The sequence below is a fragment of the Paenibacillus sp. VTT E-133280 genome (genome assembly GCF_002264385.1).
Classification (GTDB): domain Bacteria; phylum Bacillota; class Bacilli; order Paenibacillales; family Paenibacillaceae; genus Paenibacillus_AQ; species Paenibacillus_AQ nitricinens.
Map to the genome: position 1 here is coordinate 1 of NZ_NFUX01000013.1, position 57671 is coordinate 57671.

Genomic DNA, 57671 nt, shown 5'->3' on the forward strand with positions numbered 1-57671 from the left:
AGTTTCACTTTATACATTATCCTTATATTTTCTTACACATCAAGGTATCTGACACTCTTCGCATGCTCATGGATAAAGTCACGTCTTGGTTCAACATTATCGCCCATCAGCGTATCAAAGATACTATCAGCAAGCATCGCATCTTCAATCGTTACTTGTAGCATCATACGAGCCTCAGGATCCATCGTCGTGTCCCACAGCTGGGTAGCATTCATTTCACCCAAACCTTTGTAGCGCTGGACATTGACCTTAACATTCTCACCAAAAGAGGCGATAATCTCATCGCGTTCCTTCTCGCTGCCTGCATAACGGATCACTTTGTTGCGTTCTATCTTGAACAAAGGCGGTTGTGCGATATAGATATAACCTGCATCTACCAGCTTCCGCATGTAACGGTAGAAGAATGTTAACAACAGAGTTCTAATATGAGCTCCATCGACGTCGGCATCCGTCATAATAACGACTTTATGGTAACGAGCCTTCGATAGGTCAAAATCTTCACTGATTCCTGTACCAAGAGCAGTAATAATAGCCCGGATCTCGGCGTTGGATAAAATACGGTCTAAGCGTGCCTTTTCTACGTTTAGAATCTTACCACGCAGCGGTAGAATCGCTTGGAAATGACGATCCCGGCCCTGCTTGGCCGATCCACCCGCAGAGTCACCTTCGACGATATACAGTTCGCTGATAGACGCATCCTTGGATGAACAGTCCGCAAGTTTACCAGGTAGTGCACTGACTTCAAGCGCACTCTTACGGCGGGTTAACTCACGAGCCTTACGAGCGGCTTCTCGTGCACGTGAAGCTGAAAGCGACTTCTCAAGGACACGGCGTGATACTGCCGGATTCTCTTCCAGGAATTCCTGTAATTTCTCTCCGAACAGTGATTCTACTATTCCACGGACTTCACTATTTCCGAGCTTAGTCTTCGTTTGACCTTCGAACTGCGGCTCTGGAATTTTGACAGAAATAATGGCTGTCAATCCTTCACGCACGTCGTCGCCAGTCAGGTTTGAATTACCATCCTTCAGCACACCCGCTTTACGGGCGTAATCGTTGATGATACGTGTTAGAGCACTTTTGAAGCCGGATTCATGCGTTCCGCCCTCATGGGTATTAATATTATTCGCAAAAGAGTAGATGTTCTCTGTATACGAATCATTATATTGGAGAGCTACTTCAACCTGAATCATATCCCGTGAGCCTTCCACGTAGATTGGATCCTCGTGCAGCGCTTCTTTTTTCTCATTCAGATATTTCACATATTCAACGATACCGCCCTCGTATTTGAACACGTTGGTGACATCGGTCCGCTCATCATGGAGTGAAAGCTCAATTCCTTTGTTAAGAAAAGCTAGCTCCCGAATACGAGTAAGCAGTGTCGCATATTCAAAGACCGTGGTTTCAGTAAAGATCTCAGGATCCGGATGGAAAGTTGTAGTCGTACCTGTCTCGTCCGTATCTCCAACAACTTTAATCTCATACTGTGGTGCACCACGTCTGTATTCCTGCTGATAAATATGCCCATCACGCTTAACATTAACAACAACCTTCTCAGACAAGGCATTTACTACGGAGATACCCACACCGTGTAAGCCGCCTGATACTTTATATCCGCCGCCGCCGAATTTACCGCCTGCATGCAGTACTGTCATTACAACTTCAAGCGTCGACTTTTTAAGTTTTTCATTTTCACCTACAGGTATGCCACGTCCATTATCGATAACAGTAATCCCGTTATCCTCATGAATAATCACTTGAATCCGGTCACAATAACCTGCTAGGGCCTCATCGATACTATTATCTACGACCTCCCACACCAAGTGATGGAGACCTTTAGAACTAGTGGAACCAATATACATGCCCGGACGTTTCCGGACAGCTTCTAGCCCTTCCAGTACCTGAATCTGGCTCTCATCATATGTCGGTTGATTCATTGACATGCCTTCACCTACTTCTTTCAGATTATCTCTTTGTTACTAAACGTAAGTTATATTTCGAGCAAAATTTTGGCTCTTTTTTTGAGAGTGGAGGAGGAAATGGGGGAGTAATACACGATATTTTTAGTTACGACAATAGATTTTGCTTCCTCTTCACCAATCCGCTCAAGCTTCTTGTCCTGCTCAGAGTGAATGACGAATTGCTTAGACACCTTGGAAGATTTCTCAATCGAAATATCAAATATTGCAATTAACTCCGAAGAGCGAATAATCTTCTCCCCGCCCAAATGAATATACATGATCTTCCTCCGCTCTTTATAACTCCACTTTTCCATCATGAACATGATATAGGCTGGCGCCCTTTAATTTATCGGCATTCAGACCCTCAATCCCAGTAGCGGTAATGAATGTCTGTACCTTGCTTTGAAAGGTTTCAATAAGCTGGGTCTGTCGGTAAGGATCAAGCTCGGATAAAACATCATCAAGAAGCAGCACAGGATATTCTCCGATTTCTTCATGGATCAGCTCGATTTCCGCCAGCTTGAGCGATAAAGCCGTTGTACGCTGCTGTCCCTGAGAACCGTAGACCTGAGCTTCCCTTCCGTTGATAAAAAAGGACAGGTCATCCCGATGGGGACCCGTCAGCGTCATGCCGCGCCTGATTTCTTGTTCTCTCGTTTGTGATAACTTTAACATAAAATTGTCTAATAAGACAGCTTCATCTTCCTCATCCCGATCGCCGAAAGAGGGGACATAAAGCAATTTCAGTTCTTCTCCGCCGTTCGTAATCCCCCGGTGTATGCTTTCAGCCCATATTTGCAGCTTCTTTATGAATTGTTTCCTTTTTTTTACGATTTTAACACCGTGCTCCACAAGTTGAGCATCCCAGATTTCCAAAAGGTCTTTTCCCGCTGCCTCTTTTCCCCACAACTGCTTTAGCAAATTGCCCCTTTGTAAGAGGATTTTTTGATACTGCTGGAGGTGAAAGAGATAACTAGGCTGGACTTGGCCAATCTCCATATCGAGAAAACGCCGTCTGATCCCAGGTGTGCCTTTTACGATCTCTAAATCTTCCGGTGCGAACATGACCACATTGAGTGATCCCACAAACTCACTAAGACGTCGTTGTTCTAAACCGTTAATCTTAGCTTTTTTACCTTTGGCAGATAGGGTGAGCTCTAGCTTGAGATCGCCGTACTTACGTTCTACCTCAGCAATGATCTGAGCAGCGTCTCCAGGGGCATCGAATGAGATAAGTTCGCGATCCTTCGAGGTGCGGTGGCTTTTGGTCATCGCCAGGACGAACAATGCCTCCATGAGGTTTGTTTTGCCTTGGGCGTTCTGACCCAGAATCAGATTCACATCGCCCAGGCTCTCCAGACGCAGCAGCCCGTAATTTCGATAATGCTGCAGACCGATATTTTTAACAAACACGAAATGGTTCCTCCCCTAGCCTACTCCTCTTTAACTCCTCCGCCTTCAACCTGAAATGTGCCGTTATCCTGCACTTCAATTTGATCACCCGGATAAAGCTTTCTTCCACGCCGTTCCTCTACTTCTCCGTTAACCAGCACATGTCCTTCTTGCAATAAAGCTTTAGCCATTCCACCTGTGGATACACAATCGGAAAGTTTCAGGAATTGATCTAGCTTGATATATCCACTGTGGATAAGTATTTTTTTCATGATTTTTATCCTTTCAGCCACTTATCCACATGTTCATGAATGTTGGCATTAATTTGTTGTACGGTAAGGCAAAATGATATACAAGCTATTGGTTTGATCGAGTGGCTTCAAAATGATCGGACTCATCATCCCTGTGAAGGCTATAACAAGCTGCTCACTCTCAATAACTTTTAGGACATCGAGCATATATTTGGAGTTGAAAGATATTTTGAGTGGTTCACCTTTGAAATCAATGACTTCAAGTTCCTCACGAACTTTACCAAGCTCGGAAGAGCTAGAAGAAATTTCAATGCCGCCTTGATCAAGTGTCTGCATGCGCACAATATTCGTTTTTTCTTCACGGGACAGCAAATAAGCACGATCAATTGATTCACTTAATTTTTTTGTGTCCAAAGTTAGTTCTGTTTTGTAGGTTGTTGGAATAATTCTAGAAGTATCCGGATAAATTCCATCGAGGATCCGTGAATAGAACAGAACTTTGTCGAGTTTAAAAAGAACTTGATTGTCCGCAACGACAATATCAACGAGCATATTTTGATCAGGGATAATTTTGCTTAGCTCATTAAGGGTTTTACCAGCGATTACGATATTGGCAAATTGGACATTCTCCGTACCTTCTAGTCTTGCTGCTCTTGTAGCTAAGCGGTGACGGTCAGTCGCTGTAAACTTAAATTCATTATCGGCCAGATTCCACAGTATACCTGTTAAAATCGGAGTTGTCTCTTGGGTAGAAATAGAAAAAGCAGTTTGTTTAATCATATTTTTCAGCAAATCACCTGGTATAGAGATAGTTTCGTTCTCCTCAATACTCGGTAGCACCGGGAATTCTTCAGGGTCTAAACCTACAATCTGAATCTCAGTGGATCCAGAAGAAATATATGTTTGGAATCCTTCTTTAACTTCCATGTGAATCTCTTTGGAGGGCAGCTTCTTAATAATCTCTACGAAAAATTTAGCGGGAAGAACAACACTTCCGGGCTGATCTATTTTCACGATCGTATGGCTGTCATTCTCTGCTGGAATAAACGATTGGATGGAAATATCGGTGTCGCTTGCAGTTAATGTGACGCCTTGATGGCTAACTTCCAGCTTAATACCGGTCAGAATAGGGATGGTTGTTCTACTGGAGATTGCTTTGGATACGTGTTGAATGGATTCGTTGAGTTCATTTTTAAGAATGCTTATTTTCATGATTTCACTCCTAGCTGAAAAATTGGGAATTTCGTTGTATTTTGTTGCTCGTTATTACGCGTCTTTACATGATGAATTATTATAGTTATTTAATAGTATTAGTAGTAGGGGCGTCTAATATGTGGATAACCCTATCAAATAGCATAAAATTAAGCCTACCCACATGTGTATAGATTGTGTATAGGCTCTTTGTTCCTCTTAGGAAGGATTTTTAATTTTCTCCGCAAGATTATTTACCACTTTGTACAACTCCTGATCGACCTTTAATGACTGTGTAATTTTATCATGCGCGTGAATTACGGTCGTATGGTCACGTCCTCCGAACGCCTCACCAATCTTAGGCAGCGAATAATCCGTTAGTTCACGGGAGAGATACATTGCGATTTGACGTGGAAACGCTACGGCTTTTGTACGTTTTCGTGCTTTGAAGTCTTCAAGGCGCAAATTGTAGTATTCACCGACTTTTTGCTGAATATCAGCGATGGTAATCATTTTTGGGCGGCTGGAAGGAATGATATCCTTGAGTGCTTCAGCTGCCAAATGTGTGGTTACATCCTGGTTGGTTAGCGAAGAGTAAGCAACAACCCGGATTAATGCACCCTCAAGCTCACGAATATTGGTATCAATCTGATTAGCAATATACATCATGGCCTCATTAGGGATATCAAGGTTCTCTGCCTTCGCCTTTTTGCGCAAAATCGCAATTCGGGTTTCTAGATCGGGTGGTTGAATATCCGTAATCAAGCCCCACTCGAACCGTGAACGCAGCCGTTCTTCCAGTGTGGGAATTTCCTTTGGCGGTCGGTCGCTGGAGATGATAATTTGCTTGCGTTCTTCGTGGAGCGCATTGAACGTATGAAAAAATTCCTCCTGCGTGGACTCTTTTCCGGCGAGGAATTGAATATCGTCAATAAGCAAAATGTCAACGTTACGATACTTATTGCGGAAGCTTTCACCGCGGTTATCACGGATCGAATTGATAAATTCATTCGTGAATTTCTCTGATGAGATGTAAATAACCTTGTTATTCGGGTTATGTTCTAGAACATAGTGCCCAATGGCATGCATTAAATGGGTTTTGCCCAGACCTACACCACCATATAAAAACAAGGGATTGTATGCTTTGGCCGGCGCTTCGGCTACTGCCAGTGAGGCTGCATGCGCAAAACGGTTGCCGGAGCCGATTACAAAAGTGTCAAAAGTGTACTTGGGATTGAGGAGATGCGTTTGCGCTTCTTCTCGTGATACTACGGGAGTGGGGGCGGATTGTTGAACCACAAGCTCAGGCGGCTTGCTTTCTTCAATCACGAATTTTACATCCACTTGTTTCCCAGTGACTTCGTAGACCGTTGCTCCTACTAGTTTGGTGTAGCGACTTTCCAGCCATTCTACTGCGAACGTTGTAGGTGCCGAGATAATGAGAACCTGGGAGTTGAAGGTTATCGCTTTAGTAGCCTTAAACCAGGTATCAAAGCTCGGCTTGCTTAATTTGGTTTGAATAATCGATAAAATTTGCTGCCATAATTCGGAAGTATGGCTGTCCACAGACTGTCACTCCTTTAAATCTTCCAAATGTGGCATCAGCCATGAAGTGGAAATGTCGAAGAAAATAGGTTGGTGCTGATATTTATCCCCAGTAGGCAATATGAAGAGACAAAAAAATATGGATAAATTTGATTTGTTCACAACTTTATCCACAGCTTGTTGATAATTAAGAGAACAAACAAATCTATTCACATTCAAAAGTAATACCATCATAGCAAAACGCCCCTTATTTTTCAATGAGCAGGGCTATTTTATCCACAAATTCAAGCACTTGTGTACAATTATTAAGAACACCACTACATATTGTTGATAATTTGTTTACGGTTCGACAACTTACGCCAAAGCTTCGATAATTTTATACACAGGTTGTGCTCATCTGTGAGTAGTCGACTTTATTTTTTGATCACAGGTGGATAACTGTCATATCTTGTGGATTACTTTTTTTTCTAATGGGAGTTGTGGACAAGCAGCTTAAATTAGAGGGAGGCTCTGGAGCCAGCAGTAGGTTGACTTTTGCGCATAAAATATGTTTAAATATATAAAGGTGTTTTCTGTAAGGATATGTCTCGATAATTAATTGATGATTCATGTAGATACTGTCCCTACTATAAGGACGGCTTAGACCGTTTCTGCTTATATGACAGTAATTAAGTTCCTGTAAGGGAGGTGCAATTATGAGACCGACATTTAGACCAAATGTGAGCAAACGTAAGAAGGTTCACGGTTTCCGTAAAAGAATGAGCACGAAAAACGGCCGTAAAGTGCTGGCAGCTCGCCGCTTGAAAGGCAGAAAAGTTTTGAGTGCGTAAGTTAGGCCACTAAGGGACCACTCCGGTGGTCTTTTTTTACTGCTTTTTATTATTTTTTGCTCTGCAAACGACTAGGATCTCGCTTAATGCGCTAGCTACACTTTGCGGGGCTATTTAACGTATATACAGAATTATTTTGTGAGAAGTTGAGAATATTTTTCTTTCTATAATATAGAAGGGAAATTTCAGCGTTGTAGTCGCGGTCGTTTATAGCGACATCCAAATGACTATACTATTAGAAGAAAAAAATTCGGAAGGATACTTTTAACCGGATTTATGAAGGAGATTCCCGTGCACAAAAAGTTACGATTACGAAACCGTGCCGACTTCAGTCGTGTATACCGCCATGGGAAGTCTTTTGCGAATCATCAATTTGTAGTGTATTGGTTTAGCAAAAAAGAGGTAGAGCGTTTTAGAGTTGGGGTATCGGTCAGTAAGAAGGTTGGAAACGCGGTTGTCCGTAACCGAATGAGAAGATTGGTGAAGGAAATCGTTCGTCATCATGAACCTGAAATCGCAGGTGGACTCGATATGGTGTTTATCGTAAGAAAAGGAGCACTTTCCATGGAATACGCAGAGCTCGAAAAAAGCGTGCTGCATGTACTGCGCAAAGCCAAGCTACTCAAGGCTTCCCGCAAATAAAGGACGCATAAGAGGCTTGTTTATTTGTATTCATAATTATGGTATGATTTACGGTGGAATGGAATGTTCAAGAGAGGGGTTTTGAAGTGTCTCTAATGAAGACTAGACGGGGAAAATGGTTTCTCCTCATCACAGTGATGGTGTTGTCGTTAGCTGTTCTGTCGGGATGCGCTCCGTCAGCTGCTGTTACGCACACTACGGAGGATTTAAAGAATGGAGGCTTCTGGCAAAGTAATGTAGTGTATTATTTCGCCATTGCCTTGGACAAGTTTGCTGATTGGTTTAACGGAGAATATGGTTTAGCCGTACTTGTGATGGTTATTATTGTCCGCACGTTGATTCTTCCGCTTACGATTAAACAGGTGAAGAGCTCGCGGGCAATGCAAGCCATTCAACCGGAACTCCAAAAGATCCAGAAAAAATATAAAGACACACCTGAAAAGGTGCAGCAAGAAACGATGCGTTTGTTCCAAGAGAATAAGGTTAATCCAATGGCGGGTTGTTTACCGCTGATCGTACAAATGCCTATCTTTATCGCTCTCTACAACTCGATCTACTATAATCCACATCTACGGGAGCACTCCTTCTTATGGCTGGAGCTAGGTAAGCCGGATCATCTGTTTATCTTACCGGTGCTAGCAGCATTAACAACATTTATACAAACCAGAATGATGACTAAAATGAACCCGATGCAACAACAAGGGCCAATGCAGTTCATGATGATGATTTATCCAGTTCTGATTTTCGTTATGTCCTACAACTTCCCAGCAGCATTGCCGCTGTACTGGGTATACAGTAACATTTACACTATTGTTCAGAACTATTTCTTATATCGCAACAATGATAAACACAAATTGGCAATCGCAAGTGCTGTGAAAAGTACAGATGACTCAAGCCCTGCTCCGAAGAGCAAAAGCGGCAACAAGTCATCGAAGGGAGCCAAAAAGTCAAAATGAGCAAAGTCGTCGCAACAGGGAAAACCATTGAAGAAGCTGTAGAACGGGGACTAACCCAGCTTGGAGTTCAAAAGGACCGGGTAACGGTCAACGTACTTGAGCAGCCATCAAGAGGATTCCTGGGATTGATCGGTGCGAAAGGTGCCAAGGTTGAGTTAACCTTGATAGCCGAAGCCGCACCGGCATCAGCGGCGAGTGCTCCGTCACTGCCTCAGCAGTCAACCAGAGAGAGCAAACAGGAGGCTAACGGCGGTGTGCCACGCCAAGATTCCGGACAACCGGTGGAGGAAGCTTACCAAGAAGCCGTTCATTTCATTGTGGATGTCGCTAAGAGCATGGGGCTCGAAGTGGAAGTAGAAATCGTCCACACCAAGGAATCCACGATTCTGCAGATATCAGGTCCAGATTTGGGACTGTTGATTGGTAGAAGAGGACAAACTCTCGATGCTCTGCAGTATTTGGCTAATATCGTAGCTAATCGTTACTCCGACAGTTTTATACGGCTTGTGCTAGATGCGGAGAACTTCCGTGAGCGGCGTAAAAAAACTCTCGAAGAGCTGGCTGATCGTTTAGCCAGTCGTGTCATTCGGACTCGTAAAGAGGTAGTACTGGAACCGATGTCACCTCAGGAGCGGAAAATTATTCACTCCAGATTACAGGATCATCGGCAAGTGAATACCCTTAGTAAGGGCGAAGAGCCAAATCGCCGCGTCGTTATAACTTTGAAGTAAAGACTATATGATGCAATGACTCCTTGACCAATGTAAGGGGTCATTGCTTTTTTAAAAATATAAGACCGTTTATAATCAAAAAATACAGGTTTTGGGGTGAAAAACAGCATGCTTAGTGACACCATTGCTGCCGTATCAACGGCATTAGGCGAGGGAGGAATTGCTATTATTCGGGTAAGTGGCCCACAGGCTATTTCCCAAGTGGCTCCTTTGTTTCGTAGCCGAGTTCCGTTAACTGAAGCGGAATCGCATACCGTTCATTATGGGCATATCGTTAGTCCGGATAACGGGGAGAAGCTGGAAGAAGTACTTGTAACCGTAATGAAGGGCCCACGTTCTTTTACTACTGAGGATGTAGTAGAGATCAGTGCTCATGGTGGTGTAATTTCTGTAAGAAGGGTGATGGATTTACTTCTTCAGCAGGAGATAAGGTTAGCCGAGCCGGGTGAGTTCACCAAGCGTGCTTTCTTGGGTGGACGTATAGATTTATCACAGGCTGAGGCGGTTATTGATCTCATTCGCTCGAAGTCGGATCGCGCGTTTTCGGTGGCTTTAAAGCAGGTCAGTGGATCCTTGTCGGATCGAATTCATGCTTTGCGTCATACACTTATTGAGATGCTGGCTCATATCGAAGTGAATATAGATTATCCAGAGCACGATGTAGAATCCATGACAGCTGAATTTATTAAAGATAAAAGCAGTGAAGTGATGGAAGGAATCACAAAGCTTCTTAAGACTTCTAATGAAGGAAAAATTCTTCGTGAGGGGATAACGACAGCTATAGTTGGTCGTCCCAATGTTGGTAAATCTTCATTATTAAACGCGTTAGCACGTGATAACAAAGCGATTGTAACAGATATTCCTGGAACAACACGTGATGTCATCGAAGAATATATAACGATAAACAACATTCCGCTTAAGTTGCTTGATACGGCGGGAATTCGTGAAACGATGGATGTAGTCGAGAAGATTGGCGTAGAACGTTCCAAGGCGGCAGTTAGTGATGCGGATCTGATTCTACTTGTGTTAAATGCTAACGAAGAGCTGCATGAGGACGAATTGGCATTGATGGAACAAATCCACGGTAGACAATGCCTAGTGATCATGAATAAAATGGACTTACCACCCAAACTGGATAAGGATAAGTTGCTCTCGAACTTTGAGGAGTCCAACATCGTACCGATGTCCGTTCTGGAAGAGGAAGGTCTAGACAAACTTGAAGATGCCATTTCGACACTCTTTTTTGGTGGAAAGCTGGAATCGGGTGACTTGACATATGTAAGTAATGTGAGACATATTGCCTTGCTCAAAAAAGCTTATAAATCGCTACAAGATGCATACGATGCGGCGGAACAGTATATACCGATTGATATGATTCAAATCGATGTACGGCTAGCATGGGAACAGCTGGGTGAAATTATTGGTGATACAGCAGCGGACTCGTTGTTAGACCAAATATTCTCGCAATTTTGTTTAGGAAAATAAGCTTTACATTTTAATATAACAATTAGGGGGAAACAGGACATGAGTTATGATGGAGGCAACTATGACGTAATCGTCATTGGCGCCGGTCATGCCGGTTGTGAAGCGGCTTTAGCATCAGCACGGATGGGCTGCAGCACATTGATGATCACAATTAACCTGGATATGGTTGCATTCATGCCCTGCAATCCGTCCATAGGCGGACCAGCCAAAGGACATGTAGTGCGTGAGATTGATGCGCTAGGCGGAGAAATGGGCCGTAATATAGATAAGACATTTATTCAGCTTCGTATGCTTAACACAGGGAAGGGACCTGCGGTGCATGCATTGCGTGCACAAGCGGATAAGTTTCTGTACCAACATGCAATGAAAGAAACCATGGAAAAAACGCCTAACCTAACGCTTCGTCAAGGCATGGTTGAGCGTCTAATCGTTGAGGATGGACGTTGTGTGGGTGTAGTTACGAAGACAGGAACGGAATACCATAGTAAGACCGTTATTTTGACCACAGGTACTTACCTGCGGGGTAAAGTGATTATGGGTGAATTGACGTATGAGAGCGGACCTAACAATCAGCAGCCATCAGTGAAGCTATCTGAGAATTTGCGGGAGCTTGGTTTTGAATTGGTGCGTTTTAAGACAGGTACACCACCACGTGTACATCGTGATACGATCGATTTCTCGAAGACAGAAATTCAACCGGGCGACGATGAGCCTAAATTCTTTTCGTTTGAGACGAAATCATCCAACAATGAACAGCTACCTTGTTGGTTGACCTATACCTCTGAGGTTACTCATCAGATTATTAATGACAACCTTCATCGTGCGCCGATGTTTACGGGTATTATTGAAGGAACAGGTCCACGTTATTGCCCATCAATTGAAGATAAAGTAGTAAGATTTAGTGATAAATCTAAGCATCAGATCTTTTTAGAGCCAGAAGGAAAAAATACATCGGAATACTATGTACAAGGTCTGTCGACTAGTCTTCCTGAGGATGTACAGCTAGCGATTCTGCGTTCCATCCCTGGTATGGAAAAGGTAGAGATGATGCGTAACGGCTATGCTATTGAATATGATGCAATGGTTCCTACACAGCTATGGCCATCTCTTGAAACTAAACGTCTACCAGGTTTGTTCACTGCTGGACAAATCAATGGTACTTCCGGTTATGAGGAAGCGGCTGGCCAAGGTGTAATGGCTGGAATTAATGCAGCGCGCAAAGTGCAAGACAAAGAACCCGTAATCTTAGATCGTTCACAGGGATACATTGGTGTACTCATTGATGATCTGGTGACTAAGGGGACTAATGAACCGTATCGTCTGCTAACCTCACGTGCGGAATATCGTTTGCTGCTCCGTCATGACAATGCAGATCTAAGACTTACGCCTATCGGTTATGATATTGGTTTGATCACTCAAGAGCGTTTCGATAACTTTGTAGACAAGAAGGAACGGGTGGAACGTGAAATTGTCCGCCTACAAGAGAAAAAGGTTAAACCTGTTGAGGTAAATGATATTCTAGCACAATATGAATCAGCGCCTATAGTAGATGGCAGCAATTTGCTTGTTCTAATGCGTCGTCCGGAGCTTGATTATAGCTTTGTAGATCAAGTTTCACCATCACCCGAAATGCTAGACGCAGAGATGAAGGAACAAGTGGAAATTCAAATTAAATATGCCGGATATATCGAAAAACAGCTTCAACATGTGGAGCGCCTGCAAAAGATGGAAAAGAAGAAAATTCCGGATGACATTAACTATAATGAGATTCATGGATTAGCGATGGAAGCGCGGCAAAAGATGACTAAGATTCGCCCGATCTCTATCGGTCAGGCTTCTCGGATAGCAGGGGTTACACCTGCAGATATTTCTATTCTTCTCGTATATCTTGAGCATTACAACCGGGTAACCGCGGCGAAAGGATAATCTATGGATAATACGGAACTACAATTCACACAGCTTTTACAGGAACGAGGGATTACACTTACAGCGGAACAATTGAAGCAATTTGATCTCTACTATAAAGAACTCGTATCCTGGAATGAAAAAATGAATCTTACCGGAATAACAGAGCGTGAGCAGGTTTACACGAAACATTTTTATGATTCGATTTCGCTAGCTTTTTTCATTAATATCAATGAGATAAACAATTTGGCAGACATTGGATCGGGAGCTGGATTTCCAGGGATTCCGCTTAAAATTTGTTTTCCACATTTGAAGCTTACGATTGTTGATTCATTGAGTAAACGAATCTCTTTTCTGCAGCATGTCTGTACGACGTTAAAATTAACGGATGTGCAATTGATTCATGGTCGTGCGGAGGATATTGCCCGGCAATTTAAGCATCGTGATGCTTATGATTTGGTGACCGCACGTGCAGTGGCAAGATTATCCTTGTTGAATGAATTCTGCCTTCCTTTTACACGTAAGGATGGATTTTTCGCTGCCATGAAGGGGAGCGATCCATCAGAAGAATTAAGTGAGGCGAAGTACAGTTTAAAAGAGCTTCGTGCTCAACTTAGTAAAGTGGAGTCTTTCAGCTTGCCTGTGGAAGAGTCGGCGCGACATATTGTCATTATTCGTAAGACAGGTGCTACTCCTGCTAAGTACCCACGAAAAGCGGGAATTCCTGCCAAAACACCACTTATCAAATAATGTTTCACGTGAAACATTGGCATAGGTAAATATATTTAAGGTCATCCTCTATCTTAAAAGGGGATGACCTTTTTTTGTGGGGAATTGCGATAGCGATCTCTAATGAACATTAATTAAAAGATAAACTAAATTGATATGTTTATAAGGCTGTTATCATTATGAAAATGCAGGAAAAATAGGTCTTTACGGAGAATATGATTATGTAGAGAAAAGTGATAGAATAGCATAGTAGACTTTTAATTTTGTATATAACTCCTTCTCTGTACTCTTGTTCGAAAGAAGGAGAGATTATGATGCCTGATAGTAGCAGGTGATTTCATAATATCAGAATGTTTTTTATTGCTGTACGATACGCTTTCCGAAAAGAAGGTCAAGAAGATCGTACTATAACGAAATTAGGTGGTTATGAACGGAATGAAAGAACAATTTACCAAGCTATTTGGATTTAACGAGCGGAGCAGCGGAGAAGAAATCAAACAAATACCAGTTCATGAGGTCATTAGCAGTCCTTACCAACCACGGACTATATTCGATGACGAAAAAATCGATGAGTTATGCCAGACGATTAAAACTCATGGTGTCATTCAACCCATAGTTGTACGCATGCGCGATTCCGTGTACGAAATCATCGCAGGTGAACGACGCTGGCGAGCGGTTAAAAAACTTGGTTTAGAGACGATTCCAGCCATTGTTCGTGAATTTAATGATTCACAGGCCGCATCCATTGCGCTTATAGAAAACTTACAGCGTGAAGGTTTGACTTCCATTGAAGAAGCTGTAGCTTATCAAAAGTTAATTGATCTTCATCAATTGACGCAAGAAAGCTTGGCGCAACGATTAGGTAAAAGTCAGTCTACCATAGCTAATAAAATTCGCTTACTCAATTTGCCTGAAGAGGTTAAGATGGCATTGATGGAGCGCAAGATTTCCGAAAGACATGCACGTTCATTATTATCGCTAGATAGTGTGGAGATGCAGCTGAAAGTGTTAGCAGAGATCATTGCAAAAGGATTAAATGTTAAACAAACAGAAGCTCGTATTGCTTTCTACAAACAAGTCTCACAAACTAAAAAGTCAAAACGGGTTTCCTATACCAAGGATGTTCGTCTAGCTCTTAATACAATTCGTCAATCTATTGATATGGTGACAGGCTCAGGAATGGAAATCAAAACGTCAGAAAATGACCGCGGTGACCATTACGAGATTGTAATCCAAATCCCCAAAAGATAAATTGTTTCAAAAGCTGAAGGCGGCCCTGAGGTGATTGGCCGCCTTTTGTGTGGCTATAACCGGGATGTTGGCAAAACTTATAATTTAGAGTTTCAGTATTCAAAAGTTGTCTATATTCTTCATAAAGTGTGACGCTACATCAGCGTCAGGAACATTTGTACTTGCGATCTACGAGAAGATTCTTCCTAACTATTCGAGGTGAAATAAGTGTCCAAGATTATTGCCATAGCAAATCAAAAAGGCGGTGTCGGTAAAACAACAACCTCCGTGAACCTAGGTGCCGGTATGGCTACATTAGGAAAAAGAGTGCTTCTAGTTGATATCGATCCTCAAGGTAACACTACTAGCGGCGTTGGCATCAACAAGGCTGACGTGGCGAATTGTATATATGACATTCTTATAAATGAGGTAAATCCTCTAGAAACCATACTGGAAACTCAAAATGAAGGGCTGCATATCATTCCGGCGACGATTCAATTGGCAGGCGCGGAGATTGAGTTGGTATCAACGATTTCCAGAGAGCTAAAGCTAAAGAAGGCGCTAAATGCGGTTAAAAATAATTATGATTATATTATCATCGATTGTCCGCCTTCACTGGGAATTTTGACGATCAATTCCCTTACTGCAGCGGATTCGGTAATCATCCCGATACAGTGTGAATATTATGCGCTTGAGGGCTTGAGTCAGCTATTAAACACCGTTCGTCTGGTGCAAAAAAATCTCAACCCGCATCTGAAGATAGAGGGAGTATTATTGACTATGCTTGATGCCCGTACCAATCTGGGAATTCAAGTAATAGAAGAGGTTAAGAAGTATTTCCAAGAAAAAGTATATAGAACGATTATTCCTCGGAATGTCCGGTTAAGTGAGGCGCCGTCTCATGGGCAATCCATTATTACTTATGATCCTCGCTCTAAAGGAGCAGAAGTGTATTTAGAGTTGGCAAAGGAAGTGATTTCTTATGAGTAAACGTTTAGGAAAAGGTCTGGATGCGCTAATCCCTTCTTTATCAATTAATGAAGATGATAAGGTAGTTGAGATCCCTTTAGCTCAACTCCGGGCTAATCCATATCAACCGCGCAAAGATTTTAATGAAGAGGCCATTCAAGAACTAGCAGAATCGATCAGACAACATGGCGTGATCCAGCCGATCATTGTTCGTAGCGTATTGAAGGGGTATGAGATCATTGCCGGCGAACGCAGATTCCGGGCCTCGCAATATTGTGGCAAAGCTACAATTCCAGCAGTCGTTAGAAATCTTAGTGATCAACAGGTCATGGAGATTGCATTAATCGAGAACTTACAACGTGAGAACTTAAATGCAATGGAAATTGCTGTGGCTTACCAAGGCCTAATGGATCAATTTTCACTTACGCAGGAAGAACTCTCGCTTAAGGTGGGAAAGTCCAGATCACATATCGCCAACTTCCTGAGATTGCTTTCTTTACCTGAAGAAGTAAAAGAATATGTTTCACGTGGAACAATGTCAATGGGGCATGCACGGGCGATTGTTGCTTTAAAGGATCCAGAAGTGATTAAACAACTGGCCGAACAATGCGTGGAACAACAGTGGAGCGTCAGAGAATTAGAAGAAACAGTGAAGAACTTAGACCGTAAACCTGCAAATGGAGTTAAAGTGAAAGTTGTTAAACGTGATCCCTATATTGATAATGTAGAGGAAGTATTGCGTGAACGTTTTAAAACAACGGTGAAAATAAAACAGGGTAAGGAAAAAGGGAAGATTGAACTGAATTACTACAGTACTCAGGATTTAGAAAGATTGTTGGAATTATTGGGTAACTAAATGGGTATCTATGCTAAGAACATATCCTGAGATATCCTTAATCGGATAATTAGGGGTATGTTTTTTTGAATAAGTTGATTAAAAAAGGGTAATAGACGAGGAGCGAGGTTATGGAAGACTTCGTATATCTGGATCATGCCGCTACCTCATGGCCTAAACCACCAGAGGTTGCAGCTGCGATGATGAATGCTCTGCAGTCAGGAGCGAATGCTGGTAGAGGGAATTACTCGCTAGCGATAGGAAGCGGCCGAGTGTTAGTAAGAACACGGAGTGCGCTGGCTAAGTTGTTCGGTGTATCTAATGCGCAAGATATAGCTTTTACCCATAATACTACGATGAGTTTAAATATGGCGATCAGAGGGACGCTTAAAGCGGGAGATCACGTGATTTCAACCATGACAGAACACAATTCTGTGAGACGGCCGCTGGAATACTTGCGTAAGACTCTAGGGATAAAAGTGGACTATCTAAAAGTAGATCGTGAAGGACAATTGGATTTACTAGAACTCGAAAATGCTTTTCGCTTAAACACCAAACTGGTCATTTGCAATCATAGCTCCAATTTACTTGGAAGCATACTGCCTATTAACGATATTGGCGATATCGTTAAATCTCATGGCGCCGTATTTCTGGTAGATGCAGCTCAAAGCGCGGGTTCACTTGATATTGATGTTAAAAAAATGAATATAGACTTATTGGCATTTCCGGGGCATAAAGGACTACTTGGACCACAAGGAACCGGCGGACTTTATATATCACCTGAATTGGATCTTGAACCCTTAATGTATGGAGGGACAGGTAGTCAATCGGAAAATAGCGAACAGCCCAATGTTCGTCCAGATCGGTATGAAGCAGGGACGCAAAATACGGTAGGGATTGCCGGTTTACTAGCAGGTGTTCAAAAGGTACAATCTTTAGGGATGAGCGTTATTCATGAGAGAGAGTGGGCGTTAACTCAAAGGCTAATGGAGGGTTTGTCTCACATCCCGAGCATTAGACTATTAGGACCCTCACTAGGCGCTCCAAGAACGGGTATTGTATCGTTTGTGGTGGATGGAGAAGAGTCAGCGAATATCGCTCACCGTCTAGATCGTGATTATAAAATAGCGGTTAGAGCAGGTATGCATTGTACCCCTTTGGCACATAAGGCAGTTGATACGCTAGAGAGTGGTGCTGTTCGGGCGAGTGTAGGTGTAGATACGACAGAGCATAATATAAGCAGAATGCTGGCTGCTATGGATGAGTTATATGGCAATGCCCGCAGCAGATGAATAAAAAGGATGGTCCATTCATGTCTGAATTAAATCAATTAATTAGTGAGCAGTTGCAGTGGTTTGTGTTTGGTTTTACAGTAATTATGTTGGTGCTGGTAATCACTGTGATCGCCCAGGGGGCTAAGCTGCGTGCTATGCGGCGTAAATATGAGGCCATGATGGCTGGGAACGGTGTGGAGGATCTGGAAGGCCTTCTAATTGATCTGAAGAACCAAAGCGACATGCTGGAAGAAGAACAACGTGAGCAAAAATCCGTATTAGAAGCAACTCAAACTAGAATGCGTGGCATGAAGTCCAATATTGCGCTGAAGCGTTATAATGCCTTTGGTGAACGTGGCAATGATCTGAGTTTCTCAGTCGCTATACTGGATGACAACAGCAGTGGCATTGTATTAACCAGTCTTCATAATCGTGAGAATTCTTACATTTACTCTAAACCTATGCAGAATGGTGAATCACAATATGTGCTATCACCTGAAGAAAAAGAAGTCGTTACTCTCGCGTTGCAGCGGACCTAGCATGAAGATTCCATTGCTTTAAGGCAGAATATAGACTTGTCGCTATAATATCAGATAATCGCATCACTAAACTTAATCGCGTGTTCTGTAATACGAAATACTCCATAAAGCCGCCGACATTAACGATTCCTGTCAAATGGATATCACCTACCGGCGGCAATTGTTTATTTACGCCAGCGCCCGGTCGTAGAGGTCCTTCAACAACTTGGATACAGCCCACGCTAGTAGAGTGACCTAAACAAGCATCTATACCGATGACAAAAGGGTTGCTATATTTTTCATTGATTAGGGTCAAAGTTTCCTCAAGATTAACGGCATGGACAGGATTTTCAAGCGTTCCATATAAATGAAACAGCGGACTATGAAAACGTGACAATGCAGTACCAACTAAAGGACCAAGAGAGTCTCCTGTGGATCGGTCTGTACCCACACAAATGACGACAATCTGTGTCTCAGGGCGTGTACGTGCAAAATGGAAAAGTAGTCGGTGTGTAATAGCAGAATAGATATCGGGATCGGTATGTGATATTTTTAAACAGGATGTTTCTTGCGCTGATGTAGCTTTGGATGGAAAATTCATACTATCTTCCTTTCTGAGGCTGATTCTATTTGATGGTATCTAGTATATGGATAGAAGAGGGGTTTTATACTACAACGGCAAGAGATAGGACGATAAACCTATGGGAGGCGTAACGTAAATGCAAGAAGAGATGTTGATCGCGTTTGACTCTACCCAGCAGGCGCTTCGTGCTGAAATGTTGCTTGAATATGCAGAAATTGAGATTGATATATTCCCGACCCCGAAAGAGATCACGGCAGGGTGCGCGATATCGATTCAGTTTTATCAAAGTGCGCTGGTAGAGGTGCAGAGGATTGTAACTGAGCAGAATATCGAGATTCGCGGTATCTACGGAAAACACAACGAGAACTACATACTGATTGAGAGGTAGGGAGGAATACACGATATGAATAGGTGGATATTGGAGGCTGCTACTCCCGGTGATGCTGTAAAAGATGCTTTACGTTTTAAAGATAAGGTGTGGAATTGGTTTACCGATGCTGATATGTGGGCTAATGTCTTATTCGCAAGTTTGCGAATTCTTATTATTTTCCTCTTAACGAGGGTTATCATTAAGATTGTTTCTAATATTATTGATCGTTCGCTTGAGCGTAAAACTGGTGGCAGAATTCTCTCTAACACGCGAAGATTTACTACGGTAGGCGAATTGATGAAAAATGTAGTAACGGTTATCTGTAATTTTGTGATGATCATGATCGTTCTTTCAGAGTTCCACTTCGACTTAGCACCCTTGTTGGCCGGAGCGGGTGTGCTCGGTCTCGCAATAGGTTTTGGAGCACAAAGTCTGGTGAAGGATGTTATTACCGGCTTCTTTATTATTTTGGAGGACCAATTTGCAGTGGGTGATGTGATTCAGACAGGTACTTATAAAGGAACTGTTGAATTAATCGGATTACGAACAACAAGACTTCTTAGTGCTACCGGAGAAGTATTTATTATCCCTAATGGACTAATTACGAATGTGACGAACTATTCTCTTTCCAATGCATTGGCTGTAGTTGATGTTCCTGTTAAAATGGAGCGAAGCTTGGAAGCTACGTTAGGATTAATTGGCGAGGCGCTAAAAGGAATAGAAGAGCGCAACTCCAATGTGCTTGCTTACCCTAATGTGCTCGGTATACAGTCCATGAGTACCTCGGAATATGTGATTCGTATAGCAGCCAGTTGTGCTCCTAATGCAAGAGATGCAGCGGAAAGACAAATTCAAAACGATATCAAACAGGCACTAGAGAAACAAAACACACTGGAACAGGCTCAAGCGGAAGAGGAAGCACGTAAGAAAGCAGAAGCAGAGGCGAAGGCTGAAATAGATCTTGCAAAAACTGAACATGCACTAGAAGTTACAGGGTCGGCAAACACTGGATCAAGACGGCAAATCGCAGCTGCACAAGAAGGAGAAGAGGGGGAAGAATAGTGGAACGTAAAGTTTTTCAGCTTGGGGATATAGTACAAATGAAGAAGCAGCATCCTTGTGGATCTAATGAAATGGAAATTATTCGCATGGGGATGGATATCCGAATAAAATGTACAGGCTGTCAGCATAGTGTCCTGATTCCCCGTGCCAAATTCGAGAAGAATATGAAGAAGGTACTGCGTTCTTTGGAGGAAAATACAGACAATAATTAAGCTTGCAAATGGCATGTCTGCATGATACAATTATTTTTGCTGCGGAGAGGTACCCAAGAGGCCCAAGGGGGCTGACTCGAAATCAGTTAGGCGTGTCAAAGCGTGCGTGGGTTCGAATCCCACCCTCTCCGCCACTTCAGCATAATATAACCTTTAATGAATCCTTCGTTCCTGCAACGGAGGTTTTTTTGTGTCTATAATAGCCTATAAACGAATTCTATACAACACAAAAAGAAGGCCCCTTTCGGGTCCTTCTTCAGGAGGCAGTACATCAATGATGTTTGGAATTTCTCTGTTTATAGCGACTAAAGTGAATTAGGCGTTGCTGAGGCTAATGCTTTTTTAAGGCAATAACCCACTACTCTTCCCAGCTTACAATAGATGCTGAATCAGATCTCCTGTGATTGTGTTCGTCTACGACGGCCAACGGAACCACACCTCTCTTTTGTACTGCCTGAGTATAGTATGTGTATTATCGATTTTTTTATACACATTTATTTTTCAATTAATGTACCCGTGCCTTTTCAACCTTTTTCCACTTCCGATTTTTGTTGGTGGTCTCAGGGAAGGTGTCCCCTTTTTCCATCTTGATGTGCTGTGGATTTGAAATCTCAGTATGGAAGCTTCGCGCTTCTCCTACCTCTGTATACATGCCTGGATTGGGGGCTTTGTCGCCTTCTTCATATTCCGTCTTCTCACCCATTATTATTCCTCCTTTTTAATGTAGATGAATTCGTAATTATTGTGCGCAGGTAGTGTTTTTTTCATGTAAAAAGAGGGTGATGGATTGTCCTGTATTAATATTGCTTGCACTCTGCTGTTCATTTTGGTATATTAATCAGGTGCGAGTCTATGTTTGTGCTCGTTCCTTGCTCCTGACGTGATTAGGGGCCTCAGACCATAAGGAGGTGAAAATTATGCGCAAATATGAAGTGATGTACATTATTCGTCCTGACATTGAACAAGAAGCCGTTCAAGCAGCAGTCGATAAATTCCAAGGCATCATCTCCAATGGCGGGGAAATTACAAAGCACGAAGTGCAAGGTAAACGCCGTCTTGCGTATGAGATCAAGAAATTCCGTGATGGCGTTTATGTTTTGGTTAACTTCAATGCAGAACCTGCAGTAGTTACTGAATTAGAACGTCTTATGAAGATTTCTGACGAAGTTATTCGTTATCTCATTACGAACGACGTTGCTTAAGATCTTGACAAGCTTTGTAATGAATCGCTCTAAAGGAGGGGACCAGAATTGTTGAACCGTATCATTTTGATCGGACGGTTGACCCGTGACCCGGAACTTCGTTATACTCCCGCTGGTGTTGCCGTAACGCAATTTACGCTAGCCGTAGATCGTAACTTTACGGGCCAGAACGGTGAACGTGAGGCAGACTTCATCCCGGTTGTAACCTGGAGACAGCTAGCAGAAACCTGTGCCAATTACTTGCGCAAAGGTCGTCTGACAGCAGTGGAAGGACGCATCCAAGTGCGGAATTATGAGAATAACGAAGGCAAACGTGTATACGTAACTGAAGTTATTGCTGATAATGTTCGTTTCCTGGAATCTTCACAGAGCCGTGAAGGTGGAAATACTTCAAGTGGTGCAAGTAGTATGCCTGAAGAGCCAGCATATGGTGGCGGTGGTAACGCTGGACGCGGAAATAACAACAATAATTTCTCGCGTAACAACAATACTCAAGATCCTTTTTCGGGCGATGGTAAACCGATTGATATATCGGATGATGATTTGCCATTTTAATTAGGAAGGACTGAAAAGAATATGGCTTTTAAACCAAGAGAAGGCGCCGACAACGACAAAAGACCGGCACGTCGTGGTGGACGCAACAAGCGTAAAAAAGTTTGCTTTTTCACTGTGAACAAGATTACTCACATTGATTATAAAGATACCGAACTTCTTAAGAAGTTCATCAGCGAACGTGGAAAGATTTTGCCACGTCGTGTAACAGGTACTAGTGCAAAATACCAACGCGCTCTTACCATTGCTGTAAAACGCTCGCGTCAAATCGCGTTGCTTCCTTACACAACGGAATAGGACGTTTTATAAAAGCAGTCGGGAAACCGGCTGCTTTTTTGTATGCAGAAAAGGAAGCATTATTAGTGCGGTAAGCATGAAATTAAATCATTTGGGTGTGGAATCGTTTGACGTTGGCACTGTTATGTGTTAAATTACAGCTATTCTATAACTAAAGGGGAAATTTTGATGTCGGTGAACGTTCTTAACTAGCAATTTCATAACACTTGATTAGGAAGACTTTAGCAGGCTCGTCATGAGGCGATTACGTGCTTTATTTGCGTTCGTATTACGCAGCAGTCTGTTGTTCCTTACGGGTGGATGATTTAGTTAAGAACACACGAAGCGTCAAATGGCCTCTTTACGGCTGTTGTTCTCTTTGTAATTAACCGTGCTCTTATGCACGGTTTTTTTGTTTTTCGGCACCTGTTTTCAATTTCGGGAGCCTTAGAACCATAGGGGGCATCAGCATAAAAAGAAGGGCAAGGACTGCCATAGTGGCATTCTTTGCCCTTCTTTGCGTTAGGGAGAATTAGGTCTAAGCCAATAATAGAGATTTGAAGGAGGATTTGCTGTGAACTTACAAAGCTTAAGCACATTGGAATACGAAATTATTAAAACTGAACTTGGTCGTCATGCAGTATCTTATGTAGGGAAAAAAGCTGTAGGAGAGCTTATGCCAATGACCTCTCTGCCGACGATTCAAAGAGCAATGGAGGAAACTTCTGAAGCTAAAGAACTGCTGGAACGAGGATCGAGTGTACCCATTCCTTCATTAGAAGGCATTGAGTGGATTATGTCCTTAATGGGGACTGGATATTTGTATAGTGAGCAAGATTTCACTGCGGTTGCTACATTTCTTAAGAGCTGTAGTCAACTGCGCAAATATATGGCCTCTAAAGAACAGAGTGCTCCACGGATTGCAGTATATGCATCCTCGCTGATGGAGTTAAATGACGTGAGGGAGGCTATTGATCGCTGTATCCGTTTTGGTGCGATTGACGATGGGGCAAGTAAGGGGTTAGAGCGAGTTCGTAAACGGATTGTAGTGGCTAAAGAACGTCTTCATAAAAAAATTGACGGAATTATGTCACGCCATCAATCGATTTTACAGGAGAATATCTACAGCCAGCGGGGTGGGCGTTATGTTATCCCCGTAAAACGAGAATATCATAAGCAAATAAAAGGATCTGTTCTTGATCAATCCACAAGTGGACAGACGGTGTTTATCGAACCAGACGAGATCGCTGCCCTCCAGATAGAGCTTGATTTATTATTAGGGGAAGAGGCGCGAGAAGAAGCTGTAATCCTCAGCATGCTAACTAGCTTGGTAGAACAGGAACAGACCGCACTGCAGCTTAATATTGAGGTTACGGGCACCTATGATTTTATTTTTGCCAAAGCTAAATATGCGCGAACGCTGGGGGCATCTGCTGTTACTCTGAACGCGAGAGGATTTCTTAAGATGAACGGAGGCAGACACCCCATGCTGAAGGGGATGATTCCGATCAATTTGGAGGTGGGTAAGGGCTATAAATCCCTCATTATTACAGGTCCGAATACAGGCGGCAAAACTGTAGTCCTCAAGACACTGGGGCTACTGACGATCATGGCTCAATCAGGGCTGTTAATTCCGGTCGAGGAGGGCAGCGAATTTACTATTTTTACAGATGTGATCAGTGTAATCGGCGACGGACAAAGTTTGGCACAATCACTTAGTACATTTTCGGCGCAAATGAAGAGTATTGAGGGGATGCTGAGAGATGCATCTAAAGGTGTGCTGCTGCTCATTGACGAGCTGGCGGCTGGTACGGATCCCGGGGAAGGCATTGCGCTCTCTATCGCGATTCTGGAAGAGCTGAGCCGTAAAGGGGCAAATATTATTGTTACCACACATTTTAATGAGTTAAAAGCCTTTGCTGCTGCAACGACTGGCTTTCAAAACGCAAGAATGGAATTCGACAAAGAAACACTACAGCCGTTGTATCGATTAACGATTGGAGAAGCGGGGGAGAGTTACGCGCTGCAAATTGCAAAGAAGCTGGGGATACAGGATAACGTTATCAAGCGATCATGGGAAATCGTAGAGGCGCAGCAACAAAGGTTGCAGAAAGGCGGCGGTGAGGCTTGGGGAAGTCTTTTTAGCAAAGAGGGAGAGAAGGGGCATGTTAAGCACGCCGTAGAGGCAAATGACAACACAGAAGAGGAGGTTACTCCATCCGTCAGCAGCAAGGAGAAGCTGGTCGTCCAATTTGAAATTGGAGATGCAGTTGTGGTAACTTCACTCGGCCGGACAGGGATCGTGTATGAGAAGAGAGATCATTTAGGAATGGTTGGCGTGATGATCCAGAAGCAAAAGCTGAGAATTAACCATAAGCGGTTGAAGCCATACCTTTCAAAAGAGGAGTTATATCCGGAGGAGTATGACTTTGATGTTATTTTTGAGAGTAAAGATACTCGTAAAAAGCGCAAATTGATGCAGCGTAAACATGTTGAGGGTCTAAGGATTACGCATAGAGAGGAAGAATAAAGGAAGAATAAATGCAATGAAGATCTGTCCAAAAGACAGGTCTTTTTTTTAGATATAACGAAATATGTGAAATTCAAGCAGGAGTAAAGGCCTAGGGCTTAGAAGTTATTGTAACGCCAGAAAAACTTTGTTACAGTGAAACTATTTATATTCCATAGCTTATATGTAGATATATGTTCAACTAGAGAAGGGAAGAAACACATGAATAATAAGAAAATATGCAGGTTGTTGTTAACGCTGCTCGTGATGGCAACTTTATTGTCAGCATGTAGTAGGGCAACTTCCAGCAGTAATCCATTATCTTCGCGCCATAATTTAGTAGACGATAAGCCACAGGCTGGTGGAGTAGTTACCTACGGATTCTCCTCACCATTTACGGGTTTGTTTGAGCCTGCTTTTTATGAAGGGGAAGATGATTTTCATGTGCTGGAGTTTATTACTGAGCCGATGTTTCAGGTTAATGATGAACTAGTGACGGTTCCTAATATCGCCTCTTGGCAGGAATCTGATGATCATAAAGTATTTACCTTTAAAATTAAACCGGGCATCCGTTGGCATAATGGTGATGAATTAACGGTAGAGGATTGGAAATTCGCAATTGAAACGATTGCTAGTCCAGATTATACGGGCTCGCATTATTATAGTGTTGAAATGATTCAGGGTGCAGAAGCCTATCATGAGGGAGAAGCGAAGAGCATATCGGGATTGAAGGTCATAGATCCTTATACTTTGAAAATAACTGTAACGGCTGCACGGGTAAACACAATCGATAGTCTGTGGCCCTATCCGATGAATAAAAAATACTATACTGGAATTGCTGTTAAAGATATGCCTGAAAGTGACCAGATGCGAAAATCTCCTATAGGCATTGGTGCTTTTGAGGTTGAACATATTCAGCCTGGCCAGAGGGTAGAAATGAAACGTTTTGATCAATATTATAAGGGCAAAGCCCTATTGGATGGGATAGTGTATAAGGCATTTGACGATAAGGAAGTGACTGAACGCTTTCAAACAGGAGAAATCGATATAGAGTCAGCCCCTCGTGATGCTTATGATGATCTAAATAAACTGGAGAATGTAAACATCCTGCAAACTGCTGAGCTGGGCTATGAATATATAGGTTTTAAGTTCGGGCATTGGGATACGAAAACCGAAAAAATTGTAATGGATAACCCTAAATTTAAAGATAAAAGATTACGGCAAGCTATGTATTATGCTTTAGATCGTGAAGGAATCATTAAAGCATATTCCCACGGTCTAGCTGAGCCTATAGAGACTCCAATATCTAGCACTAGCTGGGCGAAGATTCCTGATACTGAGATTAATACTTATCTTTATAATCCTACTAAGGCTAAAGAACTGCTGGATGCTGCCGGGTTCTTGGATCTAGACGGTGATGGATTACGGGAAGACCCAAAGGGTCAGAAGCTGAAGATCCATTTTGATTCTATGCTAGGCAGTCAAACAGCAGAGCTACGTGCCAAAGCTATTTTAAGAAATTGGCGTGATGTTGGACTAGATGTACAGCTAAACGGTGGAGCATTAAAGGAATTCCACAACTTTTACGACGCAGTGGAAGCCGACGATCCGTCAATTGAACTCTTTTACGGAGTATGGGGGCTTGCGAGTGATCCCGATCCAACAGGTCTATGGAGAGAAAATGATCTATGGAACTATCCACGTTGGTCTTCAGAGCGGAATGAAGAGCTGATTCGTGAAGGCGTAAGTATGAAGGCATACGACATGGATTATCGTAAAGAAATATATTATGAGTGGCAGAAGCTGGTTAATGAAGAGGTACCTATGATCTTTTTTGCCGAACGAAAAGCCATTGTTCCAGTAAATAAGCGCCTACAGGGCATTCGTGTGAATTCTATCAGTACGATTATAGACCCTTATAAATGGTGGATTAAGGAAGAGGACGAAAAATAAAATAATAATTTTTTGTGAAAAGTGAAATCAAATTGTAGTTTCATTCGTCATATATAGTATGGAGGATGACGACGATGAAGAGACGGATAGTAGTGGGGGCAATCGCAGCTGTATTAGTCGTTGTCTTGATTGCGGTATGGAGGCCAACAGGGCTTGGTTTTAAACCGAATATTGACGCCGAATCAGCAGTGCTTCTAGATATGGATACCGGAGATATATGGGTGGATATTAATGGTGATGTACCCATGCCACCGGCCAGTGTATCTAAATTAATGACAGAAATGATTGTGCTGGATCAAATCTCCTCTGGAATGATTAGATGGGAGGATAGAGTCCCAATTAGTGCCTATGCAAGTAAAATGGGCGGCACAAGTCTCTCATTGAAGCGGGGAGAATTCTATACTATAAGGGAATTATTTGAAGGAGTCACTATATATTCTGCGAACGATGCTACTGTTGCATTGGCAGAGTTTATGGCTGGTTCAGAAGCCTCTTTTGTGCTCATGATGAACGACAAGGCACGTAGTCTAGGTTTATCTACTCGCACAATATTTACTAATGCAACGGGACTATCAGGTAAGGATCTTGGTTTCACTGATCCGAATATGCATGTCAGCGGTGAGACAATGATGACAGCTCGTGATACCGCTAAACTGGCTGCCGCACTAATCTATCATCATCCGGATATTCTCAATATTTCTAGCCGTACACAAATGCATTTGAAGGATAAGGGGTTATATGTAAGTAATAGCAATTTCATGTTGCCAGCTATGGGTGGCATTTACGCTTATGAGGGTACAGATGGTTTAAAGACTGGACACAATACCCGGGCAGGATACTGCATTGCAGGCTCGGCTCAGCGGGACGGGCATAGGCTTATTGCAGTTGTTATGGGGGCAAAGACATATGAGAGCCGATTTGAAGGTGCAGCAAAATTATTTGATTACGGATTTTTTCGTGGTTTACAATCCGGAGATCGGGTTAAACATATGATGAATCCGCTCACAATTAGGAACTAAAGTCGGAGCGCCATACCAGTATTTATTACTTGGTTTGGTGCTTTTTCCCTATTCATGTCGTTATTTGTGGTTTCTTTTTATCCATTTAGTGATTACAATAGAAATATTGTTTTAGTCCACATTATTTTAGAGCCGCCAAAAACTTTTTTTCTATAATTTTGAATGACCTGAATTTCCTGAAAGGGGGGACAATAAGATAATGGAATAAGGGACAGTTGATCGCCGTGAGAAATAAAGTCATGACTGCCTGATAAAGATTCAGGAAGCATTATATATATGGCAAGCAATTATTCTACAATAAAGAAGGAATCAAAAATGAAGCAATCAAAGATGAAAAAAATAAAGAAAAGATATATCGCCCTCATTGTTCTCGTTGTTATTATAGCGGGAGGCTTTCTGTTTCGGAATTCCCTGGCTGTATTAGCCTTCGACCTCTTTTTGTCTGATCGGGTTGAAACTAAGCTAAAGGAAGAATCTTACCAGCCACTCAAGGATGATAACAAGGTTAAGCCAGAACCGGTTGTGTACAAGAGCGATCCGTTCTCAATCATGCTCTTAGGTACCGATCAACGTGATAATGAAACGGCACGTTCAGATACCATGATGTACGCTGTTGTTCGTCCTGAGGACTATAAGATCCTGCTTATTTCTATTCCGCGTGATACGTATACAGAAATTATAGGTCATAAGGATAATAAAAAGGATAAGATTACACATGCCTATGCTTTTGGGGGGCAACAGATGGCCAAGGATTCCCTAGAAGCACTGCTTGGTCATGATATTCAATATTATGCGACAATAAATTTCCAAGGACTCAAGGATGCTGTAGATGCTATTGGAGGCGTTCCGCTGCCGATTAAGAAAGACATTGTGAACAAAGGTAAGGATCATGAAAAGTTTACAATTGAAGCTAACAAGTCGCTTTATAACGGACAAGAAGCACTGAACTATACGCGTTATCGTGAGGATAGTGACTTTAACCGTACCAAACGTCAACAGGTTTTTATTGATGTCGTAGCAAATAAAATGTTATCCATCAGTCAAATTGGCAACATTCCGAAGTTGTTGGATATTATGGGAGATAATTTCAAAACTGATATAGAGCCTTCGATGATCATCAGTCTAGCCAAAAAATTCATGGGCGGAAAAGGCATGGATATCTCAAGCTTCACAGTCATGGGCGAAGGTAAACGTATGGATGGTGTTTATTATGATATCGTTGATGAAGAGGATTTGAGTGAAGCTAAGGCGATGATCGACAACTGGATGAGTGCGGCAACACCTGTAGATCAGCTAATTGAGCCGGGAAAAGCAAGTAATGCACTGGAGCCTAAATCAACAGCAGTTACGCAATAATTCTAAAGTGGAGTTCAAACTCATATAATTAATTGCAGCAGCCATTCACATTCTTATGGCTGCTGCTTACTGTCTTCATGCTATAATGTATTGGAACTATTATTAAGCTGCCACGTATTAATAATTTTGCATGGCAGTAAAAGGAAGTTAAAGAACCGTAATTCCTTCGGAACTCTTTGAGGAGGATCAAGAGATGAATATTGCATTTTTTTTACTTCCGAAACAGGAAGTCGCTTGCGTAACGATCGATTCAACGCTACGCCAAACGTTGGAGAGGATGGAGTATCACCGTTATACTGCTGTCCCTATTCTTAACCGAAATGGAGAATATGCTGGTACGGTTACAGAGGGTGATCTGCTCTGGTATATGAAGGAATCCGAGGGCAAGGTTACTTTCGAGAACGCTTCAAAATTCTTGCTTAAAGATTTGCCGTTGAGAATGAATAACAGACCTGTGTCGATTGATGCGGATATGGAAGATCTGATTAATTTGGCTAAGGTACAGAACTTTGTTCCTGTAGTCGATGATATGAACCGGTTTATTGGCATCGTTCGCCGGAGTCAAGTCATAGAATATTGTGAGAAATTTGTATCAAAACAATCACAAGAGTCATTATAGCCCAATTTATTCGCGGTAATAGAAGCAATCGGAACAAGGCCTGTATTTCCGGCGATAACGGAAAGCAGGTCTTTTTTAAAAATGTAAGAAGTACTAGTTCATCCCTTGTTGAAGCATACTTAAGGTGCGCGGGGCGCCCTTGTGTGACACGGAATTTTTTATGCTATAATTGAGAATAAAGCTTTTTGCCGGAGGTAGAGAGACGTGTCCAATGTGCCGAAGGATCTGGATGTAGCTAAACGCGCCAAGGTAATTGAATGGTTAAAAACAGAAGTGATTGACCAAGTTTCTCGGTTATTTAAAGCGTTATGGGAAGGCAGTACTACCCGTGTGGGGGACAGCCTGGCTAGTTTGATTATGAGCTCTTATATTTTGGGCCGCAGACTAGGGATTCCTTATCGGCAATTAGATGACTTGCTACTCGAGAAGCTCAGAAAGCATAAGCAGGAAGGGCATCAACTGGAAGAATGGTATCAAGATATATCTGCTTTAGAAGAACATATGCGTAAGAGGTGAATACTGTTGAAATTTCGCTGGTCATCTGTGGCTTGGAGTGTAGCGTACTTACTTTTGCTGCTTAGTTTAACGACTCCATTGCTCATCATCACTACCCTATTTATGATTGTTCCGGCAGTAGTGTTATTCACTACGCTGAACACCAAACAATTCGTTCTACATGTATTACCGGTGTTGCTGATTGTTGGTCTGATTACACCTATTTATGTGCTGATCGCGGCGTATTTCTTAATACCTGCTCTGGTTATGGGACGTTGGTATAAAAGACATGCTTCAGCAGTATCTACCGTGATTGCAGGTACAGTTACGATTCTTGGAGAATTCCTGGTACTCTTATTACTCGGTACGGCGTTATTTAATTTTGATTTGTCTACCTATGTGAACGATGTGCTGCAGATGGTTAACTCGCCTCTGTCTGATCTGGGTACCGCTAATCCACTGTTTACGGACCTTGGTTTTACGACTGAGGATGTAAACAAGCTAAGTCATATGACGGTTCAAATGATCCCAATGACTCTAATCGTAAGCTCTTTCATGATAGCTGTCATTACGCATTCTATTGTTCGTCCGATTCTGAACAGCATGAATTATGCAGTGCCTAAGATGAAGCCTGCTCGTGAATGGAGACTTTCGAGATCGTTTATTTGGTATTATTTGATTGGTGTGGTTCTTCAGCTCTTCTTCTCAGGATCAGAGAATAATTACATCCTCATGATTTCTGCTAATCTACTGCCGTTGCTGCGAATTGGCTTTATGATTCAGGCGATTGGATTTTTCTTCTTCCTGGCGCATGAACGCAAATGGAACAAGATGGTTGCCATTTTGCTAGCAATACCGGTCATTTTGCTGCCGCCGCTACGCATTATCGGTATTATTGATCTTGCTTTCCCGCTGCGGGAGTATGTGACGAAATCGAAACGATAGGGTGAGAGTTCATGCCTAAATTTCTGCAAAGACGCTGGCACGGCTATCATACCGTATGGGCGTTCATGCTGCTGTTGGCCCTTATTATAATTGTTAGTATTTATAACTGGGCTCTTGGGGTCGTCAGCCTGTTTCTGGCAGGTACATTATGCTTCTATATGCTAAAGACGGAGATTTCGTTCCGCCGCAATCTGGTGGAATATATTAATGGATTAACTTTTCGTATTAAGCGAGTGGAGGGAGAAGCAGTGAGTATGCTGCCCCTCGGTATCATTCTGTTTAGCGAAGATCGAACGGTAGAATGGAATAACCGCTACGCGGGTGATATTTTTGCGCGCAAGTCTTTAGTGGGAGAACCGCTACTGGAATTGCTGCCGGATATGCAGTCTTTTTTTACGACAAATGTCTCGGGAAAACGGGATGTCCACAAAGAAGGCGTACTGCATGACACTCGCCTTGAGCTCACTGTGGATGAACGATTTTATCAAGCCGTCATTATTCCAAGTGAACGTATTCTTTACATGTATGACATCACTGAGCTTGTGGTGCTACGGGAACGTTATGAGGATGAGAAGCTGGCGATTGGCATAGTGATGATGGATAATCTAGATGAATCTGCTCAAGGAATGGATGATCAACAGCGCACTTCTCTGATCGCTAAGGTAGCAAGTGAGATCACCGAATGGAGTAAACAGTTTGAAGTTTACCTGCGGCGTCTGTCGTCTGAGCGGTATCTAATGCTACTTAATCATCGCAGTCTGCAAGCTCTGGAAGAAAGTCGTTTCGTTATTCTTGATGAGATTAGGGAAATGACGGCCGACCTTAAAGTGCCAATGACACTGAGTATTGGCATGGCTTTTGGAGCGGACTCTGCAAGCGAGCTAGGTGCCTTAGCACAATCCAGTTTGGACATGGCGCTCGGCCGAGGTGGAGATCAGGCTGCGGTAAAAGCAGGTCAGAGGTTGTCTTTTTACGGTGGAAAGAGTAATGCAGCGGAGAAGCGTACACGAGTGCGGGCACGAGTCATTGCGCATGCGCTGCGTGATTTAATGCAGGAGAGCGACCGTGTGCTGATCCTCGGTCACCGGACACCAGATATCGATGCTGTTGGTGCTGCGATAGGCCTTCTGAGAGCCGCACAGATGTATAATGTAGAGGCTAGCATTGTGATGGAGACGCCTAATCCTTCCATAACGAACATGATGGAGCAGATTCGGAAAGATGATGAATTGTATAAGTCATTCATCACAACGGAGCAGTCTTTACAAGTGATGACGGAGCATACACTGCTTATTGTTGTGGACACCCATAAGGCGTCTATGACAATGGAACCGCGGCTTGTGCAATATGCGAGTAGAATCGTGGTGGTGGATCATCACCGTAGAGGTGAAGAGTTCATCAACGATGCTGTACTTGTCTATTTAGAGCCTTATGCTTCATCAACCTGTGAGCTGGTGACAGAGTTGCTTCAATATATCCATGAGAAGGTAAAGATTAGTCCATTGGATGCTACAATGCTTTTAGCGGGAATTACTGTAGATACGAAGCACTTTGCACTGCATACAGGCTCACGTACATTTGAAGCTGCAGGGTTTCTGCGCCGAAATGGTGCGGATACCGTTCTTATTCAGCGTATGCTGAAGGAGGATTTACAGGAGTATATTTCAAAAGCCGAGATTATCAAACATGCGCGTATGATTTATGATCAAATCGCATTAGTCGTTACGGCACCAGGTATGAAGATTCCACAGCTACTTATCGCTCAGACTGCGGATACATTACTTGGGATGACAAACGTAGTTGCTTCATTTGTCATTAGCGAGCGACCAGACGGCCTGATAAGCATTAGTGCTCGATCACTTGGGCGTATGAACGTACAGGTCGTGATGGAAAAAATGGGTGGCGGTGGGCATCTATCGAACGCCGCCGTACAGCTAGAAGGAACATGTAAAGAAGCAGAAGCCAGACTGCTGCAGGTGCTGGCTGAAATCGAATCGAAAGAGGGTTTATTCGAATGAAGGTCATTTTCATAAAAGATGTTAAGGGTCAAGGTAAAAAAGGTCAGGTTAAAGAGGTATCCGAAGGTTATGCTTCGAACTTCCTATTACCACGTGGATTAGTTCGTCCGGCAACGGAAGGTAATGTGAAGACGCTTGAGAATCAAGCAGCTGCTGAACAACGCCGTAAAGATAACGAAAAAGAAGAAGCTCAGCAACTGGGCAAGAAGATAGATGAGCTTACCTTGACTATGAAAGCAAAAGCAGGTGAAGGCGGCCGTCTATTCGGCGCAATCACGAGCAAACAAATTGCTGAAACGCTAGCTGCCACGCAAAGCATTTCCATTGATAAGCGCAAGATTGAGCTAGGAGAGCCGATTCGTCATTTGGGAGTATTTCAAGTAAGTATAAAACTACACACTGAAGTAAAGGCTACCCTTAAGGTTCAGGTAACGGAGGAGTAACATGGGTGGAGATCTCTTTTTCGATCGGGTTCCCCCGCAGAATCTTGAGGCGGAGCAAGCGGTAATTGGTGCTGTTCTGTTGCAGGATGAAGCGCTCATTACTGCAATGGAACGGGTGAATACCGAAGACTTCTACGATAAAGCGCATCAAATGATTTTTGAGGCGATGGTGCAGCTCGGAGAAGAGAGCCAGCCGATTGATCTTGTTACGCTTACTTCTAGACTGCAGGACAAGGGAGAACTCGAAGATATTGGTGGTGTTAGCTACCTAGCTAAGCTGGCGCATGCTGTGCCTACTGCGGCTAACGTAGAATACTACGCGCAGATTATTGAAGAAAAGGCTATGCTACGGCGTTTGATTCGTACAGCGACGCAGATCGTAAGCGAGGGTTACACCGGTGGCGAAGATGTAGCCGATATGCTGAGTGATGCAGAACGGCGAATTCTTGAAATCTCTAACCGGCGCAGCGGCAGTGGATTTATCGCAATCCGCGATGTATTGATGGAAGTATTTGATAAGGTTGAACTCCTTCATCAGAATAAAGATAAGGGCGGCATGTCAGGTATTCCAACGGGATTTGTGGATTTAGACCATATGACTAATGGATTCCAGCGCAATGATTTGATCATTGTTGCAGCCCGACCTTCTGTAGGTAAGACAGCATTCGCGCTAAATATTGCTCAGAATGTGGCCGTACGTGCCAAAGAGACGGTTGCCATATTTAGTCTGGAAATGTCTGCGCCGCAGCTAGTACAGCGGATGATTTGTGCCGAAGCTAATCTGGATGCGAATACTATGCGTACCGGTGACTTCAAGAGTGATGATGATTGGTCGAAGCTGACTATGGGCATTCAGTCCCTATCGGAGGCGGAGATTTATATCGATGATACAGCAGGGATTACTGTAACGGATATTCGTGCAAAATGCCGGAGGCTCAAGAAGGAAAAGGGCCTGGGGATGATTGTCATTGACTACTTGCAGCTCATTCAGGGCCGCGGTAAAGGCGGGGAAAACCGTCAGCAGGAAGTATCGGATATATCCCGTACACTGAAGCAGATTGCCCGCGAATTGGACGTGCCGGTTATCGCCCTGTCGCAGCTTAGCCGGGGTGTGGAGCAGCGTCAGGATAAACGACCGATGATGAGTGACTTGCGTGAATCCGGTTCTATCGAGCAGGATGCCGACATTGTTGCGTTCCTGTATCGTGACGACTATTACAATCAGGACACTGAGAAGAAAAATATTATTGAAATTATTATAGCTAAACAGCGTAATGGTCCCGTTGGGACAGTAGAGCTTGTCTTCCTCAAAAATTTCAACAAGTTCGTTAACTACGAGCGAGCACATGCAGAACCATTTGCTGGGTAACCTGTCATGTATGATATCCGAACGATTGCACATTTCTTTGTGTAATCGTTCGTTTTATTTGACTTTGAAAAAAACGGCTGTTACACTGAGTATTGTCCTTTAGTGGGTAAATCCGCTTGGAGTCCGGAGGGCTACGTACATAAGAATGACGTACAGGGCCCATATTATGAAAAATAATGGTGCTGGCTAGCACCTACGGAGGAATGAACATGTCAACGGTAGTCGTCGTGGGAACACAATGGGGAGACGAAGGTAAAGGGAAAATCACTGACTTTCTAGCGGAAAGTGCAGATGTGGTTGCCCGTTATCAAGGGGGCAATAATGCCGGTCACACGATTCTGATTGACGGTGAGAAGTTTAAGCTCAGCTTAATCCCTTCTGGTGTATTTTATAAAGAAAAGACTTGTGTGATTGGTAACGGGATGGTTATTAATCCAGCTGCCTTGATCCAAGAAATTAATTATATTCACGAGAACGGTTTTGACACTAAGAACTTAGTGATCAGCGATCGTGCTCATGTTATTATGCCTTATCACATGGTACTGGATGCTCTGGAAGAAGACCGCAAGGGTCCGAACAAGATTGGTACAACACGCAAAGGTATCGGTCCATGTTACATGGATAAGGCTGCACGTAACGGTATCCGTATTGCTGACCTGATGGACGCTGAGGAATTCGAATTGAGACTTCGTCACTTGATGGAAGAGAAGAACCAAGTGATTACTCAAGTATATGGCGCGGAAGCTCTTGACGTTGAAGAGATTCTGACTCAGTACCTGGAATATGCGGAAGTGCTGCGTAATTATGTGACAGATACGTCGGTCATTCTTAATGAAGCTATTGATGCAGACCGCAAAGTATTGTTTGAAGGTGCACAAGGGGTAATGCTTGATATCGATCAAGGTACGTATCCGTTTGTTACTTCTTCTAACCCTTCTGCAGGTGGCGTATGCATAGGTTCTGGTGTTGGACCTTCTAAGATTAAACAGGTTATCGGGGTTGCTAAAGCCTACACTACTCGTGTTGGAGATGGCCCGTTCCCTACAGAACTGAATGATGCAACGGGTGATTATATCCGTGAAACAGGTCATGAATATGGCACAGTTACAGGACGTGCTCGTCGTGTAGGTTGGTTCGACAGTGTTGTTGTAAGTCACGCTCGTCGTGTAAGTGGAATCACAGGCTTGTCTCTTAACTCGCTGGATGTGCTGAGCGGACTTGAGACTGTGAAGATCTGCACAGGCTACAAATACCGTGGTGAAGTAATCACGCATTACCCAGCTAGCCTTAAGATGCTGGCAGAGTGTGAAGCGGTATATGAGGAGCTTCCAGGTTGGAGCGAAGATATTACTTCGGCAAAAACATTGGACGATCTGCCAGCAAATACACGCAGATATGTTGAACGTGTGTCTGAGCTTACAGGGATTCCGATCGCCATCTTCTCAGTAGGCCGTAACCGTGAGCAGACGAATCAAGTAACGCCAATTTATATTTAAATAAATTTAGTCATTTATAAGGGACCTCGCGAGAGGTCTCTTTTTTATGTTTACTTTTATGCGTATGTTTCCCGAAGCCGGTTCTAGTCAATACTGGAACTATAGAAAAACATGGAAAAAATATACCAGATAGACTTGGACATAGGTGAGAGGAGAGAAGAAATGAAGATCGTGAAGCGTGCACTGGGAGTATGTCTAATTGTAGTACTCGCAAGTACACTTTCAATTCTAACTACAGGCGTGGTTGTAAATGCTTATATTCAGTCGGTGCTGGCAAGCTTCGATATTAAAGTGGATAGTCCAGGCCCAGGTTTAGGCGGGATGGTCAAGAGTATTATTGGCATGGATAGCCAATCGGATACCAATAAAGTAAATAAAGAAGCGACGACAACAGGCAGCACGGTAAACAAGGATAAAGATAACAGTAAGGATACACCTGAAAAAGGGGAGCCGGTGGAGGAAAAAGCACCCGAGGATGCTTTACCGGTTATGGGCCAAGCCTCAAATGAGTCTTCTACAAACGAAAGCCACAGCGGGAGTTCCGAGGACCAAAAATTGGTAATGACACCTGAGGCAATAGGTGACTTAAAAGATAATCTTCCTTCGGCGGAGAAGGTAAATATATTCAATATCTTGATGTCCAAGCTACCGCAGGATGAGATGCAAAAAATTTCCACAGCTATGGAGGATGGATTAACGGAGGATGAGGTTAAGGAGCTGCAACAAGTCATTGCCAAATATGTTGATCCTGATGAATACGAGAGTATAATGAAAATGCTTACACCAACTACAGGAACTCTACAGCAACCATAGTAATTGTCAATTTATAGACACAAGAAAAAGGCTAAATTTTCATATTTGCGCAAAAAACCCGCGTATTTCGTGGGTTTTTTTATGTATACAAAGTTGAAATTTTTTGCTCAGCTATGGTACATTAGACAAGGATGTCAAAGGGTTAATTTTTTGTAACCTTTTTGAGGGTCCATTAGAAGCAGGAATTTAGAACTAGGATAAGCAGAAACATTCATGGTCGTAATCTATATAATCGAGATCGTACAACTAGCTTGGCCGTTCATATCAGATGACAGAGCGGACTGAAAGGGAGAGTTTCATGAAGGGATTTAAGTTCATGCGCCGGATGGGGAAACTGCGGGATATTGACACAGCAGAATCCGGAGCAGATGTTCAGCAGAGCCACAATTTCGATCACGACTCCACACACTTTCATCAAGAAAAAGGGACTCGTAGATTCCGGCGCTCTTGGATCTTGGGAGCTGTTGGCATGGTACTTCTAACCACTGTGTTAATCGGTGCAGAGAAAAAGTATGTAGCAGCCAATACCGAAACCTACTACCAAGTATTGGTGAAGGGGAAGGAGATCGGGAAGCTTAACGATCAGGCACAGCTTAACCAGCTGTATGATAAGAAGCAACAGGAATATCAGGATAAGTATCCGGCTTCAACGATGGTGCTTCAGACAGAAGGCATTACAATTAAACAGGAGAAAGCGTACAAGCCGGAAGTTGATAGTGAAGCAACGCTTAATAAATTAGATGGTATGCTGAAGGCCTATGCTGTAGGTGTGGAATTAATGGTAGATGGCAAAGCCGTTGGCATTGTTAAGGATCAAGAGACCGCAAATGCGGTACTCGAAGAGGTCAAGAATCATTATGTTCCACAAACTGAAGTAGCAACAGCGAGTAAGCTCACAAGAACGGCTGCCTCAAGCTCAAGCGCTGCGAAAGCGAAAGCTGCCAAACAAGTGGAGTCCGTTAAGATTAGTGAAGAGGTCTCTATTGTTCCTGTGAAGACAGATCCTAACAAAGTGTTGGATGTGGAGGAAGCAGTCAAGACACTTACCGAGGGTAAAGAAGCGCCACTTCTTTATACCGTTCAAGAGGGCGATACGATTTCGGGGATTGCTAAACGGTTTGAAATTACACAAAAAGAGGTCTACAGTAACAACCCGGATGTGAAAGAGCTAACGTTGAAGATTGGAGATACACTGAAGCTGAAGGTACCACAGCCAGATGTTACAGTTGTTACTGTAGAGCAAGTGTCAGAGCAGGTGGTTACTGAGCCTGAAGTGATCGTACGGAAGAGCGACCAGTTACCAGCAGGCAAAAGTAAGGTCGTTCGTCCAGGACAAACGGGCCTTAAAGAAATGCAGTACCGGTTAACAAAGAAAAACGGAATGGTCGTACAAGAAGAGTGGTTGGGTCAGACCGTTATTAAATCTTCTCTTCCTGAAGTGGTTTATCGGGGTACAAAGGTAGTTGGTGAAGGAACAGGCATGTTCAGTTGGCCAGTAAGCGGAGCAACCCTTACTAGTAGTTTCGGTGAGCGCTGGAGCCGTGCTCATAAGGGTCTAGATATGGTATCTGGCAACCGGAACATTAAAGCCTCTGATGCCGGAACTGTAATCTTTGCTGGTGTGAAGAGTGGATATGGAAATGTGGTTATTGTGGATCACCGTAACGGATACGAAACCTATTATGGCCACTTAAACAGCATCTCCGTTTCTACTGGACAGCGTTTGGAGCAAGGCGCCAAAATTGGTGTAATGGGCAATACTGGACGCTCGACAGGAACACATCTGCATTTTGAGATTCGGAAGAATGGCACTGCAGTAAATCCAATGAAGTATTTGCGATAATTCATACATTAACCTCAACTGCTCGATTAAACTCGAGCGGTTTTATTTTTTTAAAATATAGGAATGACGATATAGCTGTTTCATTTTGCTGGGGAAGCCGATTCCTTATTTCGTAGGATGTGACGTTAAGACAGGTATGTTAAAATAAAGGAATGATCTTTAAGTAGGGATAGGAAGGTGAAGCTGAGACATGCAGATGGGAACGATTCTGGTAGTAGACGATGAACAGCCTATTGCTGATATATTGAAGTTTAATCTAGAAAAAGAAGGCTACGAGGTTATTTGTGCTTTTGATGGTAACAGTGCAGTAGAATTGGCATTGTCCAAAAAGCCTGATCTAATGCTGCTTGATCTTATGCTGCCTGGTAAGGACGGGATGGATGTTTGTCGTGAGGTTCGTTCTGCACATTTGGATATTCCTATCATTATGCTTACTGCCAAAGACGGAGAGATTGATAAGGTGCTTGGTCTAGAGCTTGGTGCGGATGACTATGTGACCAAACCTTTTAGTACACGTGAGCTACTCGCCAGAGTGAAAGCCCAAATGCGGAGACAGCACAAACCGTCACCGCCGGGAACGGCGAATGAACCTGCAGAGACTAGACAGGGTATTTACCATTTTGATCTATTTATTGATACAGATATGTATCTGGTATATAAGGGTGGGGAGCCGCTTGATTTGACCCATCGTGAATATGAGTTGCTCTACTATATGATTAAACATGCGGGTAAGGTAATGACCCGGGAGCATTTACTGCAGGCCGTGTGGGGATTCGAGTATTTCGGCGATGTGCGGACCGTTGACGTGACGATCCGTCGTTTAAGAGAGAAAATTGAGGAGAATCCCAGCAAGCCGGAATATATTTATACTCGGCGCGGACTTGGCTATTTGATGCATAGCCCTAAAAGCGGAGGATTGTGATGAAATGGTGGTCCTTTTTCCGGACAATTCAGGCCAAGCTTATTATTATTTATGTGCTGCTGATTCTGATAGCTATGCAGTTAATTGGAGTCTATTTTGTCAGTTCGATGAAGAACTCGTTAACGGATAACTTCACGAAGGATCTTAAAGCACGTGCGGAGATGTTGTCCATCCTGACTGCTGATAAATTTGGCAGTGAAGCTGGCACCGCGGACGAGGAAACGGCAGTAGAAAGTCTGCGCGGTATGGTTAATAATCTTTACATTAACGGGGCTGAAATTCAAGTGCTTGATGCCAGCGGCAAAATCATTACCACCTCCGTGCCCTCGCAAAATGACTATGTCGGACAGCGCAATACTCAGACCGTAGTCAATCGCGCCTTGCAGGGGATCAGCGATAATGAAGAATATATTATTGCCGATGATAATGTTCGAAAAAAGGTTGTGGCCAAGCCGGTACTTTCCGGTGACAAGGTAGTAGGTGCAATCTATATTGCTGCTGACATGAAGGATTTATATGCGACTATGGGCAGGATCAACAGTGTATTCATCTCTGGTTTGCTGTTAGCCTTGGGACTGACGGTTGTCCTATGTGTTATTCTTGCACACACCATTACGCAGCCGATTAAAGAAATGACTAGGCATGCAACAGCTGTTGCTGAGGGTCGGTTCAATCGAAAAATGCCCGTACTCGGCAACGATGAAATTGGACAACTCAGTCAGGCATTCAATTATATGACCGGCAGATTGCGTGAGGCGCTCTCTCAGAATGAGGAAGAGAAAGAGAAGCTTACCTCTATTCTGACGAATATGAGCGACGGTGTGGTAGCCACGGATGAGAATGGTGTAGTCATTCTTATGAACCTTCGAGCAGCACTTATGCTGGGAACAGAAGGTCCGTTGCCGGAAGGTGCCCCCCTGGATAAATTGCTAGGTCTTGATTATGAGCAGAGCGGTTCCTTGGCTAAAGGCAATGCCCAGTCTGCAATGCTGCATCTGACACATATGGGTGGAGAAGATTCTAATATCGTGAGAGTTACGTTTACTCCGATTCATCGCCGTGAAGGCGGCATTGCCGGTACGATTGCTGTACTGCAGGATGTAACTGAGCAAGAGAACCTGGAGGAATCACGCCGAGAGTTCGTTGCGAACGTTTCGCATGAGCTAAGAACGCCACTTACAACGATTAAGAGCTATGTGGAGGCACTTGATGATGGAGCGCTTGAGGATCCGCAGTTAGCGGTTCGTTTTGTTGGGGTTATTCGTAACGAAACCGAGCGTATGATTCGTCTGGTTACAGATCTACTGCATCTTTCGCGTCTGGATTCCAAGGAGGCACTTCTCAGAATTCAGCAGACGGATATTACAGAGATGCTGGAGGATGTAGCAGACCGCTTTTCTTTTCAGATTCGGCAGAAGCGGATCGACATTAGTACAAGGGTCCGTAGGGATGTCAGCACAGCATGGCTCGATCGTGATCAAATTGATCAGGTCTTGGGGAATTTGGTCTCCAATGCATTAAAATATACGCCAGAAGGCGGTACGATTGAATTGGAAGCCATGAAAAGTGAGGATGGAATGCTCTCCATTTCTGTACGTGATTCCGGGATTGGTATTCCGAAGAAAGACATCGAGCGGATCTTTGAACGGTTTTATCGGGTGGATAAGGCGCGCTCACGGAATATGGGAGGCACCGGACTTGGCCTTTCGATTGCCCGGGAAATTGTGAAAGCCCATGGAGGCTCTATTTCCCTGCAATCCGAGCTTAATGAAGGCTCTAAGGTAACCTTTACGCTACCTCTGAATGCGCAAAGGGGGAGTGAGACATGAAGGAGAGATTGAAGTCATGGATTCTAGCCTTGCTCGTGCTGGGAAGCCTTGTTGAGAGTTACTATTTGATTTACCGCTTGCCTGGTGCAGACTCTGCGGTACTCTCCGAGAATCTATATGTGAAGACAGACAATATGGGACCGGAGGAAAAGGTCGAGAACCTGCTGTACCCTGATAAAATGATCATCCATATGGGCGAAAACAAGCATACGCTTTTTTATCCAGACTCAACGTTCTATAGCTTGATTATGAATCGGCTAAAAGGGCGTGGATTTGAAAGCTTCCAGCGGCACTCGGTACAGGATTATGACTGGGATAAGATTCGCAATGAGAATCCGGGGATTGAGCTTTCGTTCGGATCCGGCATTCCGGTAACGTTACTTCAGCGGGTTATGCAGCTGTCACCTGATTCCCTATTTGAAGGAGAAAGCATCGATCGCATTTGGATCTATAACATTAAGAATGATTCCAAAGCGCATGCTATTTTCTTCAGCACGAGAGGCGACATTATATATGAAGCAGCAAAAGCGGATTTAACTGTGCAAGACGTGCAGCAGCATGTGGATTTCGGCAAGAATTGGACGCCTTACAAGTCCGTAGATGGTGATTATTATGTGCCAGACAGCAAGATTTCTCTGGTTCAGGTTGAGATGCCTTCAGGCATGTATACCATAGAACAGATGCAGAACAATCTTTTCTTCGATGTTGGAAGCACTAGATATATTCGCGAGAAAAATGGCTCGGAGATTTATACGGATAGCAAACGGAGTCTTCAGGTCGATAAGGAACGGAATTGGATGAGCTATAGCGATCCTGCCGCGCTTCCAGCCGGAGACAGTACACCTGCCAAGGATGCGCTTGAAGCTGTGGAATTTGTGAACCAACATGGTGGATGGAATGGAACCTATCGTCTTGAAGCCACAGAGGAGGGGAGACAGGAGAGAAAGGTCTCTTTTCAACAATATTATGGCTCCTATCCATATGGTTCCTATCCGATCATGAGTAATTCGCAGCTGCAGTATGGTGTTATTAATCTGGAATTGCAGCAAGGCACCGTATCCTCTTACGAACGCTCGTTAATCTATATTGATGAGAGTAAAGCAGTGAAGAAAATCGTAGAGCTATCTGGAGGCGTGGAGCTAGAAAGTCAATTGTCTGCGGTTAGCAAAACTTCGGCAGTGAAGGATTTAACGCCTGCGTATGTACCTGTAGTGAAAGAAGAAAAGCTGCAACTACTTCCAGTCTGGAAGGTTACACTTATTGACGGCAGCGTTCTTACATTAAATTAATGTACAAGTTGTTCATATAACATTTAGGAGGTAAGGGTATGGATTGGGGAAGAGCCAAAAATGTACTAATTTGCGCCTTTTTAGGTCTAAATCTGCTGCTATGTTATCAGCTGTGGATTGATTTGCGCGATCAGGTTAGTGCCAATCTCGATTTCACTTCCCTGTCCGAAGAAACCCAGGCGGTCATGGAGCAGAAAGGGATTCGTGTGTTGTGTCCCATTCCGGCTTCTACCCCGCAGCTTCCTAATATCACTTATCGATATTCTGCTGAAGAGCAGAATGAACCACCCATTAAATTAGATGTTCCTATAGATAGCAAGCTGATCTATTCTTCCTTCACCGAGCTTAGCAAGGCGCTTGAGAGTCAAATACCGGATATCGCAAATTATCGTTTTGATTCTCAAGAAAGTGAAGTTGGGAAGTTCGTGCTTCACCCGCTAGTTCAGAATCAGTGGTCGCTATTCCGAGTTAGGTTAGAGTTGATTAATAGTGATCAGAAGATTGTAGCTTTCCGCTCACCTAAGATTGAGATAGGGGCAAGCAGTAGCGATAAGGAACAGAAGGTACTGCCGGCATCGCAAGCGCTTAGCAGTTTGATTGAAAAATATTTTCCGGCAGACTCCGTAGTGAAGGAGATTGAGCTTGGTTATTATGGTGAGTTGTTCAACTCCGAAAGTCAGGTAGCGTCACCGATGTGGCGGTTCATGCTGGAGAACGGCAATGCCTATTATGTGGATGCTATAAGTGCGGACATCATCAGTCCGAAGACAACAGATTAGAAGGAGTAAGGAAAATGGGGATTTCATTTACAGTACTGTCCAGTGGTTCTACCGGAAATGTAACGGTGGTACGGAACGGGGAGACAACACTTATGATTGACGCGGGACTAAGTGCCAAGCGGATCGATGAGCTGTTGGCCATGCGCGAGCTAACGGGTAATGAGATAGACGGGATTCTAGTCACACACGAGCATTCCGATCATATTAAAGGACTCGGGGCAATGGCCCGTAAATACGATCTTCCGATTTATGCGAACACCAATACCTGGGGAGCCATTGAAAAAGGCATTGGAAAAATACCCGACTATAACCGAATCATTATGGAATCGGGACAGCATAGGGATTTTGGCAGTATGCGTGTAGAATCGTTTGCAATTTCTCATGATGCGGCGGAGCCAGTGGGCTACAATTTTTATGATGGAAAAGAAAAGCTGTGTGTAGCTACAGATCTGGGGTATGTTAGCGACAAGGTAAGAGATGCGATTTCAGAGGCGGACGTATTGGTGCTGGAGGCGAATCATGATATTGAAATGCTGAGGATGGGACGTTATCCGTGGAATACGAAACGACGTATACTTGGCGACATGGGTCACCTTTCTAATGAAGCAGCCGGAGCGGCACTAAGTGAAATTCTCACAGGACGGACTAAACGTACCTATTTAGCGCATTTAAGCCGGGATCATAATATGATGGATTTGGCCAAAATGTCGGTGCGTTGCGCAATGGAGGATCGGGGCTGTTTCTTTAAAGATAGTGAGTTTAAGCTTTGCGATACCTATTATGACCAACCTACGCCATGGGATAAGTTGAGCCAGTTGTCATAAGCTGATCAAGCTCGGCAGTCTTTCGTTGTAATTCTTGGCGGGAGATCAGGCCTTTATCGATCATCAATTCGATCATTGCACTGAAGGCAAGGGTCATATGGTAATGTTCATCCTTTAAATCACCAAGCTTACCGATAAACTCGACCAGATCCATACTTGTGGAAAAAGAATTCATAATTATACCTCCTTATATAGGATAAGCAGAACTGGAGTTGTAAAAAATTCGCAGGCTTTTTACCTCAGGAAAATCACGAATTGACGGTTGCCTGTGATACAATTATAGACGTGATAAGCAAACTCTAAATTTAAGGAACCTTTCTATTAGTGTAGTCTTTTAAGTTACAAAATATTCCTAGTAGAGAAGATATATTGAAAGATTCTAAAATTCTTTCGATTAACTGAAACTATTGTGTGGTTAATGGATAAAGTGAAACTTTTTAGTGATTGTTGGAGTCTAAAGGATGCAGAGGTATATGCTTGGAACGTGATTGCTAGAGGTTCAGGTTTTAAATACTGTGAACGGTTGGCAATAGAAGGGGGAGATTTTCGGTGGGATTGTTTGATGACGATTTCTATTCAACTAAAGTATCACGGTCCAGAGGGGATGAAGCATCAAAGGGATCATTTGCTAACCGCAAGCATTCTGTGCGAAGATCGCGCAAGGGCTTAGCTACTTGGCAAATATCCGCCGTCTGCTCCTTAATCAGTGCTGTGGTGGCAGTGTTTTTATTCAGTATGCTTACTGGACAAATGAGTCACGAAACTGCCCCGAAGTCGGTAGTAACAACTGGGGAGGTTGCCCCAAGCAGTGATCCGTTTGACCGTATCATTCAAGCCGCTGCTAGAGTTCGTCCTGCAGTAGTAAGTATTATCAATCATAAAGAAGACAATAAAGAATTGAACATTCTGGATGAGTCAGCATTAGGCTCTGGAGTGATTTATAAAAAGGTAGATAATAAGGCATTTATCATTACTAATAACCATGTCATCGAAGACTCTAGCAATCTTGAAGTCGTAACAGTAGATGGCGAGACACGTAAAGCTACACTCGTTGGAACGGATAAAGTGAGTGACATTGCGGTGCTTTCAATTGACGCCAAGGGTATCAATACAATCGCAGAGCTCGGAGATTCCTCGAAGCTTCGTCTAGGTGAAACGGTCATTGCCATCGGAAATCCGTTAGGACTTGGTGACACATTGACTTCAGGTATTGTTAGCTACACTGAACGGAAGGTTCCCGTATCCTTGAATCAGGACGGCGTATATGATTGGGAGCAAGAGGTCATTCAGACCGATGCGGCAATCAATGAAGGCAATAGCGGCGGGGCGCTTGTGGATTTGGATGGTAAGGTGATCGGTATTAACACGATGAAAATCTCCGATACAGGTGTAGAAGGGCTGGGTTTTGCTATTCCAGCTAACCATGTGATAGACACCGCTAATGAACTGGCTGAGAAAGGGCGGATTGCTCGTTCCTACTTAGGCGTATATTCGGTAGATTTAAACAATCCTTACGTTCCTCTCGCAGAGGACCAACGCAAGGAACTGAACCTACCGAACAATGTTAAGGATGGGGTTGTCGTTCTGGATGCTGTTGGACCTGCACAGGAAGCGGGAATACAGTTCAATGATGTGATTACGAAATTTAATGATCAACCTATTACATCTACGCTTTCCCTTCGCAAGTATTTATATAATCAGACGAAGATTGGTGAGGATCTGAAGATTACCTATTACCGAAATGGGAAAGTCAATCAAGCCACAGTTAAACTTCTTGAAAAACCAGAGGAATAATATGCTGGAAGTCGGCATATAATGATATAGCAGTAATGACAAGTAGAGCGGACTACCCCTTCAGTTGAGAAGGTAGAGCTTCCTGAAATAGCGATACTCTGTATCGCTATCGGGGATCTGTTTCTTCTAAATTTTTGATAAATATGGCAGTTATAAGCTGATTTAATGAATTTTGGGCTGACTGGCAACCCTTACATTGGAAGGTAATACTTATTAGGGTAGAAACGGATATATACGGATGCCAGCTTGCCTTTGCTAATCAGGTGTGGTAATATGATATCAATCATACATTTAGTCCCTAATTTTCGCATTGAAAAGGGCTGTTATATTCGGTAATACAACCTTTTTCAATGTGTGAATTTTTTCTTTGTTTGAAGATAAAAAGAACATATTAATTTAAATTTGTGGAGGTAACACACATGCAAACAGGTACAGTTAAATGGTTCAACGCAGAAAAAGGATTCGGTTTTATCGAAGTTGAAGGCGGAAGCGACGTATTCGTTCACTTCAGCGCAATCACTGGCGACGGCTTCAAAACTTTGGACGAAGGCCAACGCGTTGAATTCAACGTTGTTCAAGGCAACCGTGGACCACAAGCCGAAAACGTTGTAAAACTGTAATAATAGAAGAAACCGTCCCAGCTTGTGAAAGTTGGGACGGTCTTTTTATATCTAGTTAGTCACTATTGACTTACAGGATGGGAGGAACGGCAATGAACTACCGGAAGAAACCTTTGGAAGAAATACCGGAAGAAAATACCGCGATTTGGGCGTGTACCAATGATGGATGCAACGGATGGATGAGGGATAATTTCGCATTTGAACATGCGCCTTCTTGCCGTCTATGTGACTCTCCAATGGTTCGCAGCACGAAGATGCTACCACAATTGCTTAATTCGAATGGCGATCTCAAATCGCTGAAGAAGGGTATTTCCATTACCTAACCAATGCCTTTATGAGTCAAGCTTGTTATAGAGCAGTGAACAACTTCAAGACGGTCAAACCGTCTTATTTTTTTTGCTTTTTTAAGGCAAATTGTGATTTTTGTCACAAATCATTTGAATTTTACCGTTAAAAGCACTCCTTTGTGTGACATATATCACAAAACGACGTCTAAATTTTTGACACAATATAATTAACGAAAAGGGGAGAAGGAAGGGAAAAATATGGATACAGTAATGCTGTCGCGTATACAATTTGCGTCGACGACAATATTCCACTATTTCTTTGTACCGGTATCAATCGGACTAGCGCTCTTGATTGCGATTATGGAGACCATGTACGTTAGAAAAGGCAATGAAGAGTACAAAAGAATGGCGCAGTTCTGGGGAAAGCTGTTTCTCATCAACTTTGCAGTAGGGGTAGTTACAGGGATTTTGCAGGAATTTCAGTTCGGGATGAACTGGTCTGATTATTCACGTTTTGTGGGTGATGTCTTCGGGGCTCCGCTTGCAGTTGAAGCATTGGCAGCCTTTTTTCTGGAGTCTACTTTTATTGGAATCTGGATATTCGGCTGGGACAAAGTGTCCAAGAGAGTGCACCTATTGTCCATCTGGCTGGTAGCATTCGGAACGATGTTATCTGCTTTCTGGATCCTAGCAGCGAACTCTTTTATGCAGCATCCTGTGGGTTTTGCGATTAATAATGGACGTGCAGAAATGAATGATTTCTTCGCGCTGATTACGAACGGACAATTGCTGGTTGAATTCCCGCACACGGTTCTTGCTGCGTATGCAACAGGCGCCTTCCTCGTAACGGGGATTAGTGCGTACAAGATATTGAAGAAACAAGATGTATCTTTTTTTAAGAAATCTTTTCAAATTGCAGCGATCGTAGGGATCATTTCTTCGATTGGTGTAGCAGTGGCAGGTCATGCGCAAGCACAGTATTTGGTTGAAACTCAACCTATGAAGATGGCGGCTTCCGAAGGACTGTGGGGTAAGAGTGGTGACCCGGCACCTTGGACCGTATGGGCAAATATTGATCCTGAGAAGCAAGAAAGTACGGGTGAATTTCAAATTCCGTACATGCTGAGCTTCCTTTCATACAGTAAATTTTCCGGTGAAGTTAAAGGTATGCTTGAGCTGCAGGCTGAGTATGAGCAAACCTATGGCCCCGGTGACTATATTCCACCTGTACGTACGACATTCTGGAGTTTCCGGATCATGGTTCTAGCAGGAACGTTAATGATTGTACTGGGTATGTACGCAATGTATTTAATGTGGCGCAAAAAGATGGACCGTCCTAACACTTGGTTTATGCGGTTTATGTTATGGGGACTATTGCTTCCTCCAATCGCAAATACAGCGGGGTGGGTCATGACCGAATTCGGGCGTCAGCCATGGACGGTATTCGGACTGATGACAACGGAAGACAGTGTGTCACCTAATATTACGAGTGGTCAGGTTCTATTCTCTGTTATTTCTTTTACAGCGATTTACGCCATTCTCGGATTAGTTCTGATTGGTTTGTTTATGAAAGTGATTAAAAAAGGTCCTTATGCGATGGATAACGATCACGGGGATTCGCATGATCCATATAACGAGGAGGGCGCCCAATGATTTCTCTTAATGAATTGTGGTTTGTGCTCATTGCAGTTCTGTTTATAGGGTTCTTCTTCCTGGAGGGTTTCGATTTCGGCGTAGGGATGGAAACACAAATTCTGGCTAAAAATGATACAGAGCGCCGGATTTTGATTAACTCGATCGGACCCTTCTGGGATGGAAATGAGGTATGGCTAATTACTGCTGCGGGTGCAATGTTTGCGGCTTTCCCTGAGTGGTATGCAACATTGTTTAGTGGATTCTATATTCCCTTTGTCTTTGCTTTATTAGCTTTGATTGCACGTGGTGTTGCTTTTGAATTCAGAGGCAAACGGGATTCTGTAGCTTGGAAAAAAACTTGGGATGTGTGCATCTTTTTCGGCAGCTTCCTCCCACCGTTCCTCCTTGCTGTGGTGTTCGCCAGCTTCATCAAAGGGTTGCCGATTGATGGGGATATGCAAATGTACGCAGGTTTTACTGATATCGTAAATGTGTATACCGTAGTGGCTGGTGTGACTGTTGTTCTTCTTTGCTTGGTACATGGACTAATGTTTACTACCCTGCGTACAGTAGGTGATCTACAGGCTCGTGCTCGAAAAATGGCGCAAAGATTGCTTTTGCCACTTGGAGCTTTATTGCTTGCTTTCGTGGTAATGACTTATTATATGACTGATATTTTCGAACAACGTGGTTTAGTTCTTATGATTATAGTAGCGCTAGGAATTATCGCATTCATATTATCGGGTTATTTCATGACAAAGAAGAAGGATGGCTATGCTTTTGGCATGACAGGAGCGGTAATAGCATTGTCCGTGACTTCTATCTTTGTAGGATTGTTCCCACGTGTTATGATTAGTTCAATAGATCAAGCCTTTAATTTGACAATCACCAATGCGGCTTCCGGTCATTACTCTTTAAAGGTAATGACGATTGTGGCACTGACCATCCTTCCATTCGTATTGGGATATCAGATTTGGAGTTACTTTGTCTTTCATAAACGCGTTCACGAGAAGGAGCATCTTGAATACTGATGGATAAAAATTTGCTTGGGTATAAAGGAGTTAAGCCGGTCTTCCTGATCGTTGGTCTCCTTACCCTGGTGCAAAGCTTGTCCATACTTCTGCTGGCCAAATGGCTGGCAGAAGTTATCTCTGCGCTATTTGCGGGAGAACCTCTGAAGGAACAATGGGCTACTTCGCTATTGTTCCTTCTTGCATTTCTAGTGCGCCATGCTTGCGCCATGCTGATGAGCCGTATCTCTTACCGCTTTGCGGAAGCAACGGGCAGCAATATGCGGAGGGAAATGATGGATAAGCTCTTCCAGCTCGGACCCAGAATGGTGGGCGGGCGTGGAACCGGGGATCTTGTTACACTTGTGCTGGAAGGCGTAACAAAGTTCCGCACATATCTGGAAGCGATTATCCCTAGAATGGTAGGGATGTCAATTACACCGATTTTGGTGCTTATTTATATCTACAAGATGGATACTGCGAGTGGGATTATTCTTACGATTACCATGCCAATTATTATTGTTTTTATGATTTTGATCGGGATGACCGCTCGCAAGCAGATGGACCGTCAGCTGAAATCTTATCGCACATTGTCTAATCATTTTGTGGATTCCCTCCGTGGGCTAGAGACGCTGAAATTTCTGGGCCGCAGTCGTAGTCATAGCAAGAGTATTGCTACGGTCAGCGATCGATATCGCTCGGCGACGATGCGAACCCTGCGAGTAGCCTTTTTGTCCTCGTTTGCTCTGGACTTCTTTACAATGTTATCGGTTGCTTCCGTAGCGGTAAGTCTTGGGTTGCGGCTGGTGAACGATCAGATGACCCTTGTTACGGGCTTAACCATTCTGATCTTGGCGCCGGAATATTTCCTGCCTGTCAGACTGGTAGGTTCAGATTTCCATGCTACTTTGGATGGGAAGGAAGCCGCTGAAGCAATGAAGAGTATTATAGATCAGGATGAAGTGAAAGCTGAAGTAGTAGGTTCTAATGGTGACCAAGCATTGAAATCAGCATCGAAAACATCAGAAGAGATATTCACTTGGCATAAAAATAGCATACTTACATTAAATGATGTCAGTGTAAAATACGAGGAAGCTGGTCTTTCTTCGCTGGAAGCGGTGAACCTGCAATTTAAAGGAGCAAGTAAAATTGGGATTATCGGAGAGAGTGGGGCCGGTAAATCTACACTAGTCGATATCTTGGGTGGTTTCTTACACCCTACTTCAGGAAGTATCACAGTAAACGGTACAAAGGTTAGCGCATTAACGGATGAGGCTTGGCGAAAGCAGACCTCGTATATCCCGCAGCGCCCTTATATTTTTAGTGGTACATTGGCTGATAATATTCGCTTCTATTACCCTGAAGCTTCTATGGAAGCTGTGGCTGCAGCTGTGAAAGCTACCGGATTATCAGAGCTGGCAGCAACCCTTCCGAATGGCTTGGATGAGATGATCGGCGGGGGAGGTCGTTCGTTCAGTGGTGGGCAGGAGCAGCGGGTTGCGTTGGCTCGAGCTTTACTCAGCAGTCGTCCGATTATGTTATTAGATGAGCCGACGGCACATCTGGATATTGAGACGGAATATGAGCTGAAGGAGACGATGGTGCCTCTTTTTGAAGGAAAGCTGGTCTTTCTGGCTACACATCGCCTGCACTGGATGCTTGATATGGACATGATTGTAGTAATGAAACAAGGAAAAGTGGCAGAAATCGGTACCCATCAGGAGTTGCTTGCCCGCAAGGGTGCGTATTATGAGTTGATCGGGTCGCAATTGGAGGGAATCCATTGAAACGTGAAGGATGGTTTGCTCCGTATGTATCGTCGTATTTTTGGCGTTTTGTGCTTATTATCGTGCTTGGGGCGTTGACGATTTTTACAGCCTCATCATTAATGTATACTTCAGGATTTCTGATCTCAAAAGCGTCTACACCCGTCGAAAATATTCTAATGATCTATGTACCAATTGTAGGTGTGCGTACGTTCGGAACGAGTCGGGCTGTCATTCATTATGTAGAACGTTTAGTTGGGCATGACACGATTTTGCGAATTCTATCTAAGATGCGTGTGCGTCTGTACAATATTTTGGAGCCACAGGCTTTGTTCCTGTCGTCACGCTTCCGCACTGGGGATATTCTCGGGATGCTTGCCGATGACATTGAATATTTGCAAAATGTATATCTGCGCACCGTGTTTCCAAGCATCATTGCTTTGCTGATTTATGGAGCAGCTGTAATTGCACTGGGTACTTTTGATATCGCCTTTGCGCTATTGATGGCTCTGTATATATTGGTGTTAGTTGTGGTGTTGCCGTTCTTATCTCTATTGTTCACACAGAAGCGCCAACGTGAAGTGAAAGTAGAGCGTAATCGTCTCTATCAAAAGCTGACTGACGCCGTACTTGGTATGGGTGACTGGGTCATTAGTGGACGGCAAAGCCAGTTCGTAGATACTTATGAAGCAGATGAGAGAAAAGTAGCCAAAACCGATGCAGCGCTGCGCAGCTGGGCACGTATTCGTACGTTCATTGGGCAAGCGGTAATTGGGATTGGCGTGCTTTCTATGCTGTATTGGGCCGCTGGAGAATTCGCGGATGGTGCAATTGCAGGTACATTGATTGCGGCGTTCGTATTGGTTGTTTTTCCTGTTGCAGATGCCTTTCTGCCAGTGTCCGAAGCGGTGGAGAAGATCCCACAGTACCGTAACTCCTTGGAGCGGTTGTCTGGTGTAGATGGACATGGGCAGAACATCGTGTCTGAAAAAGCATCTGTATCTGTAGTCGATGCTCTACCTCAGGTCATGAAGAGTGCTCACATCAGGCTCGAAAAGGTAGGTTACCATTATGGATCAGCAGATAATTGGTCGGTTCGCGATCTCAGCTTAGACATTCCACAAGGCAAAAAGATTGCGATTATTGGCCGCAGTGGTGCAGGTAAATCCACGTTATTGAAGGCGATTCAAGGTGTTATTGAACCTTCGGCAGGCTCGGTTATGATTAATGGTCTCGCTGCTGCGGCTTATGGTGAACATATTCCTTCTATTATTGCGGTGTTAAATCAGAGCCCCCACTTATTCGATACTACGGTAGCGAACAATATTCGTATGGGTGATCCGAAGGCTTCCGAACAAGCGATCAAGGAAGCTGGAGCATTAGCGAAAATGGATACGTTGATCTCCTCGTTGCCAGATGGATATGATACCTTTGTCCGTGAAGCGGGGCAACGTTTCTCGGGTGGGGAGCGCCAGCGGATAGCGTTAGCTCGTATTTTGCTGCAAAATACACCTGTCGTCATTCTCGACGAACCGACTGTAGGGCTGGACCCGCGGACGGAGCGTGATCTTTTGAAGACGATGTTTGAAGTTATGGAAGGTAAGTCACTGATCTGGGTAACACATCATTTGGTCGGTGCGGAGCAGATGGATGAAGTGATTTTTATGGAAAACGGCTCGGTAGAAATGCGTGGAACCCATGCGGAACTGATGAAAAAAGAACCACGTTACCGCAGATTGTATGAGCTGGATCGTCCGGTGGAGTTTATAGGGTAGGATGGAGAGTTTGGAGATAATATGATATAGAAAATAGAGAGGTATGCGTGTAGAGATTCCTTTTGCCCATTGGGGTGAGAGGAATCTTTTTTTGTAGGAGGGCAAGAATATAGACAATGGATGAACAGATCGCTGGAATCGGCAGATAGGAGTTCCTTTTTCGTGGGAAGTATGGTAGAACAATAGAAGGAGTATTAGGCCGTAGCGGCACAGAAAGGGATGCTTGGTTGAATGTATGTAGTATGTAAAGAACATGTAGAATTAGCCATCGACAAATTTGTGGACGAGTATGAGGATGCACCAGATATTGTGGACTTGAAGGAGACCGAGTTCTCGGACTGGGACCCGCCGGCCAAATGTGTGGAATGTGAGAAGAATGCGGAATATTTGGTGGTCTAAAGACCGTTAAGACTTATAAAAAACACCTTGCAGTCCCGAAATGGGCTGTAAGGTGTTTTTGCGTAGAATACTGTATGGAATTAAAGGATTAATCTTAGGCATCTGCTGCGTCTGCCATGTTGGCTGGTGAACCCCCGCGGTTGCTCTTGCGGTAGAGAATGGCTGAGATGATGGCAAGCAGTGCGGCAATCGAGAGTCCCCAGTAAATGTTGGAGTAGGCCGTCCAGAGCGGCAACCCGCGCTGCCATTCGAGTGCGCTTGCGGCCATAGCTACGCTGAAGGCACCGCTAAAGAATTGCAGCAATTGGAACAGTCCCATTCCGGAGCCGATCTGCGAAGATGGCAGAATCCGAGAGATTTCATTGGAGACACTACTGGACAACGTCGTGAAGGCAAGACTCATAATCATATAGATGAGCATGACGGCAACCCAGGATCGCCCGGCAAAAAAAGCGAACAGTACAGTAGCGGTCAGCACTAGCAGTGGAGCAAAGCGTAAAATCCCTGCATTACCATAACGGTCGATGATTCTTCCGACGGAACGGGATACGAAAATGGCGAGCAGCGAGCCCGGAAAGATCACAAGTCCAGCATGGCTTGCGCTGAAGCCAAAGCGATGAGTCAGAATCTGTGGCAGCAGGAACAGGGTGGCGAAGCTGCACAGATAGGAGGCGATTCCGACCAGCGCCAGGACGAGATAGGAGCGGTTGCGGAAAAGCGCAGGCAGCACAAAAGGGTCTGGCGTGCTGCGGATGCGGCCAACAAATAAAGCAATGGCTACAATTCCGGCGACCAAGGCCACCCACAGCCCACTGGTTAGGAACAGCAGCAGCCCAGTGGTGCCGACGCCCAAGAGCAGCCCACCAAGGACATCGAAGGAGCCACGTGTGGGTACCTCTTTGGGCAGCAGGATAAGGAACAGCGGCACGAGAAGCAAAATAGCTGCTGTAACAGCGAACAACCAGATCCAGCCGAGATATTCGACGATGGCTCCGCCCGCTACCGGCCCAAGCCCTAGACCGAGTGAAACGGCTGACATAATCGTCGCCATCGCTTTTCCCCGACGGGCTTGTGGAATATAGCGGGTAAACAGGACAAGCGATAAGGACATGACTGCTCCCGCGCCCGACGCTTGTAGAATGCGTACGATTAGCAGAAAGACAAAGTTGGTGCTGAAAAATCCAGCAACAGCCGCAAAACCTAGCGTCAACAGCCCGATTACTAACAGGCGGCGGATCGGCAGAAAGTCAGAGAGACGACTGTACGTGATGGAGGAAATTGAGAACATAATGGAATACCCGGTAACAATCCAAGAAGCGGATGCAGCCGTAATTCCGAAGGTTTCAGTTACATCAGGCAGTGCCAGATTGAACATGGCCGTATTCATGATGACGAGAACTACAGCGATGCTGAACAGCAGAGTCAGCAAGCCTTCCCGTGGAAGAGTCGCTTCCGGAGCGGAGGCTTCATGATCCGCGTTTGCGGAAAGGTTATTTACAGAAGTCATGTGTGAAGCACTCCTTTTATTATTGTTTAATAGTTCGATTACTTACGAACAATTGAAATATAGCATGCGTTGATATAAAATGCAATTAGGAACAACAATATTTTTTTCGTATGAATTGTAGGACAAAGGGGATAATCATCCATGAAAATACTATTTCATCCGGACCGCAAGGACATTCAGCTTGCTTCCATATTGTATGCGCTCAGCGATCCGATTCGCCTTCATATCGTCTCGGATATTCACTTAAATGGAGAGCAGGCTTGCAACGGCTTCAACGTTCCAATTGCAAAGTCCACCATGTCTCACCATGCCCGTACTTTGCGTGAGTCAGGGGTAGTTTTTACGCGGGTGCAAGGAACACAGCGCATACTGTCGCTGCGGACGGAGGATCTTAACGCAAGGTTCCCAGGTTTGCTGGATTCTATATTAAGTGCTTATGAAGCTGGAGAAAAACCGGATTTTGCGATGGAGGAGCGGGAGGAAGGGAAGTAACGGATTGACCTATGAGGACAGGGAATACATGAAACACAAGATATATAAGGATTGGGCGAGAGAAGGTACTTACTAAAACTATAAGGGACGCCTAGAGCGCGTCCTTTTGCTATTTCTATAGAGGACTATAATAGGAGGTATTTATGCTTATTCAACTTATTGGCGTAGGAAAATTGAAGGAAAAGTACTTGATTAGTGGCATCGCAGAGTATGCTAAACGACTGACACCGTACCTGAAATTTCAGGTGATTGAGGTGGCAGATGAAAAAGCGCCCGACTCTCTAAGCGAAGCAGAGGTCGGTATTGTTAAGGCGCGCGAGGGGGAACGCATCCTCGCGCACATTAAGAGCGAGGCGCATGTCATTGCGCTCGCGATCGACGGCAAGCTGTGGAGCTCGGAAGAGCTTGCCGCAGAAATTGACCGGCTCGGCACCTATGGGACGAGCCATGTCGTGTTCGTCATCGGAGGGAGCCATGGGCTCTCCGACGAGGTCATGCGCCGCGCGCAGCAGCGCATGAGCTTCGGGCGCATGACGCTGCCTCATCAGCTCATGCGCCTGGTGCTGGTGGAACAGATTTATCGCGCGGTGAAGATAAATCGGGGGGAACCGTATCATAAATGACGGCTAAATTTTTCGTGTGAGAAGGGCGTAGAGGCACGGAAACATACTGGAAGGTAAGGGGAACATCTGAGTTAGATGAGGCCTGATATGGTTGTTATAAAGCTATTGCAGGCTCTTTTCAATAATTAGTTGGTGCATGTAGTCTCTTGTTTCTTAATGAATTGAATCTAAAACCGAACAAATTTTGCGAAATTAGACTCAAGGTGATAAAATGAAGTTTTAGAATAGGGGGTTGCAAGATATGAGTAAAACCGCTCAAATTAATAATAATCTCATATTCCCTACAACATTTAATGAAGAAAACCGAGTAACTTTATTTCCTGGTGATTGCGAACAATTTTTAAGTACATTGCCAGAAAATAGTTTGCAATTAGTGGTTACTTCTCCTCCTTATAATGTAGGGAAAGAATACGAAACTAACCTGCCCTTTAAAGAATACGTTGAATGGCAAGATAGGATTATTGGTTTATGTGTAGATAAATTAAAAGACCAAGGAAGTATCTGTTGGCAGGTAGGAAATTATGTTGATAAAAATGAGATA

At 43.8% G+C, this 57671-nt stretch carries 57 protein-coding genes and 1 tRNA gene (1 of these 58 running past the window's edge); 48 read left to right on the forward strand and 10 right to left on the reverse strand.

What is annotated here, in order from left to right:
* Window positions 1-32: 32 nt before the first annotated feature.
* From gyrB to dnaA, 6 genes are all read right to left on the reverse strand, one after another.
* Entirely contained in the window at window positions 33-1943 is a 1911-nt protein-coding gene (gene gyrB, locus CA600_RS08015) for a DNA topoisomerase (ATP-hydrolyzing) subunit B (protein ID WP_094869718.1), read from the reverse strand.
* A 47-nt stretch (window positions 1944-1990) separates the two neighbouring features.
* Window positions 1991-2239: an extracellular matrix regulator RemB gene (remB, locus tag CA600_RS08020; protein ID WP_036677731.1), complete on the reverse strand. Its 249-nt coding sequence runs from the start codon at window positions 2237-2239 to the stop codon at window positions 1991-1993.
* A gap of 16 nt (window positions 2240-2255) precedes the next feature.
* On the reverse strand, window positions 2256-3374 hold the full coding sequence (gene recF, locus CA600_RS08025; RefSeq protein ID WP_042123050.1) for a DNA replication/repair protein RecF: 1119 nt from the start codon (window positions 3372-3374) through the stop codon (window positions 2256-2258).
* A 20-nt stretch (window positions 3375-3394) separates the two neighbouring features.
* Window positions 3395-3625 (reverse strand): S4 domain-containing protein YaaA, encoded by a 231-nt coding sequence (gene yaaA, locus CA600_RS08030; RefSeq protein ID WP_042123047.1) that lies wholly within the window; start codon window positions 3623-3625, stop codon window positions 3395-3397.
* Window positions 3626-3673: 48 nt separating this feature from the next.
* Window positions 3674-4816 (reverse strand): DNA polymerase III subunit beta, encoded by a 1143-nt coding sequence (gene dnaN, locus CA600_RS08035; RefSeq protein ID WP_094869719.1) that lies wholly within the window; start codon window positions 4814-4816, stop codon window positions 3674-3676.
* A 198-nt stretch (window positions 4817-5014) separates the two neighbouring features.
* Entirely contained in the window at window positions 5015-6361 is a 1347-nt protein-coding gene (gene dnaA, locus CA600_RS08040; protein WP_042183777.1) for a chromosomal replication initiator protein DnaA, read from the reverse strand.
* 674 nt (window positions 6362-7035) lie between these two features.
* On the opposite strand from dnaA, the gene rpmH reads away from it, so the two are divergent.
* The 12 genes from rpmH (at window position 7036) to CA600_RS08105 (ending at window position 18465) form a co-directional block, all read left to right on the forward strand.
* On the forward strand, window positions 7036-7170 hold the full coding sequence (gene rpmH / locus CA600_RS08050) for a 50S ribosomal protein L34 (protein ID WP_039295761.1): 135 nt from the start codon (window positions 7036-7038) through the stop codon (window positions 7168-7170).
* Window positions 7171-7461: 291 nt separating this feature from the next.
* Window positions 7462-7812: a ribonuclease P protein component gene (gene rnpA / locus CA600_RS08055; RefSeq protein ID WP_042193070.1), complete on the forward strand. Its 351-nt coding sequence runs from the start codon at window positions 7462-7464 to the stop codon at window positions 7810-7812.
* Window positions 7813-7898: 86 nt separating this feature from the next.
* Window positions 7899-8768 (forward strand): YidC/Oxa1 family membrane protein insertase, encoded by an 870-nt coding sequence (locus tag CA600_RS08060; RefSeq protein WP_094869720.1) that lies wholly within the window; start codon window positions 7899-7901, stop codon window positions 8766-8768.
* Window positions 8765-9499, forward strand: a complete 735-nt coding sequence (gene jag / locus CA600_RS08065) for an RNA-binding cell elongation regulator Jag/EloR (protein WP_042193066.1) — start codon at window positions 8765-8767, stop codon at window positions 9497-9499. The genes CA600_RS08060 and jag overlap by 4 nt, the downstream gene beginning before the upstream one ends.
* 108 nt (window positions 9500-9607) lie before the next feature.
* A complete protein-coding gene (mnmE, locus tag CA600_RS08070; protein WP_094869721.1) occupies window positions 9608-10984 on the forward strand; it encodes a tRNA uridine-5-carboxymethylaminomethyl(34) synthesis GTPase MnmE in 1377 nt (458 codons plus the stop codon).
* Between the two features lie 39 nt (window positions 10985-11023).
* Window positions 11024-12910 carry a tRNA uridine-5-carboxymethylaminomethyl(34) synthesis enzyme MnmG gene (gene mnmG, locus CA600_RS08075; protein WP_094869722.1) on the forward strand — a complete coding sequence of 629 codons (1887 nt, stop codon included), beginning with the start codon at window positions 11024-11026 and terminating at the stop codon, window positions 12908-12910.
* Window positions 12911-12913: 3 nt separating this feature from the next.
* Window positions 12914-13639, forward strand: a complete 726-nt coding sequence (gene rsmG, locus CA600_RS08080; RefSeq protein WP_094869723.1) for a 16S rRNA (guanine(527)-N(7))-methyltransferase RsmG — start codon at window positions 12914-12916, stop codon at window positions 13637-13639.
* A gap of 414 nt (window positions 13640-14053) precedes the next feature.
* Window positions 14054-14869, forward strand: a complete 816-nt coding sequence (noc, locus tag CA600_RS08085; RefSeq protein ID WP_094869724.1) for a nucleoid occlusion protein — start codon at window positions 14054-14056, stop codon at window positions 14867-14869.
* Window positions 14870-15076: 207 nt separating this feature from the next.
* A complete protein-coding gene (locus tag CA600_RS08090) occupies window positions 15077-15838 on the forward strand; it encodes a ParA family protein (RefSeq protein ID WP_094869725.1) in 762 nt (253 codons plus the stop codon).
* Entirely contained in the window at window positions 15831-16673 is an 843-nt protein-coding gene (locus tag CA600_RS08095) for a ParB/RepB/Spo0J family partition protein (protein ID WP_094869726.1), read from the forward strand. Before CA600_RS08090 ends, CA600_RS08095 begins: the two co-directional genes overlap by 8 nt.
* Before the next feature lie 110 nt (window positions 16674-16783).
* Window positions 16784-17944, forward strand: a complete 1161-nt coding sequence (locus tag CA600_RS08100; protein WP_094869727.1) for an aminotransferase class V-fold PLP-dependent enzyme — start codon at window positions 16784-16786, stop codon at window positions 17942-17944.
* Between the two features lie 20 nt (window positions 17945-17964).
* Window positions 17965-18465 carry a DUF4446 family protein gene (locus tag CA600_RS08105; protein WP_094869728.1) on the forward strand — a complete coding sequence of 167 codons (501 nt, stop codon included), beginning with the start codon at window positions 17965-17967 and terminating at the stop codon, window positions 18463-18465.
* Here the strand turns inward: CA600_RS08105 and yyaC are convergent.
* On the reverse strand, window positions 18440-19045 hold the full coding sequence (gene yyaC, locus CA600_RS08110; protein ID WP_094869729.1) for a spore protease YyaC: 606 nt from the start codon (window positions 19043-19045) through the stop codon (window positions 18440-18442). The two genes, CA600_RS08105 and yyaC, sit on opposite strands and share 26 nt — an antisense overlap.
* 118 nt (window positions 19046-19163) lie before the next feature.
* Here yyaC and CA600_RS08115 point away from each other — a divergent pair, with 118 nt between their 5' ends.
* The 4 genes from CA600_RS08115 (at window position 19164) to CA600_RS08130 (ending at window position 20805) form a co-directional block, all read left to right on the forward strand.
* A complete protein-coding gene (locus CA600_RS08115; protein ID WP_094869730.1) occupies window positions 19164-19415 on the forward strand; it encodes a DUF3343 domain-containing protein in 252 nt (83 codons plus the stop codon).
* A gap of 15 nt (window positions 19416-19430) precedes the next feature.
* A complete protein-coding gene (locus tag CA600_RS08120; protein ID WP_094869731.1) occupies window positions 19431-20459 on the forward strand; it encodes a mechanosensitive ion channel family protein in 1029 nt (342 codons plus the stop codon).
* Entirely contained in the window at window positions 20459-20671 is a 213-nt protein-coding gene (locus CA600_RS08125) for a DUF951 domain-containing protein (RefSeq protein WP_094869732.1), read from the forward strand. The genes CA600_RS08120 and CA600_RS08125 overlap by 1 nt, the downstream gene beginning before the upstream one ends.
* A 43-nt stretch (window positions 20672-20714) precedes the next feature.
* Window positions 20715-20805, forward strand: a tRNA-Ser gene (locus tag CA600_RS08130).
* A gap of 371 nt (window positions 20806-21176) precedes the next feature.
* On the opposite strand, the gene CA600_RS08135 is transcribed toward CA600_RS08130, so the two are convergent.
* Window positions 21177-21374 carry a YjzC family protein gene (locus CA600_RS08135; RefSeq protein WP_042131720.1) on the reverse strand — a complete coding sequence of 66 codons (198 nt, stop codon included), beginning with the start codon at window positions 21372-21374 and terminating at the stop codon, window positions 21177-21179.
* A 214-nt stretch (window positions 21375-21588) separates the two neighbouring features.
* Between CA600_RS08135 and rpsF the strand changes: the two genes are divergently transcribed.
* The 21 genes from rpsF (at window position 21589) to CA600_RS08240 (ending at window position 45222) form a co-directional block, all read left to right on the forward strand.
* Complete coding sequence (gene rpsF / locus CA600_RS08140) at window positions 21589-21873, forward strand: 30S ribosomal protein S6 (RefSeq protein WP_036677776.1); 285 nt, start codon at window positions 21589-21591, stop codon at window positions 21871-21873.
* 48 nt (window positions 21874-21921) lie between these two features.
* Window positions 21922-22428 (forward strand): single-stranded DNA-binding protein, encoded by a 507-nt coding sequence (ssb, locus tag CA600_RS08145; protein WP_036677780.1) that lies wholly within the window; start codon window positions 21922-21924, stop codon window positions 22426-22428.
* A gap of 21 nt (window positions 22429-22449) precedes the next feature.
* A complete protein-coding gene (rpsR, locus tag CA600_RS08150; RefSeq protein WP_036651767.1) occupies window positions 22450-22722 on the forward strand; it encodes a 30S ribosomal protein S18 in 273 nt (90 codons plus the stop codon).
* Between the two features lie 553 nt (window positions 22723-23275).
* A complete protein-coding gene (locus CA600_RS08155) occupies window positions 23276-25231 on the forward strand; it encodes an endonuclease MutS2 (RefSeq protein ID WP_094869733.1) in 1956 nt (651 codons plus the stop codon).
* A gap of 201 nt (window positions 25232-25432) precedes the next feature.
* Entirely contained in the window at window positions 25433-27163 is a 1731-nt protein-coding gene (opp4A, locus tag CA600_RS08160; RefSeq protein ID WP_094869734.1) for an oligopeptide ABC transporter substrate-binding protein, read from the forward strand.
* Between the two features lie 74 nt (window positions 27164-27237).
* A complete protein-coding gene (locus CA600_RS08165; protein WP_094869735.1) occupies window positions 27238-28182 on the forward strand; it encodes a D-alanyl-D-alanine carboxypeptidase family protein in 945 nt (314 codons plus the stop codon).
* A 315-nt stretch (window positions 28183-28497) separates the two neighbouring features.
* The gene (locus CA600_RS08170; RefSeq protein ID WP_179281570.1) at window positions 28498-29538 is read left to right on the forward strand and encodes an LCP family protein; all 1041 of its coding nucleotides are present in this window, start codon (window positions 28498-28500) and stop codon (window positions 29536-29538) included.
* Between the two features lie 193 nt (window positions 29539-29731).
* Window positions 29732-30157 (forward strand): CBS domain-containing protein, encoded by a 426-nt coding sequence (locus CA600_RS08175; protein ID WP_042193039.1) that lies wholly within the window; start codon window positions 29732-29734, stop codon window positions 30155-30157.
* 213 nt (window positions 30158-30370) lie between these two features.
* Window positions 30371-30673 carry a MazG-like family protein gene (locus CA600_RS08180; protein WP_170880353.1) on the forward strand — a complete coding sequence of 101 codons (303 nt, stop codon included), beginning with the start codon at window positions 30371-30373 and terminating at the stop codon, window positions 30671-30673.
* Window positions 30674-30679: 6 nt separating this feature from the next.
* Window positions 30680-31597 carry a DUF2232 domain-containing protein gene (locus CA600_RS08185; protein WP_094869736.1) on the forward strand — a complete coding sequence of 306 codons (918 nt, stop codon included), beginning with the start codon at window positions 30680-30682 and terminating at the stop codon, window positions 31595-31597.
* 11 nt (window positions 31598-31608) lie between these two features.
* Complete coding sequence (locus CA600_RS08190) at window positions 31609-33615, forward strand: DHH family phosphoesterase (protein WP_094869737.1); 2007 nt, start codon at window positions 31609-31611, stop codon at window positions 33613-33615.
* The gene (rplI, locus tag CA600_RS08195) at window positions 33612-34058 is read left to right on the forward strand and encodes a 50S ribosomal protein L9 (RefSeq protein WP_094869738.1); all 447 of its coding nucleotides are present in this window, start codon (window positions 33612-33614) and stop codon (window positions 34056-34058) included. The genes CA600_RS08190 and rplI overlap by 4 nt, the downstream gene beginning before the upstream one ends.
* A gap of 1 nt (window position 34059) precedes the next feature.
* The gene (dnaB, locus tag CA600_RS08200) at window positions 34060-35427 is read left to right on the forward strand and encodes a replicative DNA helicase (protein ID WP_042131710.1); all 1368 of its coding nucleotides are present in this window, start codon (window positions 34060-34062) and stop codon (window positions 35425-35427) included.
* 209 nt (window positions 35428-35636) lie between these two features.
* Complete coding sequence (locus CA600_RS08205; RefSeq protein WP_060626292.1) at window positions 35637-36923, forward strand: adenylosuccinate synthase; 1287 nt, start codon at window positions 35637-35639, stop codon at window positions 36921-36923.
* Window positions 36924-37085: 162 nt separating this feature from the next.
* The gene (locus CA600_RS08210; RefSeq protein WP_094869739.1) at window positions 37086-37736 is read left to right on the forward strand and encodes a hypothetical protein; all 651 of its coding nucleotides are present in this window, start codon (window positions 37086-37088) and stop codon (window positions 37734-37736) included.
* Between the two features lie 298 nt (window positions 37737-38034).
* Complete coding sequence (locus CA600_RS08215) at window positions 38035-39579, forward strand: M23 family metallopeptidase (RefSeq protein ID WP_094869740.1); 1545 nt, start codon at window positions 38035-38037, stop codon at window positions 39577-39579.
* 190 nt (window positions 39580-39769) lie between these two features.
* Window positions 39770-40501, forward strand: coding sequence for a response regulator YycF (gene yycF, locus CA600_RS08220; RefSeq protein WP_094869741.1), 732 nt, complete (start codon window positions 39770-39772; stop codon window positions 40499-40501).
* Window positions 40501-42330, forward strand: coding sequence for a cell wall metabolism sensor histidine kinase WalK (gene walK / locus CA600_RS08225; protein ID WP_094869742.1), 1830 nt, complete (start codon window positions 40501-40503; stop codon window positions 42328-42330). Before yycF ends, walK begins: the two co-directional genes overlap by 1 nt.
* On the forward strand, window positions 42327-43619 hold the full coding sequence (locus tag CA600_RS08230) for a YycH family regulatory protein (RefSeq protein ID WP_094869743.1): 1293 nt from the start codon (window positions 42327-42329) through the stop codon (window positions 43617-43619). Before walK ends, CA600_RS08230 begins: the two co-directional genes overlap by 4 nt.
* A gap of 38 nt (window positions 43620-43657) precedes the next feature.
* A complete protein-coding gene (gene yycI, locus CA600_RS08235) occupies window positions 43658-44398 on the forward strand; it encodes a two-component system regulatory protein YycI (protein WP_094869744.1) in 741 nt (246 codons plus the stop codon).
* 14 nt (window positions 44399-44412) lie between these two features.
* Entirely contained in the window at window positions 44413-45222 is an 810-nt protein-coding gene (locus CA600_RS08240) for an MBL fold metallo-hydrolase (RefSeq protein ID WP_094869745.1), read from the forward strand.
* Here the strand turns inward: CA600_RS08240 and CA600_RS08245 are convergent.
* Complete coding sequence (locus CA600_RS08245) at window positions 45188-45397, reverse strand: hypothetical protein (RefSeq protein ID WP_094869746.1); 210 nt, start codon at window positions 45395-45397, stop codon at window positions 45188-45190. The two genes, CA600_RS08240 and CA600_RS08245, sit on opposite strands and share 35 nt — an antisense overlap.
* 374 nt (window positions 45398-45771) lie before the next feature.
* On the opposite strand from CA600_RS08245, the gene CA600_RS08250 reads away from it, so the two are divergent.
* From CA600_RS08250 to CA600_RS08285, 8 genes are all read left to right on the forward strand, one after another.
* Window positions 45772-47016: a S1C family serine protease gene (locus tag CA600_RS08250; RefSeq protein ID WP_094869747.1), complete on the forward strand. Its 1245-nt coding sequence runs from the start codon at window positions 45772-45774 to the stop codon at window positions 47014-47016.
* 419 nt (window positions 47017-47435) lie between these two features.
* Window positions 47436-47636, forward strand: coding sequence for a cold-shock protein (locus tag CA600_RS08255; protein ID WP_019914582.1), 201 nt, complete (start codon window positions 47436-47438; stop codon window positions 47634-47636).
* Between the two features lie 92 nt (window positions 47637-47728).
* A complete protein-coding gene (locus CA600_RS08260; RefSeq protein ID WP_042131698.1) occupies window positions 47729-47959 on the forward strand; it encodes a cold-shock protein in 231 nt (76 codons plus the stop codon).
* A gap of 222 nt (window positions 47960-48181) precedes the next feature.
* Window positions 48182-49576 (forward strand): cytochrome ubiquinol oxidase subunit I, encoded by a 1395-nt coding sequence (locus tag CA600_RS08265; RefSeq protein ID WP_076285054.1) that lies wholly within the window; start codon window positions 48182-48184, stop codon window positions 49574-49576.
* Window positions 49573-50589: a cytochrome d ubiquinol oxidase subunit II gene (cydB, locus tag CA600_RS08270; protein WP_094869748.1), complete on the forward strand. Its 1017-nt coding sequence runs from the start codon at window positions 49573-49575 to the stop codon at window positions 50587-50589. Before CA600_RS08265 ends, cydB begins: the two co-directional genes overlap by 4 nt.
* A complete protein-coding gene (gene cydD / locus CA600_RS08275; protein ID WP_094869749.1) occupies window positions 50589-52355 on the forward strand; it encodes a thiol reductant ABC exporter subunit CydD in 1767 nt (588 codons plus the stop codon). Before cydB ends, cydD begins: the two co-directional genes overlap by 1 nt.
* Window positions 52352-54109: a thiol reductant ABC exporter subunit CydC gene (gene cydC, locus CA600_RS08280; protein WP_094869750.1), complete on the forward strand. Its 1758-nt coding sequence runs from the start codon at window positions 52352-52354 to the stop codon at window positions 54107-54109. The genes cydD and cydC overlap by 4 nt, the downstream gene beginning before the upstream one ends.
* A 231-nt stretch (window positions 54110-54340) precedes the next feature.
* A complete protein-coding gene (locus CA600_RS08285; protein ID WP_076301545.1) occupies window positions 54341-54508 on the forward strand; it encodes a CxxH/CxxC protein in 168 nt (55 codons plus the stop codon).
* Between the two features lie 94 nt (window positions 54509-54602).
* Here CA600_RS08285 and CA600_RS08290 read toward each other — a convergent pair whose 3' ends face one another.
* Window positions 54603-56015 (reverse strand): MFS transporter, encoded by a 1413-nt coding sequence (locus CA600_RS08290; protein WP_094869751.1) that lies wholly within the window; start codon window positions 56013-56015, stop codon window positions 54603-54605.
* A gap of 141 nt (window positions 56016-56156) precedes the next feature.
* On the opposite strand from CA600_RS08290, the gene CA600_RS08295 reads away from it, so the two are divergent.
* The 3 genes from CA600_RS08295 to CA600_RS08305 all read left to right on the forward strand — a co-directional run.
* Complete coding sequence (locus tag CA600_RS08295) at window positions 56157-56507, forward strand: ArsR/SmtB family transcription factor (RefSeq protein WP_094869752.1); 351 nt, start codon at window positions 56157-56159, stop codon at window positions 56505-56507.
* A gap of 143 nt (window positions 56508-56650) precedes the next feature.
* Window positions 56651-57130: a 23S rRNA (pseudouridine(1915)-N(3))-methyltransferase RlmH gene (rlmH, locus tag CA600_RS08300; RefSeq protein ID WP_094869753.1), complete on the forward strand. Its 480-nt coding sequence runs from the start codon at window positions 56651-56653 to the stop codon at window positions 57128-57130.
* A gap of 241 nt (window positions 57131-57371) precedes the next feature.
* Window positions 57372-57671: the 5' end (the start) of a DNA-methyltransferase gene (locus tag CA600_RS08305; RefSeq protein WP_094869754.1), read on the forward strand. The gene runs 600 nt beyond the window's last position; 300 of the gene's 900 nt are visible here — the first part of the coding sequence; the start codon lies at window positions 57372-57374; its stop codon lies beyond the right edge, outside the window.

Coding starts and splice junctions, on each gene's coding strand:
- gyrB (WP_094869718.1), bottom strand. CDS start 1,943: ATGTCAATGAATCAACCGACATATGATGAGAGCCAGATTCAGGTACTG.
- remB (WP_036677731.1), bottom strand. CDS start 2,239: ATGTATATTCATTTGGGCGGGGAGAAGATTATTCGCTCTTCGGAGTTA.
- yaaA (WP_042123047.1), bottom strand. CDS start 3,625: ATGAAAAAAATACTTATCCACAGTGGATATATCAAGCTAGATCAATTC.
- dnaN (WP_094869719.1), bottom strand. CDS start 4,816: ATGAAAATAAGCATTCTTAAAAATGAACTCAACGAATCCATTCAACAC.
- rpmH (WP_039295761.1), top strand. CDS start 7,036: ATGAGACCGACATTTAGACCAAATGTGAGCAAACGTAAGAAGGTTCAC.
- jag (WP_042193066.1), top strand. CDS start 8,765: ATGAGCAAAGTCGTCGCAACAGGGAAAACCATTGAAGAAGCTGTAGAA.
- mnmE (WP_094869721.1), top strand. CDS start 9,608: ATGCTTAGTGACACCATTGCTGCCGTATCAACGGCATTAGGCGAGGGA.
- mnmG (WP_094869722.1), top strand. CDS start 11,024: ATGAGTTATGATGGAGGCAACTATGACGTAATCGTCATTGGCGCCGGT.
- rsmG (WP_094869723.1), top strand. CDS start 12,914: ATGGATAATACGGAACTACAATTCACACAGCTTTTACAGGAACGAGGG.
- noc (WP_094869724.1), top strand. CDS start 14,054: ATGAAAGAACAATTTACCAAGCTATTTGGATTTAACGAGCGGAGCAGC.
- CA600_RS08095 (WP_094869726.1), top strand. CDS start 15,831: ATGAGTAAACGTTTAGGAAAAGGTCTGGATGCGCTAATCCCTTCTTTA.
- CA600_RS08100 (WP_094869727.1), top strand. CDS start 16,784: ATGGAAGACTTCGTATATCTGGATCATGCCGCTACCTCATGGCCTAAA.
- CA600_RS08105 (WP_094869728.1), top strand. CDS start 17,965: ATGTCTGAATTAAATCAATTAATTAGTGAGCAGTTGCAGTGGTTTGTG.
- yyaC (WP_094869729.1), bottom strand. CDS start 19,045: ATGAATTTTCCATCCAAAGCTACATCAGCGCAAGAAACATCCTGTTTA.
- CA600_RS08115 (WP_094869730.1), top strand. CDS start 19,164: ATGCAAGAAGAGATGTTGATCGCGTTTGACTCTACCCAGCAGGCGCTT.
- CA600_RS08120 (WP_094869731.1), top strand. CDS start 19,431: ATGAATAGGTGGATATTGGAGGCTGCTACTCCCGGTGATGCTGTAAAA.
- CA600_RS08135 (WP_042131720.1), bottom strand. CDS start 21,374: ATGGGTGAGAAGACGGAATATGAAGAAGGCGACAAAGCCCCCAATCCA.
- rpsF (WP_036677776.1), top strand. CDS start 21,589: ATGCGCAAATATGAAGTGATGTACATTATTCGTCCTGACATTGAACAA.
- rpsR (WP_036651767.1), top strand. CDS start 22,450: ATGGCTTTTAAACCAAGAGAAGGCGCCGACAACGACAAAAGACCGGCA.
- opp4A (WP_094869734.1), top strand. CDS start 25,433: ATGAATAATAAGAAAATATGCAGGTTGTTGTTAACGCTGCTCGTGATG.
- CA600_RS08165 (WP_094869735.1), top strand. CDS start 27,238: ATGAAGAGACGGATAGTAGTGGGGGCAATCGCAGCTGTATTAGTCGTT.
- CA600_RS08170 (WP_179281570.1), top strand. CDS start 28,498: ATGAAGCAATCAAAGATGAAAAAAATAAAGAAAAGATATATCGCCCTC.
- CA600_RS08175 (WP_042193039.1), top strand. CDS start 29,732: ATGAATATTGCATTTTTTTTACTTCCGAAACAGGAAGTCGCTTGCGTA.
- CA600_RS08190 (WP_094869737.1), top strand. CDS start 31,609: ATGCCTAAATTTCTGCAAAGACGCTGGCACGGCTATCATACCGTATGG.
- rplI (WP_094869738.1), top strand. CDS start 33,612: ATGAAGGTCATTTTCATAAAAGATGTTAAGGGTCAAGGTAAAAAAGGT.
- dnaB (WP_042131710.1), top strand. CDS start 34,060: ATGGGTGGAGATCTCTTTTTCGATCGGGTTCCCCCGCAGAATCTTGAG.
- CA600_RS08205 (WP_060626292.1), top strand. CDS start 35,637: ATGTCAACGGTAGTCGTCGTGGGAACACAATGGGGAGACGAAGGTAAA.
- CA600_RS08210 (WP_094869739.1), top strand. CDS start 37,086: ATGAAGATCGTGAAGCGTGCACTGGGAGTATGTCTAATTGTAGTACTC.
- CA600_RS08215 (WP_094869740.1), top strand. CDS start 38,035: ATGAAGGGATTTAAGTTCATGCGCCGGATGGGGAAACTGCGGGATATT.
- yycF (WP_094869741.1), top strand. CDS start 39,770: ATGCAGATGGGAACGATTCTGGTAGTAGACGATGAACAGCCTATTGCT.
- walK (WP_094869742.1), top strand. CDS start 40,501: ATGAAATGGTGGTCCTTTTTCCGGACAATTCAGGCCAAGCTTATTATT.
- CA600_RS08230 (WP_094869743.1), top strand. CDS start 42,327: ATGAAGGAGAGATTGAAGTCATGGATTCTAGCCTTGCTCGTGCTGGGA.
- yycI (WP_094869744.1), top strand. CDS start 43,658: ATGGATTGGGGAAGAGCCAAAAATGTACTAATTTGCGCCTTTTTAGGT.
- CA600_RS08240 (WP_094869745.1), top strand. CDS start 44,413: ATGGGGATTTCATTTACAGTACTGTCCAGTGGTTCTACCGGAAATGTA.
- CA600_RS08245 (WP_094869746.1), bottom strand. CDS start 45,397: ATGAATTCTTTTTCCACAAGTATGGATCTGGTCGAGTTTATCGGTAAG.
- CA600_RS08255 (WP_019914582.1), top strand. CDS start 47,436: ATGCAAACAGGTACAGTTAAATGGTTCAACGCAGAAAAAGGATTCGGT.
- CA600_RS08260 (WP_042131698.1), top strand. CDS start 47,729: ATGAACTACCGGAAGAAACCTTTGGAAGAAATACCGGAAGAAAATACC.
- CA600_RS08265 (WP_076285054.1), top strand. CDS start 48,182: ATGGATACAGTAATGCTGTCGCGTATACAATTTGCGTCGACGACAATA.
- cydB (WP_094869748.1), top strand. CDS start 49,573: ATGATTTCTCTTAATGAATTGTGGTTTGTGCTCATTGCAGTTCTGTTT.
- cydD (WP_094869749.1), top strand. CDS start 50,589: ATGGATAAAAATTTGCTTGGGTATAAAGGAGTTAAGCCGGTCTTCCTG.
- CA600_RS08285 (WP_076301545.1), top strand. CDS start 54,341: ATGTATGTAGTATGTAAAGAACATGTAGAATTAGCCATCGACAAATTT.
- CA600_RS08290 (WP_094869751.1), bottom strand. CDS start 56,015: ATGACTTCTGTAAATAACCTTTCCGCAAACGCGGATCATGAAGCCTCC.
- CA600_RS08295 (WP_094869752.1), top strand. CDS start 56,157: ATGAAAATACTATTTCATCCGGACCGCAAGGACATTCAGCTTGCTTCC.
- rlmH (WP_094869753.1), top strand. CDS start 56,651: ATGCTTATTCAACTTATTGGCGTAGGAAAATTGAAGGAAAAGTACTTG.